The organism is Caldalkalibacillus thermarum, assembly GCF_014644735.1.
GTDB lineage: Bacteria > Bacillota > Bacilli > Caldalkalibacillales > Caldalkalibacillaceae > Caldalkalibacillus > Caldalkalibacillus thermarum.
Map to the genome: position 1 here is coordinate 1 of NZ_BMKZ01000028.1, position 43084 is coordinate 43084.

At 49.4% G+C, this 43084-nt stretch carries 31 protein-coding genes and 1 pseudogene; 20 read left to right on the forward strand and 12 right to left on the reverse strand.

Annotated elements, in window-relative coordinates; all coding sequences use genetic code 11:
* Positions 1-634 precede the first annotated feature (634 nt).
* Positions 635-835: a hypothetical protein gene (locus IEW48_RS11185; protein WP_188623826.1), complete on the forward strand. Its 201-nt coding sequence runs from the start codon at positions 635-637 to the stop codon at positions 833-835.
* 87 nt (positions 836-922) lie between these two features.
* Positions 923-1858, forward strand: a complete 936-nt coding sequence (locus IEW48_RS11190; RefSeq protein ID WP_188623827.1) for an acetamidase/formamidase family protein — start codon at positions 923-925, stop codon at positions 1856-1858.
* Positions 1859-2057: 199 nt separating this feature from the next.
* Here the strand turns inward: IEW48_RS11190 and IEW48_RS17090 are convergent.
* The 5 genes and pseudogenes from IEW48_RS17090 to IEW48_RS11210 all read right to left on the reverse strand — a co-directional run.
* Positions 2058-2198 (reverse strand): annotated as a pseudogene (locus IEW48_RS17090) (GNAT family N-acetyltransferase); the annotation flags it as partial.
* A 59-nt stretch (positions 2199-2257) separates the two neighbouring features.
* Positions 2258-2464 carry a YvrJ family protein gene (locus tag IEW48_RS11195; protein WP_188623828.1) on the reverse strand — a complete coding sequence of 69 codons (207 nt, stop codon included), beginning with the start codon at positions 2462-2464 and terminating at the stop codon, positions 2258-2260.
* A gap of 121 nt (positions 2465-2585) precedes the next feature.
* Positions 2586-2807 (reverse strand): DUF2922 domain-containing protein, encoded by a 222-nt coding sequence (locus IEW48_RS11200; protein WP_188623829.1) that lies wholly within the window; start codon positions 2805-2807, stop codon positions 2586-2588.
* A gap of 99 nt (positions 2808-2906) precedes the next feature.
* Positions 2907-3134, reverse strand: a complete 228-nt coding sequence (locus IEW48_RS11205) for a DUF1659 domain-containing protein (protein ID WP_007503261.1) — start codon at positions 3132-3134, stop codon at positions 2907-2909.
* 77 nt (positions 3135-3211) lie between these two features.
* Complete coding sequence (locus IEW48_RS11210) at positions 3212-3742, reverse strand: sigma-70 family RNA polymerase sigma factor (RefSeq protein WP_188623830.1); 531 nt, start codon at positions 3740-3742, stop codon at positions 3212-3214.
* A gap of 35 nt (positions 3743-3777) precedes the next feature.
* Between IEW48_RS11210 and IEW48_RS11215 the strand changes: the two genes are divergently transcribed.
* A complete protein-coding gene (locus tag IEW48_RS11215; protein WP_188623831.1) occupies positions 3778-3921 on the forward strand; it encodes a hypothetical protein in 144 nt (47 codons plus the stop codon).
* A gap of 101 nt (positions 3922-4022) precedes the next feature.
* On the opposite strand, the gene hepT is transcribed toward IEW48_RS11215, so the two are convergent.
* The 3 genes from hepT to IEW48_RS11230 form a co-directional block, all read right to left on the reverse strand.
* Entirely contained in the window at positions 4023-4445 is a 423-nt protein-coding gene (gene hepT, locus IEW48_RS11220) for a type VII toxin-antitoxin system HepT family RNase toxin (protein WP_007503266.1), read from the reverse strand.
* Positions 4435-4842, reverse strand: a complete 408-nt coding sequence (gene mntA / locus IEW48_RS11225; RefSeq protein ID WP_188623832.1) for a type VII toxin-antitoxin system MntA family adenylyltransferase antitoxin — start codon at positions 4840-4842, stop codon at positions 4435-4437. Before mntA ends, hepT begins: the two co-directional genes overlap by 11 nt.
* 83 nt (positions 4843-4925) lie before the next feature.
* Complete coding sequence (locus IEW48_RS11230) at positions 4926-5441, reverse strand: hypothetical protein (protein ID WP_188623833.1); 516 nt, start codon at positions 5439-5441, stop codon at positions 4926-4928.
* Between the two features lie 590 nt (positions 5442-6031).
* Here IEW48_RS11230 and IEW48_RS11235 point away from each other — a divergent pair.
* Entirely contained in the window at positions 6032-7606 is a 1575-nt protein-coding gene (locus tag IEW48_RS11235) for a hypothetical protein (RefSeq protein WP_188623834.1), read from the forward strand.
* Between the two features lie 92 nt (positions 7607-7698).
* Here the strand turns inward: IEW48_RS11235 and IEW48_RS11240 are convergent, their stop codons facing one another.
* Entirely contained in the window at positions 7699-8607 is a 909-nt protein-coding gene (locus IEW48_RS11240) for an LCP family glycopolymer transferase (RefSeq protein ID WP_188623835.1), read from the reverse strand.
* 192 nt (positions 8608-8799) lie between these two features.
* Between IEW48_RS11240 and IEW48_RS11245 the strand changes: the two genes are divergently transcribed.
* The 3 genes from IEW48_RS11245 to IEW48_RS11255 all read left to right on the forward strand — a co-directional run bounded on the left by IEW48_RS11245 (position 8800) and on the right by IEW48_RS11255 (position 13295).
* A complete protein-coding gene (locus IEW48_RS11245; protein WP_188623836.1) occupies positions 8800-11019 on the forward strand; it encodes a S8 family serine peptidase in 2220 nt (739 codons plus the stop codon).
* Positions 11020-11243: 224 nt separating this feature from the next.
* Positions 11244-12002, forward strand: coding sequence for a hypothetical protein (locus IEW48_RS11250; RefSeq protein WP_188623837.1), 759 nt, complete (start codon positions 11244-11246; stop codon positions 12000-12002).
* A 45-nt stretch (positions 12003-12047) separates the two neighbouring features.
* Entirely contained in the window at positions 12048-13295 is a 1248-nt protein-coding gene (locus IEW48_RS11255) for an efflux RND transporter periplasmic adaptor subunit (protein ID WP_188623838.1), read from the forward strand.
* A 126-nt stretch (positions 13296-13421) separates the two neighbouring features.
* Here the strand turns inward: IEW48_RS11255 and IEW48_RS11260 are convergent, their stop codons facing one another.
* Positions 13422-15926: a cell wall-binding repeat-containing protein gene (locus IEW48_RS11260; protein ID WP_188623839.1), complete on the reverse strand. Its 2505-nt coding sequence runs from the start codon at positions 15924-15926 to the stop codon at positions 13422-13424.
* A 936-nt stretch (positions 15927-16862) separates the two neighbouring features.
* Here IEW48_RS11260 and IEW48_RS11265 point away from each other — a divergent pair.
* The 4 genes from IEW48_RS11265 (at position 16863) to IEW48_RS11280 (ending at position 27193) form a co-directional block, all read left to right on the forward strand.
* Positions 16863-19709 (forward strand): cell wall-binding repeat-containing protein, encoded by a 2847-nt coding sequence (locus IEW48_RS11265; RefSeq protein ID WP_188623840.1) that lies wholly within the window; start codon positions 16863-16865, stop codon positions 19707-19709.
* 200 nt (positions 19710-19909) lie between these two features.
* Complete coding sequence (locus IEW48_RS11270; RefSeq protein ID WP_188623841.1) at positions 19910-22609, forward strand: cell wall-binding repeat-containing protein; 2700 nt, start codon at positions 19910-19912, stop codon at positions 22607-22609.
* A 458-nt stretch (positions 22610-23067) separates the two neighbouring features.
* Positions 23068-24609: an N-acetylmuramoyl-L-alanine amidase gene (locus IEW48_RS11275; protein WP_188623842.1), complete on the forward strand. Its 1542-nt coding sequence runs from the start codon at positions 23068-23070 to the stop codon at positions 24607-24609.
* Between the two features lie 196 nt (positions 24610-24805).
* Positions 24806-27193 carry a cell wall-binding repeat-containing protein gene (locus IEW48_RS11280; protein WP_188623843.1) on the forward strand — a complete coding sequence of 796 codons (2388 nt, stop codon included), beginning with the start codon at positions 24806-24808 and terminating at the stop codon, positions 27191-27193.
* On the opposite strand, the gene IEW48_RS11285 is transcribed toward IEW48_RS11280, so the two are convergent.
* Complete coding sequence (locus IEW48_RS11285; protein WP_188623844.1) at positions 27190-28809, reverse strand: hypothetical protein; 1620 nt, start codon at positions 28807-28809, stop codon at positions 27190-27192. The two genes, IEW48_RS11280 and IEW48_RS11285, sit on opposite strands and share 4 nt — an antisense overlap.
* A gap of 82 nt (positions 28810-28891) precedes the next feature.
* Between IEW48_RS11285 and IEW48_RS11290 the strand changes: the two genes are divergently transcribed.
* The 9 genes from IEW48_RS11290 to IEW48_RS11330 all read left to right on the forward strand — a co-directional run bounded on the left by IEW48_RS11290 (position 28892) and on the right by IEW48_RS11330 (position 42831).
* Positions 28892-30859: a heparinase II/III family protein gene (locus IEW48_RS11290; RefSeq protein ID WP_188623845.1), complete on the forward strand. Its 1968-nt coding sequence runs from the start codon at positions 28892-28894 to the stop codon at positions 30857-30859.
* Positions 30860-31140: 281 nt separating this feature from the next.
* On the forward strand, positions 31141-31926 hold the full coding sequence (locus IEW48_RS11295; RefSeq protein WP_188623846.1) for an ABC transporter permease: 786 nt from the start codon (positions 31141-31143) through the stop codon (positions 31924-31926).
* Position 31927: 1 nt separating this feature from the next.
* Positions 31928-32653, forward strand: a complete 726-nt coding sequence (locus IEW48_RS11300) for an ABC transporter ATP-binding protein (protein WP_188623847.1) — start codon at positions 31928-31930, stop codon at positions 32651-32653.
* The gene (locus IEW48_RS11305; RefSeq protein ID WP_188623848.1) at positions 32650-33894 is read left to right on the forward strand and encodes a glycosyltransferase family 4 protein; all 1245 of its coding nucleotides are present in this window, start codon (positions 32650-32652) and stop codon (positions 33892-33894) included. The genes IEW48_RS11300 and IEW48_RS11305 overlap by 4 nt, the downstream gene beginning before the upstream one ends.
* Complete coding sequence (locus IEW48_RS11310) at positions 33869-35080, forward strand: glycosyltransferase family 4 protein (RefSeq protein WP_188623849.1); 1212 nt, start codon at positions 33869-33871, stop codon at positions 35078-35080. The genes IEW48_RS11305 and IEW48_RS11310 overlap by 26 nt, the downstream gene beginning before the upstream one ends.
* A 15-nt stretch (positions 35081-35095) precedes the next feature.
* Entirely contained in the window at positions 35096-36376 is a 1281-nt protein-coding gene (locus IEW48_RS11315) for a nucleotide sugar dehydrogenase (protein ID WP_188623850.1), read from the forward strand.
* A gap of 30 nt (positions 36377-36406) precedes the next feature.
* Entirely contained in the window at positions 36407-39289 is a 2883-nt protein-coding gene (locus tag IEW48_RS11320) for a glycosyltransferase (RefSeq protein ID WP_188623851.1), read from the forward strand.
* A 309-nt stretch (positions 39290-39598) separates the two neighbouring features.
* Positions 39599-41758, forward strand: a complete 2160-nt coding sequence (locus tag IEW48_RS11325) for a glycosyltransferase (RefSeq protein ID WP_188623852.1) — start codon at positions 39599-39601, stop codon at positions 41756-41758.
* Positions 41755-42831: a glycosyltransferase family 4 protein gene (locus IEW48_RS11330; protein ID WP_188623853.1), complete on the forward strand. Its 1077-nt coding sequence runs from the start codon at positions 41755-41757 to the stop codon at positions 42829-42831. Before IEW48_RS11325 ends, IEW48_RS11330 begins: the two co-directional genes overlap by 4 nt.
* Positions 42832-42865: 34 nt before the next feature.
* On the opposite strand, the gene IEW48_RS17095 is transcribed toward IEW48_RS11330, so the two are convergent.
* A partial coding sequence (locus IEW48_RS17095) for a hypothetical protein (protein ID WP_229704024.1) occupies positions 42866-43084 on the reverse strand: 219 nt, incomplete at its 5' end.

Below are 43084 nucleotides of genomic sequence, written 5' to 3' on the forward strand. Positions count from 1 at the left end.
TGGAAGCATGGCCAACAAGCCGGGAGGAGGACAATCCACCGAAGTGTTATGCAGAAAAGGTGACCAAGACCTTCGAACAGGTAGCCAGAGACAACATCCCTTACTTGAAAAATAAGGCCAATCTGCCGGTATACCGGGCGCTGAAGGGATTGGTTGGTTTTTAAAACAGGATAAGAAATGACCAAGAGAGTACCCTCAAACAATGAATCCGCTTACATCCATGAAGGGGATAAAAAACTCTGCCCGGAAATACTTGACTCACACGCTGGTTTATGGCGCATTGTTTCTTTCCTGAGTTTATGTTATGGGTAACCGGCAGGATTTTTGCTTTTTGAGTTATCATCATCGAATAAGTTATGAGGGAGAGCAGGAAGCAAGCGAGTCTGCTGGTCAATCAGCGGACAAAACAACACTGGTTGTAGGCCTGCCGAAGCGGTTAAGTTTAATATTGAGCGGATGATGGATCCAAACAATGGGTCACCCCGTGCCGCTGAATTACAATCTATCGATACCATTGAAGTGATAGATGAGCATAAATTAGAAGTTCAGATGTTTATGTTGAATAAGGGGATCCCCATGTGCTGACCATTCAGGGCTGACAGAGCGGATTCAGCGAGAACAACTGGGGCTTAACTTGCCCCTCTATATCCAGTATTTCAATTGGTTGACAGGTATTTTGCAAGGTGATTTTGGCGTCTCCTTAAAAGATAATACCCCTGTCTTATCCATTCTGCTTGAAAAACTGCCGGTCACCATTCAGTTAACGGTATTTTCCTTTATCATAGCCCTCTTAATCGCTATCCCGCAGCATTATGTCGCCTGCCATCTGGTTTAAGTTACAATGAACATACAAGGCTGTAGTCAGCAAGGCATATATTTTGTGAAAGAGAACAAACGATTATATTTGGGGGAGGGTTTTATCATGCATAACTGCAAGCACACCATTCACCGCCACCAGCACCATTACGTGTGGGACAACCGTTTGGAACCGGTGTTAAGAGTAGAACCGGGCATCAGTGTCAATTTTGAAGTGTTTGATGCTTCCGGAGGACAATTATCTCCTCGATCCACAGCTCAGGATGTGGCCCGTTTGGACTTTGAACGGGTCAATCCGGTGGCTGGCCCTGTCTATATTGAGGGGGCCGAACCGGGGGATACACTGGAAGTAGAGATTGAGGGTTTTGGCCAGCCCAGTTGGGGATGGACGGCCATTATCCCTGGCTTCGGCTTGTTGAGTGATCAGTTTAACCAACCATACCTTAAAGTATGGGAATTGACCGGCAAACAGACAGCTGAGTTTGCTCACGGCATAGAGATTCCCATCCGTCCTTTTCCTGGTACCATCGGGGTAGCCTTGCCTGAACCAGGACAACATAGTGTGGTGCCGCCCCGCAAAAATGGAGGGAATATGGATATTCGTCACCTGACCCGGGGAACCCGTCTGTTTTTGCCGGTTTGGGTAGAGGGGGCACTGTTCTCGGTTGGAGATACCCATGCTGCCCAGGGAGATGGTGAAGTATGTGGAACAGCGATCGAAGCAGGGATGGATATCCAGCTCAAGTTTAAGCTGCACAAGGGCAAACAAATCCAGGAACCTCAATTTATCACACCAGGTCCGTTAACAACCGGTCTGGATGAAAAAGGGTATTACGTTACCACTGGCTATGGTGAGGATTTAATGACAGCGACCAGAAAAGCCGTCTCCTACATGATTGAACACCTTGAACAAGAGTATGGTCTTTCCGCTCAAGAGGCCTATGCCTTATCCAGTGTGGCCGTCGATTTGAAAATCAGCGAAGTGGTCGATGTGCCCCATTATCTTGTGTCGGCCTATTTGCCGCTCGCTATTTTTAAGTAACCAGCAGTGTAAAAGATATAAACAGCCACATGTTTCCCGGACAGTGTCACTATCCCGCAACAAAAAGCACCTCCCGTCAAGGTTGTCAAAACCTGAGCAGGAGGTGTTTGTATTTGACAACAGATTGATTGAAAACTGTTAAATCCACTGTTTTGTCGTCACTTTTTCCCGGGAAATGTTGTCGAAATCGGCAAGTTTATCACCGGTTGACAGGTTTCCATTCCCTGTCCAGCATCCCGTAAACCGCATGATCCACATAATGGTCATACAGCCACTCCGCTTCTCGAATAATGTCTTCAAATACAAATCCCAGCCGTTCTGGAATCGCACGGCTTTTTTGTTTTCCACCGCTAGGTTAGGTTTTGTTAGAATATTTAGGTTTTTTGCAGTGTCAGCCTTTTACGACTGGTTTTGCTGTTGATGAGCCGGACCTGGGTGTAGTGGATCATCAGCATAGCCGAGCCTGGCCGGTTTGCTGCTGATGTGCTGGGTGAGAGATTGGATGCAGAAAGTGAGCTGTTCCAGCTTACTTTCAATCCGGGTTAACAGGTAAAAGGTGACCAGAATGGGAAAGCTGATCTCTGCCACTAAGGCGATCCAATCCACGCTTCATTCCTCCTTTCATTAACCGCTGTGTGAGCATCAATAGGAGAGAGAGGATTGTTCCGCTTATCCCCTCTCTCCCGTCACTGCCTGCTGCCACGGTACTCTCCTGTCATGTGCCCCCTTAGGACATGAGTTCGATCTCCTCCACATAGCGGTCGACGATGCGGGCACCGCGTTTGCGGACAAGATCACCACCGGAGGAATCAAATACATTTTTGGCAATAATCTCGTCCATCACCTGAGAGATGAAGACGGGATCGGCAGGTTCCACAGGGGACTCCAGTGTCAGGCGCACTGCCCGTCCCTCCATATTTTCAAAGATTAATTCCAGTGTTTTGGACATCTTGTTCACCTCCTTTGTCCGTGGTTGATCGTGCTGGTATCAATGGGGAGCTGTCCTGGTTTGGGACCGCCCCCGGGGACGGCCCCCGTTTCACCGCCCTTATTCGATGTTGATCAGGGTCGCCCGGTCAGCACGCTCCGTTTCAACCAGCAAGTGGGTTTGCAAGCTGGCCAGGGCTTGGGCCACCTGGTATAAGTCTTCATCTGTGGCTGTGGGCTTCACCCGGGAGAACGTTTTGCTCCGTTCAATCGGGTTGCCGTCTTCGTCGTCGCCCACGTAGAAGACCAGGATCAGCCGGGTGTCATAGGGATTGCTCATGACGGCCATTGATGCACCCTCCTTTCGTGATGGAGACTGGGGATTCACTTGTCATCCCGGGATGCACTCCTTATATACACAACGGGTTAGATAAGGGGGGACAATAGATCCCGCATTTTTTTCAGCGCCCGTTTTTTCCACGTTTTGACGGTGTGGATGGAGACATTCTCCCGCCTGGCCAACTCACTTAGCGGAACCGCGTTGACAAGGTGCTCATGCAGAATCAGCCTTTCCCTTGGTGACAACGGTCCCTCCATGACAGCCAAAAGCTCTTGCCACATGAACTGCTCTCCTGGGCAGACGGCTGTTTCATCCCTCCATTCCACTTCCTGTTCTCCGTCTTCAGTGCGGATAGCACTGAAAGGAACAACGGCAGACTGTTTCCCCTCTTTGTTCAGGTAATTTAAAATACGGCCGCGCACGTAGCGAGTGGCATAAGGAGCAAAAGGGCCTTGCCGGGGGTCATAGTTGAGATACGCTTCCCACAAGGCCAGGCGGCCCACCTGCAGCACATCTTCCCTGTCCTGGTAAATATGGAATTTTTTCAAGGTGCCGTACAATAAGGGCTGAAACTGCTCATAGATCTCCTCAAAAGGGGGAAAAGGGGGTTGCTTCACAGAGTTCTCCTCCTGTGGGGAGGAGCCGGCTCCTCATGTTTTTGCGCACCCTTACTTTACGCCAGGTGACACGGGAGGGACAAAAGCGGAACAGCAAGCTTGACAGGCCTAAAACAGGTGGTAAGAGACTGGTAGCCATCATTTTGGACAAATACAAGATAAACAAAAAAGCCCAATAAAAAAGTTCCTCTCCTCCTTCCGCTAAAGTTCTGGACAAGGGAAGGGGCAAGGAACAGGGGCCTGGCTGTTGGTCAGGGAGATTGTATGCTTCGGCTGGGGGCTATTTTTGTTCATCGCTGAGGCTGTTTAACACAGCCTTGGAAAAGTGCCGGAAATCAGCAAGATGCTTGGTAATGATTTGTTGAACAATATTGAGGTTTAAAGCCTGGTAATCGTGAACAGCAATATTGCGGAAGCCAACCATCGCTTTCATCCGCTTGGCCAGAGAGGCACTGATGACACCATGCTGGTGCAGAATGTCGAAAGCATCACGGCTGCTTTGCGGTATATCCCATTTATGCCTGGCAATCAGATGCATAGCCAAATCGATGCTGGCTTCGCATGCTCTTTGCAGATTAAGAATAATGGAATCTTGCTTGGTATAGTTGTACAGATTGGCAGGGTTGTTGGCATATTCTTCATCAATACGTTTCAGGCAGCGCTCAATCACCTGGGTTTTGTTAAGGATCACATCAGGTGTCATAGATACTCCCCCTTTCTTTAATCCCGTCCAAAATGGCTTTCCGCTCCTCATTCAGCCGGGCATACATTTTCAAGATGGTTGCTTCGTACTGGAGGCGCCGGTTTTCATTTGTACAGTAGATCACCTGCCCGGTGGATATGATTTGCACCTGGAACACCGTTGAAGCGGCCTTAAGGTTAACAAGGTCCACTTCCTTGTCGATCAAGGAGGCAATCTCCTGGCCAGTCATAAACAGTGTATAGGGCTCAACAACGCTTTCAGCGGCAACTGCCAGATCAAGGTCACTGTCTGGCCGCTCCGTTCCTTGTGCATATGAACCAAACAGATAGATCACCCAAGGGGAGAGTTTCGTTGTTAATACATCAATAATGCGCTGTTGCTGTGCAGTGGTTAACATTTTTGCCGCTCCTTTGCTTAGGGTTCATTTTGGTCGCAACACTTTGTCTCAACACCTTTAAGAACAGTTTACCACTCTCTGCGTCATTCCGTATAGGTCCACCGGTTTTCTTGCACCACCAGACGGCCTTGATGCAGCTGGTCAAATTCAAGCTGTACCAGACGGGCGCTGCGCAGTTGCTGCTGGCAAAACAATTTGGAATGATAAACCTTCACGCTGTAATGGTTTAGCTCCAGTTCGGACAATGCAGGCGAATGTTCGCGAATGCCACGCACCGCTTCGGCCAGGATCCAGCCTGTCCGTGACTGGCGGCCTATGGGCTGGCGGGTGTTAAACGGAGCCAGTACCCACCGGCTGGACAGGGGCAGAGGAATCATTTTCTTCTTGCCGATGACTTGTCCATAGCGGCGGCGCAGCGTCGGCAAGTCGGTTCCGAAGTAAGCCAGCACCTGCTTCAGAAACGTCTGGGCTTGTACTTGGACAAAATGTTCCTGTCCCTTCTGATCGACGAGCATGGCAATATCCCCTGTTTCCGGTACGTTGACGGGGAGTATCGCCTGTCCTTTGGAGACAAAAAATTCGATATTTTGCCACTTCATGGCACCGTATGCCCTCCTTGCATCCGAATGCTGTAATGTTTAGTATACTACGAACATATGTTCTTAGTCAAGTTTTCCAGGGTATTTCTCCGTTCCTAAATTTGGACGGGCTGAAGTCCTGATTCAACATTTGACCCTCACTTTTCACAAAGATGTGTCGGAATCTATTAAATGTAAAATAGGTACTACATTTCTAACTTTATAGACATCTGACCGTGTACATATCTATATCTATATATATATATATATATCAATACACAAGTCCATATATCTATCTTTACAAATCATCAGCCGGTTCAGACCGTATCAGAGGAAGAGGCCTACATGATCGAAACGATCCAAAATCAACTGGAGCGACAGCAGGAACATTCACAGCGAATCCCTGGGATCAGTCTGCCTGTCCAGGACCATAGGGGCAGTCTGCCTGTCCAGGACGTTGAGTAAGAACAGGGAAAAATCAAAACTGAGAGCAGGGCCAGAGCAGGGCAGCCATGAGCCTGCTCTTTTTATAATGTTAGAAAGAATATAGCAAGCGGCACATAATCGTGTATAATGAAAGGAAAATGATAGAAAGAGAAAGGAAGTGAAACATGCGCGGCAAAGCAAAAGGTGCGTTGCATCTCGTTTTGATACTCTCCATTGCGGCACTTTTAATCTATGGAAAATTATTCTGGCCCCCGCCGTCCCCGGTTGCATCGAGTGCCGGTCAACAGAGAGCCGCCCAACCGGCAGTGGACAAACGCTTGCTTGATTATGCCGCGATTGAAGCGGTTTCAGGTTTTGAGTATCAACTAGCACACAGCGAAGGGCTGCAAATGGTAATTGGTGAGGGAAATGTTTCCTTTGACAACGGTGTGACGGTTACAGTGGATGAAACAACCGTGGAAGTGGCTGACAACGGTGAAACTCACATCATGCTTGACATGCATAACTTAACCCTGTCCACCTTTTCGGCTCCTGTACATAGAGGCGGTATTCAGTTAGCCACAGTCATAGCGTCCGGGGGTGAGATCCGGGAGGTGATTCAAAACCGGGAGCTGGACATTCCCGCCACCCGCATCCCGCGCACGAAAGAGAAGCTGTGGGAGGACAATACCGGGATTCGCGTGGCCGTCTTTGGTTCCAGCTTGTTGCACCCCCTTGAGCATGAAGCGGACTGGGCGGACATGATCTTTAACCCTGCTTATAATCATGAGTACGAAGATTTAGGCTTAAATCTGTCCAAACCTAATGTGGTGGTCCACCATTATACCGGGATCAGTCCTTCTGCTCATTTCGGTTTGGTACAGATGGGGCAGGGAATCAGAGAGGACGGAGACACAGCCCGTTTGTTTGATCCCGCTTATGATCTGGCGATTGTAGGTTATGATGTGGGGTCAGGACAATTGGCTGTCGTGGAAAATCTGATCCGGCAGTTGCGCCAAGAAGACATCGAAGTGATCTTGGTGGCTGTCTCTTCAGGTGAACACGGCCGGGAGGGGGAGTCGTCCGCCTACCAAACACTCAACATGTTGGCAGATATATGGGGAACAGAGCTGGTCGATCCTTGGGGCTATTTAAATCACGGTGAGACACAACATGCGTTTGAGGCGGACGGCCGCTTATCCTTGGCAGGCCAACAGGCGTTGGCCCAGGCCATTCGCTCGGTCCTCAATAAACGCAAACAAAGAGCCGAAGAGATTGAGCTGCCGGAGACCCGTTACCCTGTGGCTCAAAGCCATGGCCAGCTGGAATCTATTCCTGCTTATGCCGAAGTGATGTTTGAGCCCCTTAACCATAGCGGGGAACATACTGGAGGGCAGGTGGATGACCTGTACCGTAACCCTGCCTTGCGTTGGGGGGAGCGTCATGTTTCCAACTATATCATTGAGCTCAGGCCGGGGCAAGCGGCCTATTTCAAGCATCCCCGCGCCATGGCTGTTGATCTTTTGGTGGATTTGTCTTCCCAGTTCACCGCTGATCTTAAGGTAGCCAGTGATGCGGTGATTCTTGACAGTGTGAGCGGAGGAAAGGACGGCTGGCATGAAATTGGATTGATCAAGGGGATCAGTCCCGAGCGGTACAGCCAATTTCCTTTTCTTTACGAAATAGGCTTCAATATTGAAGTGACCAGCGGCACCATGAAGTTGGTCGGAACGGTGTTTTATGTCGAGGATGAACAGTAAAGTAAATTTAAAGTAGGAAAACGAAAAACCCCTTCGAACAGCGAACGCGAAAAAACCCCGGAAACGGTCTCGGACCACCCCGGGGATTCTATTTACTCATTAAGCTGCATATGATCTTTTAAAATAGATTGGATGCGCTGGCGCTCCCCTTCATCAACAATAAAGTAATAAATGCCGTTAATCATTTGCCCCTGCCCGTGTAAAGTGAGCGATTCTATATTGCGGGCCGCATCCAGATAATGTTTGCTCAGGCGGTTGATGTCCTCTTGGCTCTTGTTAGTGCGCACATTGGCTTCAATCACTTCCATGATAGCGTCCATTTTCCACAGGGTTTTGACAGACGCTGCTTCGTTGACCAGCGCCATAATAATTTGGCGCTGCCGGTCATTGCGCCCAAAATCACCGCGGGGGTCCTGTTTGCGCATGCGGGAATAGGCCAGGGCGGCCTGGCCGTCCATGGTCATTTCCCCTTCCCGGAAGGAGTACCCCTCATAATCAAAGTTTTGTGTCACTTCTACGGTCACGCCGCCTAGAATATCAATGATGGAGACAAAGCCTTCCATATTGACTAACGCATAGTAGTCAATGGGGATGTCTAAAAAGTTTTCCACCGTGTCGATGGTCATGTCAATGCCGCCAAAAGCATAGGCATGGTTGATTTTATCCTGAACCCCCCGCCCCACAATTTCGGTGCGCGTATCTCTGGGAATACTTAACAGATAGGCATTGTTTTGTTGGGGGTTAATCGTCATCACCATGATGGTGTCTGTCCGTCCCCGTTCACCTGGCCGGGCATCAATGCCGAGCAGCAAGATCGAGACCGGATCGTCTTCGTCCGGCTTCTTCTCTCTCAGTTTGGATGTTTCCCCCCGTTCCAGAGGTTCATAAATACTTTCTGTGGTTTTATTTAAAGAGCTGTATAAGGAATAACCATAAATGCCAATCCCAAGTACAGTTGCGCACAGGATAGACATCATAATTAAAAGAACTTTTTTTGACATTGGTCGACCCCTTTCTTCATCCAACATCAATAATAGAAAAAAATCTGCAAAAAGTAAATCTATTATTTTTGAACCATTAGAAGAGAAAATTAGAGACTTGCTCACAGTGATGTAAACTTTTGGTTAGCTTTTTTATTTCTTTTATAGTACAATAGACATAACTGTCTAAACCAACAAAGGTTGGTGTTCAGCATGAAGTGCAGAATGACGGGAAAATGGGGAGCGGTGCTCCTCGTGATAGCCCTCTTGTTTACATATATCCCATCTGCCACAGCGAATGAGCAGGGAGATGTCCTTGACCGTCTGGCCCCCTTGTACGGCTCTTATGATTTATACAGCCGCTCATCTGTTACGGTGATTGTTGAAATTGAGTCGCCGTCACTGGTTGAGGCCAAACATCTGGGTATCTCCCAAACACAAGGGTATTTGGCCAGCAAGCGCCAGCAAGTGATTAACCATATTCAGGCTGAGATTCCGTCCGCTGAGATCGGCACGGAATATGAATATCTTTTCTCGGGAATGGCGATCACACTGCCGGCCCTTGCGATTCCCAAGCTCCTTGTCACGCCGGGGGTCAGGGCGGTCTATCCCAATGTGACCTATTCGGTGGATATGAATCTGGATAAAGGGCTGATTTACCAGTTTAATCCGGAAATCATGGATTCACCTTCCTTGAGAGGGTTGGAACGGGTCAGGGAACAATGGGGCTACACAGGAAAAAATGTCAAGGTGGCCATCGTGGATACGGGGGTGGATTACACCCACCCCGATTTGCAAAATGCCTTTGGTGAATATAAGGGATGGGACTTTGTGGATAACAATGATGATCCGCAGGAGACCACAGCGGGCAATCCTGGCGGAGAAGCCACGACCCACGGCACCCACATTGCCGGCATCATTGCGGCCGATGGCGACCTGAGCGGAATTGCCCCTGGAGTGACCCTGCTTGCCTACCGGGTGATTGGTCCAGGCGGAACTGGCACCACAGAACGTGTGCTGGCTGCCTTGGATCGCGCGGTGCAGGATGAAGCGGATATCATTAATCTCTCCCTGTCTGGAGAACAGCCTGATTGGGCGCTGGGCAAGGCTATTCACTGGGCACAGGCTGAGAATGCCATTGTGATTACATCGGTGGATATGCATGCGCCGGTTGATCCTAGCACTCTAAGGGCCGATAACCCTCTGCCGCCGGTTGTCGTGGGTACGCTGCCCCTGACCGCCATTGAGTATGGTGCCGATTTTGACTTCTCCGGACAGGTGCAGCTCAAAAATATCAATGTGATTGGCTACAGGGAGAACCAGGATGTCAGTAAGCTGGCAGAGGGGAACTATGACATTGCCTATGTGGCCTTTAACGATGTGCAGGAAATCAGGCGGATGGATCTCAAGGGGCAGATTGCCGTCATGAGTGATAAGCAGTTGCCCATTATCGACTATGTGAAGGCGCTGGATCAAGCCGGAGCTGAAGCAGTGATCATTTACATGACGGAAGAAGAACCGCAGCCTCTGCTTATTCCTGGCTTGCCTCTGCCGACCTTTGCCATTTCATATGAAGAAGCTGTGCGGATTTATCAGGCAATGCGGGAGGGCAAGGATCAAATATCCGTCAACCTGAAACAGATTCAAGTTTCGGACGAGAGTTGGGCCAGAAGCAAGGGTGACCAGCCAGGGTCCCACCCGGTCAAGCCGGATCTTCTGGCACCTGGCCAGCGCATTATCAGCACCATCGCCACCCATCAGCTGGAAGCCCCTCACGGCTATGCGGCAGCGCATGGTGCCCAGATCTCTGCCGCCCATGTCAGCGGTGCTGTGGCGCTTCTGCTGGAAGCCGGCCACTTGGCAGATGAGCGGTTAATGACGGATGAGATGAAAGATTTACTGTTCCAAACGGCAGACAGACAAAATGATCTCGCCTTTGAGAGAGGCGAAATAACCGGCACCGGGAGTGACGGTGCCCGACTCGATCTGTGGAAAGCTGTCCAACAGCTTAAGTCCAACCAGAATCAAACTGATAACAACGCTCAGGCCAAAGGTAGAGACCAGGCAGACCAGAATGACGGGACCGTCCTGGATGCTGCCTTCCATGTGAAAGAGAGGGGAGCGTCCGCCTTTGACTTGGAGCTTGAATTGAACCGTCCCGTTGATCTGGTTCAGTTTTGGGTGTTCTCTGAGACCTATGAATACATGGGGGCCATTGACACCTATGTAGCGGCGGAGGGGCGGGTCCGTATCGAGGGCTGGAACGGCGTAATTGAACAACAACCTTTGCCCGAAGGAACCTATTATGTGATTGCCTATATTGAACATCATGGACAAAGTGAGTATGTGTACGGCGAAGCGATCCAGCTGGAGAAGAGGAACGCAGAGCGTGCCTCCTTGCTGCACGCCCCTCGGGATCTGGCTTTAAGATAACAAACTAAAACGAACGATAAAACAAGGGCCTGTCCTGCAGCTTCACGGTAGGACAGGCCCTTGTATGCCTTTTAGGGCCCCCCTCTTTGTTTCATCCTGTTTATGGGAGATCATAAGTTTTTTAGCCTTAGTGATTGTTAAAAAGTGGCTGAGGCGATATAATTTCTAATATGCTTGATACAGCTTGTCACATGTTGGTCGGGAGAAGGAGAAGGTGATGATCGATGAAACCGGGATATGAACCCCAACCGGAACGACTGCCGGCTGAAGCGAACGGTTTGCACCCAGAGCGGGAGAGTGAGGAACAGGCAGGCTCCTTCTGGGCGTGGCTGACCGTTTTGTATGCACCGGGTGACACCATGGCGCATGCCCTGTCGCGCTTCAATCTGTTGCTGCAATGGTCTGTCTTGGCTCTGGCGGCAGGCGTGATTGGCGGTTTGACCGCTTATGCCGCTTATGTCCGGGGGCTTTTGTTCGAACAGTGGGGAGAGTTTTTGGCCTCGGGAGAGCTGGCCTTAGGGTCCGCTTTTCTCCCGGCGTTTGTTTTACTGAGCGGACTGGGACAGGCAGCCGGCATGGCTGTATCCGTTCTCGTTCCAGCTGTCATTCTGTTCAGCTTTCTCCGCCTTGGCGGGGAGATGGTTTCCTTTGACCGTGTGCTTGGCATAATGATCCTTTCTTTCACCCCTGTGTTGATCGGCCAGGTGGTCAACCTCCTGCTGCTGGACTATGGCACACTGCTGGTGGCGAAGACCAGTGCGGCTTATGCCTTGCTGGGGATGGTGGAGCACCCCTTTATGCTGGCCCTGCTCAGCTCGGTCGATGTGTTTGATCTGTGGCGGTATGCCCTGGTCGGCCTGGGGTTGAGCAGGGTCGCGCGCATACCGCTGGCCAGCGGCATGGGGCTGGCTATGGGCTATTGGGCAGTCTCCGTCATCGTGCTCTCATTGCTGGCGTTTATAGGTGAGAGCAGGCTGTGGTAAAAAAAGGAGAACGAGAGGCAAGAAGGTCAGGAGGATGTGAGTGCAATGGGGAAAAAGCTGTTGGTCATGGTGGCGGGACTTTTGGGTCTGGGCCTGTTTTTGGCCCTGAATGCGGCGCTGGGTGAGAACGCCGGGGATGGATTTGAGCGGCCGGCGCTGAACACCAAGCGGCTTGAGCCCCAAACGGTGGAGCACCTTTTGCCTGTTGAAGGGCAGGTGGTCCCGGCCGAAACCCAGTTGGTTTATCTTCATGCCCACCCGGCCCAAATAGAGGAGATCTATGTCAGGGCAGGGGATGCAGTTGAGGAAGGAACCCCCCTCTTCCGTTATATTCAACAGGCGGATGAGCAGGGGCGGGCGTGGGACATTGAAGAAGAACGTCTGACCCTCCAGCGGGATCATCTTGACGATTTGGCCGGCTGGGCGGAAGACCACATCAGCAATCTGGACAAGTATATTGGCCAGTTGGAACAGCGGGCAGCTGGAGCAGAAGAAGAGGAACAAAATACGGGTGATCAAGCCCTGTTGTATGATTTGCTGCTGACCAAAGGCGAATGGGAGTACAGGCAGCGTGAACTTGAGTTTAAGCGCCGGCTGGCGGAGACCGAGCAGAAACAGCTGGAACACGAAAAACAGTTGGCTGAGCAACAGTCAGAAGACGGAATCGTGTACAGCCGCATAGACGGTATTGTTACCAGTATTCAGCTTCCACAGGGCAGTAACGGGGAGCATGGGAAACCTTTTATGACCATCGAGTCGACGGAGGCTGTGTTGGCCGAAGCACGGCTGTCGGCCGAAGAGACAGCGCACCTCTTGCCGGGACAGACGGTCCGCCTTGAGGCCGATGTTTTGCCTGAGGAGACATTCACCGGCGTTGTTTCAGCGGTATACTACGCGCCGCAAGCCGGGGAAACAGAACCGAAACAAGATGAGCAGACCGGCATTTCCACCGATCCGGACCGCCCTTATGTTGTGCTGGTTGAGGTGGAGCAGCCGGCAGCGCTCTTGAAGCATGGCTACCAGGTGAAGATGGATATCACGCTGGAAACGATTGAAGGGGCATGGGTGGTGCCAGAGTACAGCATTGTGCACAAGGATGACACCGCCTATGTCTACCTGTATGACGAGGGAACCCTCACCCGCCGCGAGGTGCAAACGGGGATTGAAACAGAGGAGGGCGTCCAGATCACAGAAGGCATCGGTCCGGATGATGATCTGGTCCTGGCCCCGTCTTTCCGGAGACTGCTGAAAGATTTCCTGCTCTTTAACCGCTTATGGCCTTTCACAGGTTAAAAAACCTGATGGATAAGCCATAAAACAAAGATAATGATAATAAAAAGCCCCCTTTCCGGAATCAGAAGATCCGGGAAGGGGGTTTTGTGTTTGACAGAGGATAGTTCACTAGATGAATCAGGTAAACTACTTGAGCAGGTGTAACAGTTGGTAAGCCACCTGGTCAGAGACGGCTGACTGCCCGCCAAAGACAGTGAACGGCGGCAAGCCATGCTGTTTGAAATAGGCTTCTGTTTTGGGGGGCACTGTGCGGGAGACCAGCAGGATGCCCCGGTTTTGTTTGGCTGCCAGCACCGCACCGGTTAAGGCATCGGCATAATCCAATCCGGTGGCCACATAGAGCGGCTGGCCTGTGGCCTTAAAGTGTTTGAGCACGTCCAAATTCGTTTCAAAGCGGTTACTGCCGTAGAGGCGTTTAGCTTCAGGCAATAATCCCTCATCAATTGCTGCCGGGCCGCCAATCACATAAGTGTTCCCGGGCTGAAGCTGCTCCAACGCCTCTTGGGTTTCAAGAGGGATCTGATCCCTTGTGACCAGAAGAATCGGGTAGCCGTTTCGGCCGGCAAAAGGTGCGACTGAGATGGCATCAGGAAAATCCTGGCCATTGACAATAACGGCAGCAGACACGCCTTCCGGAGCCACATGGGCGGCAATCAAACGGGCAGTATCATACCGGTTATCACCGCCAATGCGTGTCACTTCACTGCCCGGATTGATCTTTTCGATCGCAGATTTCACGTCCTCGCTGATTGCCTTAGTTTTTCCAAGCAAAATCACCTGGGCTGGTTTGAGACGCTCCAGCTCCTGTCTGGTTTCTGGCGGCAGGTTGTTTGAGCCCGTGAGCAGAATCGGTGCGTTTAGCTTATGGGCGAGGGGAACGCCGGCCAGGGCATCGGCGTAATCATCCCCGCGGGCTATAATCACGGTATCCGCCTGTTTCCAGTTGGAGCTGATGGCAGCAGCTGTGCCGTACCGGTTGTCTCCCTTGATGCGTTCTACGTTAGCAGGTTTCAGTTCATACAATTGGCCCTTACTCAGTGTCCGCACGCGTTTGCCGGAGCTGTCCAGCAATTCGGCACCCTCCGGGGCTGTAATCAGCCAGCTGTTCCGGGCTGTACCGCCAAACAACCGGACATGGACGGTCTTCTCTGTATCAGAGTAGCGCTTGGAGAGTGTTGTTCCCGGATAATAGTGGGACAGGATCTGCTGATAGTTGGCTCCCAAATTGGACAGGCCCTGGGCTCCCCACTGGGACATCCCGGTCCGGTGACCGAAGCCTTTTCCGTTGACTGTTACTTGACTCTTGGTTGCATTCACTTTCAGATCAAACTGGGTGGAGCGGATGACCATGGTTCCAAAAGCAGAGCGGAACTGGTGGCCGGAGACATTTACCTTCCCTTTGGAACCGCTGATTTCAATCCAGTTGGCCCCGTTTCCCGGCGTGCGTTGTGTAATGCGAATGTTTTGGAACTGGCCGATCTGGGGCCATTGCTGCTCAATATCCCTTGCGTTCAGCGTCACTGTCCATTCATAGACATTGGCCGGAGGCCGGAAGCCGTTGGCTGTTCGTTGCCCGTAGGTTTCCGGGATCACATTATTGCCATTGTACAGATAGCGGTCAGGGCGGGCCTGCATGTAGGGATACTGGGTCCCCTGCCCTGTGCTGAAGGCATAGGCGGAGGCTTCAATCATGCCCCCGTTGGCTGAGCTGTACAAGGTGGCAGCCAGGTTCCCGGCGTACATCAGGGTGCGGCCGTCGGTGCTGCTCACCGCATTCTTTACACGGGGAGACCAGGTAGGATCATCATAGATGCCCCCGTAGACCTGGTGGGCCTGGGTGTCTAACAGTCTCCGGTCCGGTTTGCTGCCGAAGTCAAGGCGTTGAGCATAGGTGCGGGCGGCTACGGCCTGTGCTTTTAGCGCTTCTACGCCGAATGAAGCCGGCATTTCCCGCGGCACAACCCCTTGCAGATAGAGATCCAGGCGGACACGGTTGGTCAAGGAGATTTTTCCGCCGGATTCCTCGATTAAGATGTGACCGGCATATTTGCGCGTGGCGGAAGGTCCGCGAACTTCAATATGGCCGTCGTTCAAGGGACGCAAGGTCATTTTGCTGTCACTGATGTACACCGGGGCCGGGGCAGTGCCAGTGGAAGCGGGCGCATACTGGCTGACAGACAGGCTTGTCTCGCTTGTCTCTTCCCCGCCGCCAACCCAGGACAAACTTAACACCCTGGGATCTTCTGTCTCCTGGGGCAGCGCTGTAAAGGTCAGCTGCACAGTGCCTTGAACAGAGGCGCTTTCCGGTACAAGATGCAGGATCACCTGCTTGTTTGTGACTTGTTTTACCTCTGTCTTCCAGCCAGCCGGTGCCGTTACGGCGGGGCCGTTTTTGGGAAGCACCACTTCCAGTGCAGTAGCACCGGGTTTAACAGGCACGGTCAATGTTCCCTCCCGGGCAAGTAACTGCCACTCACCATTCTCTGCTGGCAGCATCTCTTTCGCAGCCTGGACATTGATGGAAGAAGGGGATGAAGCAGCTGTTGCCGGCGGCCATGCTGTGCCAGCCAGTGCAATGGCTAACAACAGGATCAGCCAGCGTTTCATTGGAAGGCGGAAAAAGCTCGACATCGGTTCTCCTCTCCTTTTTTTAACCATATGTAAATGTAATTGATAAAGATGAGACTATGAGACTATTTTTTGTTTTTTAAGGTCTTTAATAAGAAAGTATAATGGAAAATCTTCCATGTGTCTTTAACTAAAGGTGAAAATCATATAAAACATATGAAAAAATAGGGAGAAAGTCTCAATTTGAAAGAATTAAAGGGGAAAATTGGGCGGGCGAGAAGGAAAATTGAGAGATTTGTCGAATGAAATGGAAATAGGAGAGGAGCAATATATTTTTAAAAGGGCTATTCCACCTATCAATTGGTCACATTTTCCAACGAAAGGGAGGATGACAGGAGACAAACCAGTGGTTATAATAGAGGTGTGCAGAAAATTATGGTAAGCGTACCAAGGCAAAACCTGGCAATGTAAGTGTCAAAGGATGTCAGCTATTAAACCGAGTTTTCAGAAAAAAGCCCCTTATCCTCTTAACAATTTCCACATTCTGTGTTATACTTAGACTTGTCGCCTTGGTCTTCTGGGTAAGGAAGGTGCCCCAGTAGGGGTTTAATACACAAATGCAATTGGCCTATTAAAGCTTTTAAACCTTGCTTTTAACCCTTTACACTGCCAGTCAGGCATAGTATAATTCAATATGCATTCTTCAGCATGCTTGCTTGATCTGTCTGTTCTCGCTACATAATTTTAGGATCGGTTATAGGTGCCCCAACTAGGCACTTACTATAACATTCGTTACTTCTAAGCATTGTATGTATGGGTTGCAAGCCCTAAAATTTTAGGCACCTATGCATACTTAAGCCTAAATCTTAATATGCTTGTGAAGGGAGTGATTCATACATAGGAGATAAGGCTGAAACCATCATTTGCTTCACCCAAAGCTTCACTCAAATCACAACGTAATAAACTAAAACGTAATAAACTAACAGGAGGGACTATTCTGTGAGTAACTTACGCAAAAAGCTCTCTATTCTCTTGACGATTGCTTTGGTGTTTACACTGTTGACACCTGCATTGGCTTCAGCTGATTCCCACGCTGAAGAGGTTGTTAAGAGAATAGCTGGTGCTGATCGTTATGAAACATCTGCTGAAATCGCACTTGACGCTTACGGAAAAGCAGACACTGTCATCGTCGTTAATGGTGAAAATAAGTTTGGTTTTGCTGATGGTTTGACTGCCAGTGTGCTGGCGAGTGCATTGGATGCTCCAATCCTGCTCACTGCAGCTGACAAACTTCCTGGCTCAGTTGCTGATGCCATCGAAGAATTGGGTGCAACTACTGCTTATATCCTCGGTGGTACAACTGCCGTTTCTGAAGCAGTTGAGGACGATCTGGCTAAATTGGTAGACGATGTAGAGCGTCTTTCCGGTAGCAACCGTTTTGAAACTGCTGTAGAAATTGCCAAAGCAGCTGGTACTCAATCTGATGTAGCTTACATTGTAAACGGCTTTGCCAACGCTGACGCTATGGTTGCCGGTGCTGCCGCTTTCGCTTACGGTCAACCGATCCTGCTGGTTCAAAAAGATGAAGTGCCTGAAGTCACTGCTCAAGCATTGGCTGAACTCGGCATTAAAGAAGTTGTCATTGTCGGCGGAGAAGTTGTTGTAAGTGCTAAAGTTGTTGAAGCACTTAAAGCTGACTATGATGTATCCCGCGTTGCTGGCAACAACCGTTATGAAACCAGCGCTGCCTTTGCTGAAGCTGCCTTTGCTGAAGTAGAAGCTGTCGGTGTTGTGAACGGTTGGAGCCTGGCTGATGCTGTCGGTGCTTCCGTCTATGGCAACCCGATCCTTTACGCTAACGCCGATGGCAAAGGTCTGGACAAATCCGTAGAAGCATACATTGATGCACTGCTTGAAGAGAACCACAACCTGAAGATCCAAATCTTCGGCGGTACGCAAGTTGTTTCTGCTGACCTTGCTGCCAAACTGCAAGAAAAAGTAGAAGCAGCTATTCCTCAAGAACTGGCTGTTGTTTCTGTAAATGCTCTTAACGCTAGAGATATTGCAATTGAGTTTAATAAAGAAGTTGATAAGTTAACAGCAGAAAACAAAAGCAACTATGAAGTTAAAGTTAACAACGAAGTAGTCGTTGCTACTAATTATGAAGTTTCTGTTCATGAAACAAATGGCAAAGTTGTGAAGCTTGTATTAAATCAAAGTAATAGATTATCTAATGGAGATGTTGTAACGCTTACTGTCAAAAAAGAAGTTCTTGCTAAAGCCGACCTTAAAGGGATGACTGAAGATTACCAAGTAACTCTTCCGGTATTCAGTGACACCACACCTCCATCAATTACTGAAGTTGATGTTGACGGAAACGATGTTGTCATCAAATTCGATGACTATATTGCTAGTGTTGAGCATGTGAAACTTAATGGCGTAACTCATTCAACTGTAAGTGTTAATGAAAAGACTGTCAGGTTAACTAATGCAAACAATCCTACTCTTAAGAGTGGCACACACACAGTTCAGGTATATAAAGCAAAAGACTTGGTAGGAAACACAGCTGCATACTTGTCAGCATCATTTACTATTACAGAAGATACAACAATTCCTGCTTTGGTAAGCATCGAACCTAAATCCGAGAATCAGTTTACATTAAAATTTAATAAAACATTGGTTCAAAATCCAAAAGTTATTGTCAAAAAGAACGGGTATGATTTGAATGTTCTCAGCATCAACCAAAGCTTAACGGACAGCACCCTTTATACTGTAACAGTAGGAGATGCGCAAATTCCGCTCTACAATGATGGGGAAACCTCTGTCACCTTATCGGTAACTGTTACTAATATTAAAGATAGCAACAATAACTACGGCAGCCCAGTTACAAAGAGCATTGTTCTTTCCAAAGACACTACACCTCCTGCCGTAGTACAAAACCATAGCAGAATCGATGGAAACAATATTTTAATTCAGTTTAATGAAGAGATTAGAAATCCAAATGCCACTAAAATTATTGTTACCAATAAAGATGGGGTTAGACTGACTGGTTTTGGTTCAAGTATTGTAAGTGATCCAAGACATGGAGATAATACAGTACTTCAACTTGCATTTGCATCTCTTGCACCTGGTGAGTATACTATTAACCTGGGTGCTGGTGCAGTACAAGACTTGGCAGGCAACCAAAATGCTGCCACAACGCTCAAGCTAACTAAACAATCTGGAACAGTTGCAGATGTAACGGTAAATGTTAATGATACAACTAATAATGTAATTCACTTGCAGTATAGCGTAAATATGACCAACTCTGCTGTTTCAGCATCTAATTACAAGATTGATGGTGCAGCGTTGCCAGCAGGTACTATCTTGTACTTTGAAGATAACAAACAAAATGTGAAAATTGAATTACCCGAAGGTTCAATTGCAAAAACAGAAACATATCTGTTAACAATTTCTGAAAACGTCGTAGCTGAAAACGGAGCAAAAGTGAAAGATGAAGACAGAAACAAATTAATCACTCTTTATGACAATGTAAAACCTGAATTAATTTCTGCCAAAAAAGTTAACGAAACAACACTAGAACTAACTTTCAGTGAGGCTTTGGCACCTTTACCTGATGCACCTGCTAAAGAAGACTGGTTAAATGACTTTATTGTAAAAATCAACGGTGTAACTGTTAACGCAACAGATATTTCTCAACCGGTACCCAACAAGCTTGTATTAACCTTACCAACGTACAATGTCAATCAAACTGTAACAGTGACTGTAAAAGATTCTAACCTTGATGTTAAAGATCTTGCAGGAAATAAAATTAAACCTGGAACTACAGTAACTGCAACAAAATAATTTAGGAATAAAGGCTGCTGGATATCCAGCAGCCTTTTTTTGTGAAAGTTTCAGTGTCTAAACAGCGCCAAGGCGAGCAACAAGCTGTTCAACGGGGGAAAAATTTGGTAGACTATAGTGGGAACGATACAAACAGCAATTTGTCGGATATAAGGATGTAGGGTTAAAAAAGAAAAATAAGAAATAGAAAGGATAGGGGTATGAACAAGGGAATCAAGCTGACTGTACTGGTTGTTGTCTTGGTGGCCTTGCTGGTGGAGCCCTTCAATGCGGGGGCTTTTGACCTGGAGAGCAGGATCGCGGGCCAGAACCGTTATGAAACGAGTGCCATGATCGCCAGGGAAGTCTTTATGCAAAGTGACACTGTCATTATTGCCCGCGGCGATCTGAACAACGATTTTGCCGATGGCCTGACAGCGAGTGTTCTGGCCGGGGCCTTGGACAGCCCCATTTTGTTGACACACCGCAATGAGCTTCATCCTGCTGTGGCTAAAACCATTCAACAAATGGGAGCAAAACAGGCCTATATTTTGGGTGGAGAAGCGGCCGTTTCTCGCCGTGTGGAAGAGCAAGTGGCCAGCCTGGTCGGCCAGGTGAAGCGGATTGAAGGTCAAACCCGGTTTGACACAGCAGCCAATATACTGCGTGAAGCCGGGATCAAGGCTAAAGCCGCTTTGGTGGTCAATGGTTTTCAAAGCGCGGATGCCATGGTGGCCGGAGCAGTGGCCTTTAAACAACAGCTGCCTATTTTGCCTGTCCACAAGGATCAGATTCCGGATGTAACCAAACAAAGCATCAACCGTTTGGGACTTGAACGTGTATATCTGGTCGGAGGACAGGCAGTGATCAGTCCGGCCGTCAAACAGGAACTAACGAAGCTGGGTCTGGAAGTGCAGCGGGTGGCTGGGGAGAACCGCTTTGCCACCAGCGTGCAGGTGGCCAATCTGTTTTTTGAACGGCCAACCGGGCTGGTTGTGGTTAATGGGCACGCGCTGGCCGATGCCGTGGGGGCTGCTGTGTACGGTCAACCCATACTGTATACGCAAGTTGACAGCTTGCCTGAAGAAGTGAAGGAGTGGGTCAGCACACAGACCAGGCAGGGCCGTCTAGGCTGGAAGGTGGTTGTTGGCGGGGAACAGGTGGTTGACCAATCCGTCCGGGACACGTTGCGGCAGATGGCCGAGGAGGCTGCCGGAGGTGACGAGGGCTACTGGTTCAGAACAACGCAATTTTATCACAATACTGTAGAGCTTGCTGATTATAATTACAATAATACCATTTATGTCAGCTCTCATTTTGAACCTTATCCATTTCAGGGTGAATTGAGCTGGACGGAAAACCCCTACGACAGCCGCACCTGGCAGCTGTACCTGCACAGTTTGCATCATGTCAGCTATCTGCTGGACGGCTATGTGCTGACCGGTGAACATAAATATCTGGCTAAGGCGGAATGGTATATTCACAGCTGGCGGAAGCACAATGCTGATCCCCGGACGGCAGCAAGCACCATGGCTTGGCATAATCATGCTGCTGCCAACCGGCTGATTACCTTGACGTATTTCTGGCAACAATGGCGGCACAGTCCGCTGTATGATCCGGCTGTGGCTGAAATACTGGTAGAGTTAATGCACAGTCATGCTTCTTATCTGGCCGATGACCGCAATTACAGTCACTATAACCATGGCATTTTTCAAGATAAAGCTTTGCTGCAGTTTGTCACGCTCTTTCCCTGGACAGATCCGCACGATACCTGGCGGGATAAAGCGATCAGCCGTCTGACAGAGCGTTTAAAACAAGATTTGACGCGGGAAGGGGTACATAAGGAGCACAGTCCTAATTATCATTTGCTGTTTTATAACCAGTTTAAGGAGTTGGAGCGGTTTGTCCAATCCCACGGCTTGCCTCTGGTAGACCTGTCAGAACAACTGCGGCTGATGGAACGTTATCTGGCTTATATTGCCAAGCCTAACGGAGAGCTGCCCTTGCTGGGGGACACCCGGAGCATGGAGCTGGCCAGAAGAATGGATGCCGCTGAGGTTGATGAACAGTTGGCCTATGTGCTGACCAGAGGTGCCCAGGGACGTCAGCCACAGGCGCTGGATGTGGTTTATCCAGAAGGGGGTACGGCTGTTTTCCGCAACAGCTGGACGTTTGACAACCAGATCTATATGCTGTTAACTGCCGCTTTTCATTCCGTCATCCACAAACACGCCGACGATCTTTCCTTTGTGCTCAGTCATGGCTGGACAGATTATTTTGTCGATTCCGGGATGTACAACTTTGAAGAGGAGGATCCGTTCCGTCAGTACCTGCGCAGCGTGTTTGCCCATAACACCATCGCTGTGGGCGGAGAAAGCTATGCACTGACCAATGAGCAAGCGGGACGGTCGAAAATTACAGGTTACTACCTGGGTGAGACGTACAGTTATGTAACAGCTGAGCACCATTTATACCCCGCTGTCAATATAAAGCGCAGCATTATTCATTTGAAGCCCAACACCTTTTTTATCCTGGACAGGGTGAAAGGCTATAAAACCAGAGAAGTCAGCCAGCTGTTTCAGATCGGCCCCGAAGTGGAAATTGTGGACAAGAGCGAAGCCGGATTGCACTTGGCCAGCCGGGTGGATGATTCAGAGCTTTTCCTGCATCAGTTGCAGCCGGCAGAGCGCTTGGAGCATTATTACGGGCAAACGGACCCGGTTCGCGGCTGGCGCTCAACCGAACTGAATGAGCTTCAACCGAGCCATAGTGTCCACTTTGTGCAAACCGCCAGGGAAGCTGAATTTCAGACCCTGTTCTATATCAATGAGACCAATGTGGTTGATGTGGCTGTGGAAGGCGATGGCGTGCGTTTCATGCTGGACAATGGAGACACCTTGGAGGTGGACTTGAACAAGTAAAAAAAAACTGCCACCTGTTCTGTCTCAAAAGTGGCTGTGGGCATGGTTCACCTGCCGGTAGTCATAAAACTCTAAAAAAGATAGGGAGCCACAAGGGAAACCCTTGTGGCCCAGGGACTATTTTGTGAGTAAGAGAGCAGTAACTGCTCTCAGTTTCATTATAACCATCTGTTAATGAAAGTAAACAGTAATTCGACAAAATTCGACATGTAATTGTTGGTAAAATAGGTCTGGGATGCTATGCCTCCATAGGAGAGCATGGCAGGTTATTGTCCAGTTAAGCGAGTGGGCGGGCGTAGAAAAAGGGAAGTTTTTCTCTAAATGTTCAGGTGAAGAATGCCGATAAAGAAAAGAGAACGATTAAAACGATGTCAGCTTTTGGCGATGTTGAATATAAGCTCAAAATTATCAACGATTAATCTCTAAACTGATTGAAGTGGTCAGGAGGGTATGCAAACATGTCAAAGCGGCTGCATCAGTTCGTCCTGCTGTTATTGGTGTTCTGTTTGATTGGGTCACTGCTCATTCATCCGCTGTTTATTGCAGAGGCCAATTCGGTTGAGGTTCAGCGGATTCAGGGCACTGACCGGTTTGCCACTGCTGTTGAAATCTCTAAGTCGTGGAATCGTTCGGATACCGTCATCCTGGCCAGGGGTGATGTTTTTGCTGATGCTTTGGCTGGCACACCTTTGGCTTATTTGAATAATGCTCCCATTCTATTAACATGGCCAAATGAACTGCCTAAGATAACAGCTGATGAGATCAAGCGATTGAAAGCTAAAGAAGTGATTGTGCTTGGGGGAACGGGCGCCATTTCCCGGAATGTTGAGAACAAACTGGAAGAAGAGATGGAACTGACCGTTCGCCGGCTGGAGGGAGACAACCGTTATCAAACGGCATTAAAAATAGCGGAAGAGATGCGCGGTATACAAGGAGTGAACACTGAGACAGCCATTATTGCCTCTGGGGAGAATTTTCCAGATGCTTTGGCTATTGCGCCTTATGCAGCCCGACAGCGTATTCCTATCCTGTTAACGCAGCGGAATACACTCCCGGAGGAGACCCGGCACTATGTTCAGCAAGTGAACAAAACCATTGTTATCGGCGGGACGGCGGTGATCAGTGAGGACGTGCGCAAGCAGCTGCCGGGAGCTCAAAGGATCGCAGGAAGCAACCGTTATGAAACTTCGGTTAAGGTCATCGAAGAACTAAACATGCCCAAGCGGGAAGTGATGGTGGCCAGTGGGGTGTCATTTGCCGATGCTTTAACCGGTTCTGTGCTAGCCGCAAAGCGGAACATGCCTGTGCTGTTAACTGAGCCCAACCGGCTCAATGCGGCCACGCAATATTTTGTAAACAAATATGCCCCATCCTTGTATATCATCATTGGTGGACAAGCTGCCATCACCAACAGTGTTGTGCTGGCCCTGCAAGGTATAGAGCATGCAATTAAGATCTTTATTGATCCTGGACACGGGGGAAGAGACTCTGGAGCAGTGGGTAACGGATTAAGAGAGAAAGATTTGACCCTGGAAATTGCACTGATGGTCAGGGACATTTTGGTCAAAGAGTACAGTCAAGTAGAAGTGAAAATGAGCAGGGAAACGGACACGTTTATCAGTCTGAGTGACCGGGCAGCGATGGCCAACAACTGGGGAGCGGATTACTTCGTTTCGATTCACCATAATGCCGGAGGCGGCACGGGATTCGAGAGTTTTGTCCATAACCGGGCTACAAATCCTGTTACCCATGAAAAACGGGCCATTGTTCATGATCATATTGTCCAATCTCTGAGCAAATACAATGTGAGAGACAGAGGGAAGAAGGCAGCTAATTTTGCCGTGTTGCGGGAGACGAGAATGCCTGCTGTCTTGCTGGAACTTCTTTTTATTGATAATGCCAATGATGCCAAACTGTTAAAAGATCCCCAATTTAAAAAAGATCTGGCCCGTGCTGTGGCAGAAGGCATCGCCAAAGCATGGAATTTGCCCAAAAAATAAAATAGGCCATGAACAGTAAACAATAAGTAAAAATATGGGCCTAGATAAGCCTTGTCTCTGCGCGGAAAAAGAGGCAGGGCGCTATTTTTTTTTGGAAAGCTTGGGTCACTCAATCTATTGATTTTTCGCTATAATAGAATGGCAGATGTAAGAGAAAGACAGGTAATAGACATGGAACAGTGGGAAGGTGGAAGAAATGGGGGTAAGGGAAAAGAGTAACTGGCTCACTGGTTTGGCTTTGTTTTTGACACTGTTGTTGACTTTTTTGAGTGGTGACAGCGGTATAGCCGCTGAAAGCTTTGCCTATGCAGAAAATGCACACTCAAAAATTGAACAGGATGTCCTTGAAGCGCTTCATCACGGTCCATTTGTTGATGTCATTATCGAATTAAAGGAGCAGGCGGATACGCGAGAGGTTGTACACAGCTTGGAAAAGGCTTATGTTCAAACTCTGCCCATGCATGTGAAACAGCAGCTGCAAAAACAGGCGGTCGTCCGTGCTTTGCAGGAAACATCCACGGCAAGCCAGCAGAGGCTGATCAACCGTCTTGAGCGTTATCAGCGGGAAGGAAAAGTGGTTGACTACTATCCTTATTATATTATTAACGCTGTTTATGCCCGGGCCAGTAAAGAGGCGATTGCAGACCTGGCCCGCTTTCCCGAAGTGGCCCGCATCGCCCTTGATGAGAAGATTGAGCTTCAGTTGTCCTCACTAGACACTGTCTCTCCCCAGTCAGGCGGGCTGGAATGGAATCTCAAACGCATTCAGGTGCAACAGGTGTGGGATAAATTGGGTATCCGCGGTGAGGGGGTTGTGGTAGGGATCATCGATACCGGCGTGCATTGGCAACACGAAGCGTTGAAAACCAAATGGCGGGGATATAACCCCTCTCGGCCTGATCAACCAGATCCGAAAGGAAACTGGTTTGATGCTGTGTTAGGAAAGGATATGCCCTATGATCTGGCGGCAACTCCTCACGGCACTCATGTGTTGGGTATCGTAGTGGGTGAGGATCCCGCAGGGCAGTATCCGGTTGGGGTTGCTCCGGAGGCTAAGTGGATTGCTGCCCGGGCCTTTACCGAAGAGGGTGGGCAAACATCCTGGCTACTGAATGCTGGTGAGTTTATGCTGGCGCCCGATGGGAATCCGGCTTTAGCTCCGGATATTGTCGTCAACGCCTGGGGAGGTGCTCCACAAAAGAACGATTGGTTTAGAGGGGTTGTCAAGGCATGGCGGGATGCGGGCATTGTGCCTGTTTTTGCTGCTGGCAATTCTCCCCATGGAGCCAAGGCAGGGTCGATCAGCAACCCGGCGCATTATCCGGAAAGTTATGCGGTGGGTGCTGTGGATAAGCACAACCAACTGGCGTCTTTCTCCAACAGAGGGCCCAGCGTCTATGAGGATGCGGGAGTTAAACCGGAAATCGTTGCTCCGGGCGTAAAGATCATCTCCAGCGTTCCGGGCGGATATGCCCGTATGGACGGTACTTCAATGGCTGCTCCCCATGTGGCCGGTGTCGCTGCCTTGTTAAGGTCAGCTGATCCAAGTTTAACAGTAGACGAGATTGAAACCATCCTGAACATGACAGCCCTGCCGTTAACCGACGGGAACTATCCCTCATCCCCAAATCACGGTTATGGGCATGGGCTGGTGCAAGCCTATGCTGCCGTTCAACATGTGCTGAATGCCAAGGGGACAGCCGCTGTTGAAAGAATCCAGGGGACAGACCGCTATCAGACTTCAGTGGCTGTCAGTCAGTACGGCTGGGATTCCGCCGATGTGGTGCTCATTACAAGAGGGGATGACTTTGCTGATGCCCTGGCCAGTGTGCCTTTGGCCTACAAATATGATGCGCCTGTTCTCTTGACAAGGCGGAACGAACTTCCGGAAGCCGTGAAGGAAGAAATAATACGTTTGGGAGCTGAAACAGCCATCATCATTGGTCAGGAAGGGGCAGTCAGTCAAGCAGTACAGCGGGAGCTGGAAGAAATAGTACAAAGCGTGGAACGGATAGGTGGCAAAAACCGCTATGACACAGCCGCACAAATTGCCCGGGAACTGGCCAGTGATGCTTCCACAGCGGTGGTGGCCAATGGTAAGTCTTTTGCTGATGCCCTGTCTGTTGCTGCCTATGCGGCCAGAGAAGGCTTTCCTATCTTGCTTACGGATGCCACAAGACTGCCGGATGAGACGAAGACTGTCATAGATGAGCTTAATATTGCCTCCACCATTGTGATTGGCGGTAACCAAGTGATAAGTGAAGCAGTGTACAGGGAGCTTGGGTCCAGTCAGCGCCTTTCCGGTGCTAACCGCTATGAGACAAATGTTATGGTTAACCGCTATTTTAATCCAGGGAGGGATACTTTATTTGTGGCCACAGGACGCGACTTTCCGGACGCCCTGAGCGGAGCGGCACTAGCAGCCCGGCTGAACAGCGGGATGCTGTTGGTAGACCACGATCTTACGCAGGCGGCCAGGGATTATCTTAAAGAAAATTTGTTTACCCGCTTTATCATTCTGGGGGGAGAAGCAGCCGTAAGCAGGCTCATTGCTCGGGAACTTGAATATGGTATGAGTCCTTAGAGCGTTTCAATGAGCTTATGAATCGATCCCTGTTCCATCGGTTTGACGTATTGGTTGCAGTTTCCGATCAGGATATCCTGGTTGTTGCGCATGCATTCGAAAGCATAACAGAGCGCATTTTGATCTAATGTCCATGCTGCGGGCTTGCCGGTATGCTCATGAATATACTGTCTGACCAAGGCCAAAAATTGGCGCCCTGGCGGGTTATTTTTAATAAAGACATTGCCGGCCATCAGCCTTCTCCAGGGGCAAGCGATCACAACGCCTGCGGAAAAGGGGATGGCCACATCATATTGCTGCAGTTTCTGGAAATACGGGGCAGGATCAGAGAGAAGGATTATATCGGCATCCATAATGTACAGGTTAGTGTCGAATCTGTCCATGATCTGCTCCGCAATGAGATATCTTGAGCAAGCATAATATGTCTTCTGATCCTGGACGTGTTCAGGTACCCTTTCCATAGAAAAGCTTGGCTTTTTTACAGCGGATAAGGTTCCCCGGTAGCGATGGATCGAGTGAAACAGGGACTCAGTTTCTTGTATCACTTTTTCTGCTTGAGGTATATCTCCCACTAAGTGAAAATGAAACTGATACTGTTTTAAAACATTGACATAAAACATGAGCTGGCTGCCGTAACAGCGCATAAACTTCTCATCCAGCGAAATAAGGATGATCAAGTCATCGTGACCGCCGGCTGGAGGCTGGCCAACAAATGTCACCCTGTCTTTAGCCGCTTCCAGGTTGTTAGGTTTGTTGCTTTTTTTCAACCTATCGATCAGGATGATGACTTTACTAGCCCATGGCTGCCGGACTTGAAAATCGGAATAAGTATAGACACCCTGATCAAAATGAAGATACTTGAGATAATCGGGCTCAAACAGTGCGGCTTGGTGGAACGTCGCGGCAGCCTTCTTCCTGTTTCCCAGCAGGCTTTCCAGTTTGGCCTTGAGCACAGTGGCCAGCTGTAAAGATGAAGCGAAATCTTCACATTGTTTTATTAACTTTTTAATAGCATCAGCAACAGCTCGGTCTGTATTGATGGTTTCAAGCCAGTCGGCGTAGGAGTGGTGCTGAAGCTGCTGCCGTTCAAATAGTGCTTTCAGTTCCAGATAGATGCTGAAATAAAAAAATAGATTGCCTGAAAAGGAAGCGGTAAAGCCCTTCTTTTCCTTAACATATTGGACAATGGCCGGCACGTTTTGGGGGCTGAAACTGGGATCAGTCCAAAGTTTTCTTATAAATTTATATGCTGCTTTGCCCATCACTTTTAAACAAGCTTCAGCATCGTTTTCCCAGCGGGCAATAAATCCAGGCACTTCTTCCTGCTTCAAAGCGGCCCGGTCTAGAAGGACATGTTCAAATTCATGTTTTTCCTTTTCTGTTATCATCTCCATATAGGGCGTGACATCGACCCATTTTTCTTGTTTGACCTGATATTTATATTTAAATCTCCATTTATTAGTTTCTATTTTTTTGTCAGTTAAAACATAATCACCATCCGCTTTATGGATGATTTCAATCTTGTAAAATGCTTTGCTGTCAAAATCTTTAATCACAAGCCGTACCTGTTCGTCTGGTAAACCATGGTTTTTCCAAGGGTTAAATACCAATGCCATGCTTTCACCTCACATTTGTATCTGTCACAGACATAGACCGCTTTCATTTTATCAAATTCTGAATCATAAATGGAGGATCAGTATGATACCTAACCCTTTTTCAAAGAAGCAAACACTGAAAAGGAAGCTGAGAAACCGGCCGTACATTAAGGTATTTAGCTTGAGTAATATCGTAGAATTAAAAACAATTTGCGATCAGCTGTTAAATAATGAAATCTACGTAGATGACCAATTTCCAGTGGTCAAACTGGAAAAGGATCGGATTTGGACCAGTGATCCATTGCAGGATCGCAGATGGCAGTTCCGCCTCCATTCTTTCATTAGTGTAGAATTGTTGGTTAGCGGGTATGAACGGCTGGGAGAAAAACGTTACCTAAACAAAGCGGTAGAGCTGACTCAAGACTGGGCCAAACATCATTTTCCCCGGTCTGATTCACCTATGGCTTGGCATGATCACAGCACGGCTTTGCGGCTAATTGTCATCAGCAAGCTGTTTGAGCTATGGCGGCAAACAGAGTGGGATGACCGTTTCTTTGAGACGGTGTGCGATCTTGTGACCGAGCATGCGCGCAAGCTGTGTGATCCTGATTTTTATATGGACAACCATAATCACGGTTTGGATCAGGATATGGCTTTATATGTAGCCGCTGTTGTCTTTGAGTTTTTACCTGAAGCGGATCAGTGGCGTGAACTCGCCCTTAGACGCTTCTGGAAACAAATGGGTCATCTCTTTGCCGGCGATGGGAGTTACCGGGAACATTCACCCCAATATACCCTGATTTTTGTTGAGCGCTTGCTTAAATTCGCCTATTTTCTAAAAGACAGGGATGGTCCGCATTTTGAGCGTTTGATACATTGCATCAAACAACAAATGCGTTATCTGACCTATATCTTGCAGCCGGACGGGCAGCTTCCAGGACTTGGCGATACCGTGATGCAACCGGCTGAACGTACGTTGTACAATCCTCCTGAGAATGAATTTGCTGCCTTGCAATATGTGATCAGCAAGGGACAAGCAGGAAAGCCGCCCCAGGAGCTGGATGCCCTCTTTCCTGCAGGGGGGTACGCCGTCTTTAGGAACAAGTGGCCTTACGATCAGGATACCATGCAGGTGGTGTTCTACAGCAGTTTTCATTCCAGGGTGCACAAGCATTGTGATGATTTGGCGCTGACGGTCTTTGGACATGGGCAGCCCCTTTTGATCGACGGGGGGCAATACAAATACGATTATGACAGTGCGGAACGGAAGTACGTGGTCTCCACACGGGCGCACAACACTGTCACCGTTGATGGACAGAATACGGAAACGGTCCGCCTGAATATCGGCAAGTCGGGTCTGACCGATTATTATGCGGGGGAACCGTTTGCTTTTGCTGCCGGAGCCCACTGTTTGTATCCCGGTGTGGTTCACCGGCGCATGGTGCTCATGCTAAAGCCCTATGAAACCATTGTCTTAGACTGGTTGAAGGGATATAAGGAACATCACTTTGAACAGCATTTTACCTTTTATCCCAATCTGGACTGCAAGCTCTCGGACAAGGCGGTGTTGGCCGCCATGGACGGGAAGCAGGGCATATCCCTGCAGCCGCTGATGAACCAGGAAGAGGTGCAGGTTAAGCTGGCCAGGGGAGAAACAGACCCGCTCCGCGGCTGGTGTTCGGTGGAATACGGAAAACTGGAGCCTGCCTGGACCGCAGGGTATACATTAACAGGGAGAGAAGCAAGATTTGCCACTCATATTAACATCCAACCCGAGCGGCAAAAGTTAACAGATTTTCGCTGGGAGCAGGACCGAATCACAATCCGCTGGACAGACCGGGACAATCAGCAGCAGGAGGTTGTCATCATGGTGGGTCTCCGGCACATTTTCTTGGCCATGGATGGTCTAGTGCTGGATGTCCAGCATATTGACCAGCCCGCGCTATGGGCAGCGATGGAGGAAGCGGCCAGTTATGAGTATCGGGAAAAATACCGGGCCGAACGACAGCGGCGTTTGCGCTGGCAGGAGGAAGCAGAGAAGCTGAAAAGACAAGGGAACACTGGAGATTAGGCTGAAGTAAAAGCAGGGGAGTCAGCTTTCGCGGCTTCCCTCTTATGTAATCATTTGTGAACGTTCATAGCAAGGTCAAAGGGTGACGGACAGGCTGGGTTCCTTTTCGTCGAACGGATAATTAAATGGGGACAGTCTGAAACATGCTGTTAAATAACAAATCATGTCAAACCGCATTTGTTCATTGCAGTGCTTCATTCAAGCAGGTTATAATTTATATTTAGAGTTTGCAAAGAGACAGCACGACAAACGTCAATACCAGTCTTACAGGAGATTGAACCATGTTTATCTTAAAGAAATTATGGCACGATCTTAAGGAACATAAAGATTTAATCTATTATCTCACCCTTTCAGATTTGAAAACAAACACGTCCCGCACTTATCTCGGTTTTTTATGGTGGGTGCTGGATCCCGTCTTGTACATGCTGGTCTTTTATTTGCTGGTTCAAGTCATTCTGCAAAGAGGCGGAGAAGGTTATGCCGTCTTCCTCTTTGTGGCGCTGATTCCATTAAAATGGACGACTTCCTGTCTGGTTGACGGGACGAGGGCCATTGTGTCCCACCAGAAAATCATCCAGCAAGTTTATGTGCCCAAAATTGTTTTTATTTTGTCCAGCCTGCTGGTCAATACCCTGAAATTTGTGATTGGATCAGTGGTTTTATTTTTGTTTATTTGGATTTACGGCGTTAATTTGAGCACCCATGCTGTTTACTATGTGGCCATTGCTTTCGTTCAGTTTGTCCTGCTCCTGGGGGGCATGATTATTTTGGCCCACTTGGGGGTTTATGTGCGGGATGTACGCAATGCCATGCAGTATGTGGCCCGCATGTTATTTTTCCTGTCTCCGGTGCTGTATACAATGAAAGATGTGCCCCAAGCCGTGGCGCCCTATCTGTATCTTAATCCGATGACCAGTCTGATCGTCTCTTACCGCAATATTTTGCTGGAGCAAGAGGTGCCGTTGTGGGACCACCTGCTTGTCATCTTGTTTGCCGCTGTAGTCTTATTGTATGTGTCCCTGAAGCTGTTATTTAAGTATGAAAAAGAATATGCAAAGGTGATTTGATGTGAGTGTTGATGTCATCCAACTGAACAATGTATGGGTCTCTTACCCTGACCATCAGGGAGGATTGTGGCGTACCTGGCTGAACCGGGAACGCAAGGTGTTCTGGGCGCTGAAAGGCATTGATTTCAACGTCCGCCGGGGGGAAGTACTGGGCGTGATTGGCCGCAACGGATCCGGCAAAAGCACGCTGTTGAAAGTGCTGAGCGGTTTGATCCAGCCCGACAAAGGGGAATATATTGTCCGGGGCTCACGGCCCGTGCTCCTTTCCCTTGGCGCAGGCTTTAAACCGGATTTGAGCGGTTTGGATAACATTTATCTTAACAGTTTGCTATTGGGACACAGCAAGCAGGAAGTAGATGAAAAACTGGAAGAGATTATCGCTTTCTCGGAACTGGGCGAGTTTATTTATAAACCGGTGCGCACCTATTCGGCCGGGATGCGTTCCCGTTTGGCTTTTGCCACGGCCATTACCCTTGACCCGGAGATTCTGCTGATTGATGAAGTGCTGGGTGTGGGCGATGAAGCGTTTAAAGAGAAATGCAGGGAGGCCATTTTACAAAAAGTGGCCGCTAACCGGACCGTAATCATTGTCACCCACTCAGCCAGCCTCGTTAACCAGCTTTGTGACCGGGTGGTCTGGATTCATCTAGGAGAACAAAAGGCCGTCGGGGAAACCAAAGAGGTGGTCAAAGCCTATCAAGCCTTCATGCGAGGGAATAAGACATGAATGTGTTGATGCTGTTGTTTAAGGATATCCATTATGATGCCCGGGTCAAGCGGGAAGCGGTGGCTTTGGCCGAAGCGGGACACCAGGTGACCATTGCCTGCCTGGAAGAATACCCTGAGGATCCTCCTGTGTTGCATGAGCGGGTGGAACTGTTGCGTTTGAAAATCAGCACCAAACGGATCAGGCGCAGTATCACCAACAGTGAGAGAGGCTCAGGGGCTGCCCGGCATGTATTGCGGATCGTCCGCACCCCTGTCCTTAAATTGTTGAAAGACATACTGGCCAGCCAGGAGTATTACCGGCATGTTAAGGCCTGGCTCCGCCAGCATCCCGTTGATGTCATCCACTGTCACGATTTAAATACTTTGCCGGCAGGGACCCGTTTGGCCCGGCGCTTCGGCACCCGGCTGGTCTATGATTCCCATGAGCTTTTCAATGAAATGGCAGGCAAAAATGCGCTGGAACGGCGAGTGGGTTATTGGGTGGAGAACCGGCTGATCCGCCATATCGATCACTTGATTGTGGTCAACCCTTTTGTAAAAAAGGAGTTTTTCAAACGTTACGGGCCCCTTCCCACTACCGTGATTCAGAACACGCCTGTCTTGCCGGATTTCGGTCAACAACGGCCGGATGATGTGGCTGATTTGCGCTGCAAGTACGGCTTGTGCGATGATGATGTTTTGCTCATTTACCAGGGCGGCTTAAACCCGGAAAGGGGACTGGAAGAGTGTATTCAAGCGGTGGCCTTGTTACCGGAACGGTTTAAGCTGGTCCTGATGGGAGACGGCCGTCTGAAAGAAAACTTGCAGGCCATGGTGGATGAACTGGGTCTGAACAAGCGGGTTTTTTTTCACGAGCCGGTTCCCTCTGAATCGCTGCTTTGGTACACCAAGCAGGCTGATGTGGGGCTGGTCATCTATAAAAATACGTGTCTGAACAATTATTATTCCACCCCGAACAAAATATTTGAGTATTTGCTGGCCGGGATCCCCACAGTTGCTTCAGATCATCCCGGCAAGCGTTATGTTGTGGAAGGGGAAGGAACCGGAATTTGTGTCGCCGAAACGCCTGAAGCGATTAAAGCAGGCATCCTGGAGGTCATCAACCGCCTTGATGCTTTTAAACAGAACTGTGTGGTCAAACGGACCCAATTTTGCTGGCAAAAAGAACGGGACAAACTGGTGAAGATGTACCAACAGTTAGGAGCGCCTGAGCATGAACAACAAGCTGCTGCTCGTTAGCCAACATTTCCCTCCAGAGATCGGGGCGGCCAGCAACCGGATGAAGCATCTGGTTTCCCGCCTCAAGGGTCACGGTTATGAACTGTTTGTCGTAACTGCCAGCCCCAGCTATCCAGAACCAGACCTGTATCGGGGTGTGGAGCTGGATGATGCGGACGGGGAGATCCGGGTTTTTCGCAGTCCGGTCATCACCCGGGGCTTAAAAGGGAAAACAGCCAGGATCGTCAATCAGCTGCTGTTTTTGTTCTACGCTTTGCTCATGGCACCGTTTATTTGCTTGAGGTATTCGGTGCGGGTCTGCCTGACCACATCGCCTCCTTTTCCGGTCAACCTGGTGGGTCTTATCCTGGCTCTGGTGCTGCGTGTCAAATGGGTGATGGATGTGCGCGACCTGTGGCCGGATTCTTTGCTGGCCGTCACCGGTATGAGTGATAAGTCAGTGATCTACAGGCTCTTAAAGAAGCTGGAGCTGTTGTTTTACCGTGTCAGCCGGGCCATTGTCGTGGTCACCCGCCGCTCGAAGGAGATGCTGGTCCGGCAGGGTGTCCCCCCTGATAAGATCCAGGTGATTACCAATGGCATCCCCGATTGGACCCTGGGCTACAGGGGGGCGGGGCAAAGCGCAGGATTGGCGGCTGGTGAGCCATTCCGGGTGGTCTATATAGGTAACCTGGGCTATGCCCAGCAGCTGGAGATCGTGCTGGAAGCGGCCCGCATGTTACAGAATGATCCTGACATCCGCTTTTATTTTGTCGGTGAAGGACTGGCCAAGCCGGATTTAATGCGCTATGTGCGTGACCATCAGCTTGCCCATGTCCATTTCATTCCCGCTCAGACAGATAAGCAACAACTGCTTAAATGGTACAGGCAAGCAGATTTAGGCATTGTGTCATTAAAGCAAAGTCCTCTGTTTGCAACGGTTATTCCCAGCAAGGTTTTTGAATACGGGGCATTGGGTATCCCGATCTTGTATATCGGCCAGGGAGAGGGAGCCGAATTGGTAGAAAAATATGGCTTAGGTAAACGGGTTGACTATGATACAATAGCAATCAAGAGAGCTATTTTAGACCGTGCCCGGCATAAAGATCATGAAAACAGGCAGCAGGAAGACAGGCTGCACCGTTTTATACAGGACTTTTCTTGGGATGCTTTAATTCATAAATACCTGAAAATATTATCCAGTTAAGGGAGAGAGTGAACTGTGATGAAAAAACTGTGTGTGATGGGATTAGGCTATATCGGTTTGCCAACTGCAGTGATGTTTGCCAAACATGGCTTAAAAGTGCATGGTGTCGACGTTAATCCAGTGGTGGTCGAAACGTTGCAAAAGAAACAACTGCATATCGAAGAGCCGGGCTTAAAAGAGATGATGACCGAAGTGATGGATAACGGCAGGCTGGAAGTTTCTACTGCTCCGGCCAAAGCGGATGCGTTCATCATTGCCGTTCCCACGCCGATCAAAGCGGATAAGACCGCTAACCTGGATTATGTCAAAAGTGCCACAGAGATGATTGTGCCTTATCTTGAAAAAGGCAACCTGGTCATTTTAGAATCCACTGTTCCGCCGAGAACGGTTGAAGATGTCATGGTGCCGATTTTACAGCGGAGCGGACTCAATATTGGGGAAGATTTGTATGTTTCCCATTCTCCGGAGCGTGTGCTGCCTGGCCAGTTGTTTAAAGAGCTCGTGGACAATGACCGCATCGTCGGCGGCATCAATGAAAAATCAGCCCAATTAACCGTCGAGCTGTACAAAACTTTTGTCAAAGGGAAAATTCATGTCACCGATGCCACAACGGCTGAAATGGTCAAGCTGATGGAAAATACGTACCGGGATGTCAATATTGCCCTGGCTAATGAATTTGCCCGTATCGCTGAAAAAGTAGGTTTCAACGTATGGGAAGCCATCGAACTGGCCAACTGTCACCCCCGTGTGAACATTCACCGTCCGGGTCCGGGGGTAGGCGGACATTGTATTGCCGTTGACCCGTGGTTTATCATCGAGCAGGCGCCTGAGGAAGCCAAGCTGATCACTACGGCCCGGAACATTAATGACAGCATGCCTTATCATGTGGTGCACACGATTGAAGAATTGGTGAAAACCATCGACAATCCAGTCATCTCCCTGTTTGGGCTGGCTTTCAAAGGCAATATCGACGATATGCGTGAAAGTCCGTCCCTGGTTGTGTTGGAGGAATTGCGCAACAAGGGCTATGAGCTGAAGATCTATGATCCCTATGTTAAAGCGGAGATACCCGGAAAAGTGGACGGTGTGGAAGAAGCGCTGTCCGGATCTGATCTGCTGGTGATCCTGACCGATCATAAGGTGTTTGCTGAACTTGACTTTGCCAGCCTGAAAGGGTTCATGCGCAACCATAATGTATTGGATACGCGGCATATTTGCTCCCAAGAAGCTGTGCAAAACGCGGGCTTTAAGTATTTTGAGATTGGTTCCAAGCTGCCCTTGGAGGTACATGTTTAATCCTGTGGCTGGCAAGCGGGGAGGATCAGGATGAAAACATTGGCTTATACCGCATTATATGTGCTCAGTCTCTATTTAAATATGCGTACGCTGCAGCAGAAGCTGTTTCAGTGGATCCTTGACCTGGGGCGTCCCTATGAGCAGGCCTGCTGGCTGTACAAGATTATCGTCCGGTTGCGCAAACATCGCTTGTTTATCGAACATGTCCGTGCCAACCAGCAGCTCGGGGAAAATGAGAAACGCCTGTTGGCGGCCTTGACCTGGCGGCATCTGCGCCAATATCAGCGGGCCTGGCATGAACTTTCACCCATACCTCCCGGTGATGAGCGCATCGATGAGATCCGGGTGAAATCTTTGTATGATCTAAGGAACGTGGAGGAGCTTCTGCATTTAAGCGATGAGGTGAACCTCGGGGACTACCTGAATGATGAACAAAAGGAGCATATTGTCCGCTATGCTTTTCGCCACCTTGGCCCTCAGCCGGCCCGTCTGTTGGCCGAGTGTTTTGCCCAGGGAGATGCGGAATCGTTTTTTGTCTCCTGCATTGGCAAGTATCGTAACTTGGAGGAGGCTCCCCAAAATTGGAACGAGTTTTTGAGGGACCATTACCAAGAATTTGACCTGGACCGGGAGGAAGAGGTGGCCAGATGCCTAGAGTGGCTGAATGAGCTCCCGGATGAGGAGGGAGAGTTTGGGCTGGTTCTCCTCATGCGCCACGTGGCCCATGAGAAGGAGCTCTATGGCCGTGTGCTGCGTAAGTTGTTTAAATCAAGGCAAGATGTTGAGCTGGATAAGGACCTGGAGGGGTCTGCCTGGGCTTATCTGGGCCTTGCCCAGCAGGCCATCCAAGATCGCAAATACCATTTGGCCCTTCATTTTGCCCTGAACGCTTATAAAGAAGGGGACAAATCTGGCCTGCTCTATGATGTGGTGATCGAAAGCCTGGCTCACTTGCGCGTGAAACGGCATGAGATTTTGGATTTGCAGCGCATGGTGGACGAAGGTTTTATCGATTTATTCAGCCCGGATGCCCTTCAGCTCTTACGGACCTGCAAAGGGTTTCATCATTTGTATGCCGAAATGGACACCGCAGCTTTAGATACCAAGACCTTAGAGCGTTTGATCCAGGCTGGACAAGCCCTTCCCAGCGAACAGCAGCAGGACTTTTACCATTATATTATTAATGCTTTGCTCGCACAGGATGAACCGTTGCAGGTGGATCCTGTACAGCTGGAACAAATGGAGGCTGTGTTGGGCAACGATCATTTGCCGCTGACCCGTCTGCGTTTGCGCCTATATGCTGACCGGAACCAAACTGATGCCATAGAGCATGTGCTTTCCTCCCTCAACCAGGAAGAAAAGGTCCAAGCCCTCCTGTTTATTTCCAGCTATTATTATGAACGGCTGCGGTTAGATACCGCTTTGGCCTATGCTGATCAGGCTTACCAGCTGGCCCCTAGGAACATCAGGGTTTTGCGCAGACTGATCGGTATCCATCACCGGCTGGGTAACATCTCCGACCGCCTTAAGTATTTGCGTGCTTTCCGCTCTCTGTCCGGCCCGCTTTTAGGGCGGGAGTACGATATGGCTGAAGACGAATACCGCCTGCTAGAGACGAACTGGCAATGGGACACGGATCTAGCACCGATCCCTGAAGATGAACGGTCAGAGCGTATTATTCATGTCTTGAACAAATCCTTGCCGGCCATTAATGGTTATACGGTGCGAAGCAGCGAGATTGTCACCCATCAGCAAGACAATGGCCTCTCCCCTGTTGTGGTCACCAAACTGGGCTGGCCTCCGCCTCAAGCCGATGGAGAAAAGGAAATGGAAATCCACAAAGGCATTGAACATTACCGCCTGTATGCCAACAAAAGGAACGTTCAGTTGAACAAGGTGCCGATGAGTGAATATTTCCAGGCCTATGCTGATCAATTTGCCCAGTTGGTCCTTAAACTGAAACCCAAAGTGATTCATGCTGCTTCCAACTTTCAAAATGCCTTGCCTGCTTTGCAGGTGGCCAAGCGGTTGGGGATTCCTTGTGTCTATGAAGTGCGAGGGATGTGGCAGGATACCCAGAGTTCTAAGACGCCTGGATTTTATCTGTCAGAACGTTACCGTTTGCACCAGCGCTATGAAGTTTACTGCTGCCAATTAGCCGACCGGGTGGTGGCCATTAGTGAGAGTTTGCGGGAGCATCTGATTGAACTGGGGGTTGCTGCGGACAAAATCGAAGTGGTGCCCAACGGAGTGGATGCGGACCGCTTTGTCCCACGGGAAAGGGACCAGGAGATTGTGCAGCGTTACGCCCTGGAGGACAAGCTGGTCTTTGGCTTTATCGGTTCGGTTACGCCCTATGAAGGTTTGGATTATTTGTTAAAAGCGCTCGCGCTGCTCAAGGAAAAGAGAGCGGACTTCAAGTGTCTGATCGTTGGGGACGGTCCGGCGCTGAATGAGTTGAAGCATTTGGCAGCCCGCCTTAAGTTGGACGAGCATGTGCTTTTCGTTGGGCGGGTGCCCCATGACGAGGTGCAACGTTATTACTCCGTGATCGATGTATTCCCCTTCCCCAGAACCAAGGCCAAAGTGTGTGAGCTGGTCACCCCGTTGAAACCATATGAAGCGATGGCCATGGGCAAGCTGGTCCTGGTCAGCGACATTCCGGCTCTGAGGGAAATGGTGATTGAAGGGGAAACAGGGCTGATCTTTGAGGCCGAAAATCATCACGCCCTGTATGAAACACTGGCCCAGGCGGAACAGCATCTGGATCTGGGAACAAAAAGCCGCACATGGGTGGAACAACACCGGGATTGGAAAAAGCTGATCCAAGCTTACCCGCACATTTATGAGCAGGCGGAACAGGCAGCAAAAGCGGCAAGACAAACAGAAAGTGCTGTTTCCTCCACGTCATAATAGTTATAATTATATATAGAAAATATGGGGCAATACGTTGCCCGCCTCTACAGAAACTTATCTGAGACATGCGCCAGTCAGTGACTTCACCATACTGGGCGGACCGCAGGCTGTCTCAGATGAGGTTGCGGTTAAGATTAGAGAAACAATCACTTTTAAATATCCGGATATTGGAAGGTATTGCAAGGCTATGGAATGGCACATTTAAAAGCTCGCTGCAATATGCAAGCGGGCTTTTTACAACAGGCGAAATAATCTACAAAGCCGTCAGCAGGCCTCTATCAGGGCTGTTGATAAAGGGGTGGTCAGATGACACAACAGGCCATGATGCAATGGGTGATGAATAGGGTAAATGGCCAGTATATCCTCGATTTCTCCTCCTTTGAAGGGAAACTGGGAGCGGAATTGGCCAAAATGGAGAAGGAGGTAACCATTTGGCTTCCTCCAGAGAAGTTTTCTTCTTTTTCCCAGTTCTTTCACGAGAACTCGGAAGCTGAGGGCAGGTTGCATGTCTATGCTGGCAACCGCACAGCGTTGTTTTATGCTGATCACTATTTTAATACGATTATACTTAATCCGCTGGAAGCTGAAGTTGTTGAACAGCCCTCTCTCTTGATACAGGAACTTGCCCGCTTGCTTAAACCAAATGGCCGCCTGATCATGTTTTACCCGGCAACTGAAGCATTGTATCATGAGCCGGGCCGGTTGATCCGCTGTTTTTCCATGTTGGCTGAGCTTCAGCACTGCCTCTATTTAAAGGGAGTTGAACTGAAAAATGGTTACCTGCGGGCAGTGGCAATCAAACGCTATCACGGACAACATCTGTTGACAGATGAAGAATGGCGCAATCTGTTGAAGGGCCATCTTTATGAGTATCATGAGGCACCGTGGGGCAAAGAGGTGTCCCTTTTGCGGGAGGAGAACGCCCGCTTGCGCGATGAGGTGTCCCAGTTAAAACAGGAGAAAAAAGCTTTGGAAAACCAGCTGGCCGCAATTAAATCTAGCTTCTGGTGGAAAGCGGCCCATCGTCTTCAACGCTGGACGGGTGGTAGCAGGGAGCCAATACCGGGTGGCGAGCAGGAAAACAATACATCTCCCTCCCTTTTACACGCTGAGAGGAACGGCACCGCCGGCACACCTGCGGGCAGCAAGATGACTGTTTCCTCTGCAGCCAAAGCATCTGAGCCTTTGGCCGGGCCTCCCTTAAGCAAGGGAGCGTCAAATCCACCTGCTGGAACAGCACCTTCTGCAATGTCATCAACAGCGGCAGACCAACCTGTTGCAACCCTGGCTGAGCATCAGGAACAGACGCTGATGGATCAATGGCAACGCTATCTGGGGCGTGTAAGAGAGGCAGGTGCACAGCAGTGGATTATAATGGACGGCAGCACGACCTACTGGCAGCATAACCGTTATGACCGTACCTTGCAATTAACAGGCGCCTTGCTTAGACAAGGGGTGCCCGTCGTCTTGGTTTGTGACGATGATGGTCAGGTGCTGCCTGCCTATAATGGATCATTGCTGTTCCAATTTCCACGGACCATTTTTGAAAAAAGGGTTCATGAGGTTCTGGAGGCTGATCCTGGCGTCAAGATGAAGCTGATGATTTTTACCCGCCCAACCCTTTCTCAAACGCGTATGTTGCATGTTTGCAAGGTGAAGGGCTGGGTAACGGTTTATGACGTTCAGCAGGATTGGGAGGCTTTATCCTGCTGGGCCGGCCAATCTGTCTATGCCCAGCATATTGAAAAATATTTGGTCCATCATGCTGACCATATCATTGCCGTTTCGTCTCCCATGAAACAGAAACTGCAGGAATGGGGAACCTTAGCGGCAATCACGGTCTGTCCGAACGGATGGGAACTGGCCTGGTGCGGGCAGCAGGGAGAGCAAAAAAGAGACCGTCCAGCCCAAACCAAACAGCCTGTGATTGGTTATGTGGGCCTGTTGGGCAAGCCCTGGTTTGATTGGGAACTGGTGATCCGCCTGGCCAGGTCTCACCCTGAGTGGCGGTTTGAAATCATTGGCGAGGACAATGAAAAGAGCGGTGATCTTACTCCCCTTTTACCTGCTAACATCAAGGTTTATGCCAAACGGGATGAACACCACAAACAGCGTCTGCTGAGCCGGTGGTCCGCTGTATTTCTGCCATTTGCTGACCCTCTGGTTGCTGCCCATAGTGACCCCATACCCATCTATGAATATCTGGCTAACGGGTTGCCGGTGATTAAGATGTATGGCGATGAGCGCGGGCAGTGCCCGTACGTTTATCCGGCCACGAATGGCCAGGAGGCAGCCCTGCAGTTGCAAAAAGCCATTGATGTTGCTGTTGACCAGGCTCTGTTAGAAGATTACTTGAAGCAACAGAGCTGGGAGAAGCGCGTCACACAGCTGTTAGCCGTGACGGAGACGGCACAGCCGCCCATTTTTGCACAATTTCAGTCTGGAAAAAAGGGGATTGCCAAATGAAGATTTTATACATTTACCGCTATTTGATCCTGGGCGGGGTAACAACCCAGCTGGTTAACCGTTTGGCCTATTTGCGCCGTTTTGCTGAGGTGCATTTTGCCTATTTGAAAGATTACGGCGGGCGGCGCGCATTTGGTGATTATCCTCATCTTCAGGTTGCCGGCAGTACCGGGGAATTGGCTGATTATATCAACAGCCATAACTTTGATGCGGTCATCATTATTGATACGGATGAGGCCTATGCAGCTTTAGAGCAGGCCAGGTACCAAGGTTGTGTGATTCATGAGGTGCATACCACAACCAGCAATATCCGTTATCTGGACCGTTTGAATATAACGGGTATCGACGCTTTTCTTGCGCCTTCAAAGTACGTGGCAGATCTGATCAGGAAGCGGTTCCCCGCAGCAGCGGCACGTTGCTATATCACGCCGAATTGCCTGGATACCGGACTTTTTACCTATTCCCAGCCTGAGCATATCCCTGCACAAAAAGTACTGCTTTGGGTCGGGAAACTGGACCAACATAAAAACTGGCCTGCCTTTTTGGCCATCTCCCATAGTCTGTTACAATTAAGGGACGATTGTCAGTTTTGGATGATCGGCGGTGAAACGGCCAAAGCAGAAACTGTTGATGCCCTGCTTGAGCAAGCTGACCAGTATGGCTTGTTATCCCGGTTGCATTGGATACAAAGTCTGGATTATGAGGACATGCCACAGGTTTACGCCTTAGCGGCAGCCAGCGGCGGATTAAGCATCAGCACATCCAAAAACGAGTCCTTTGGGATGACCGTGATTGAATCACTGGCTTGCCGCTGTCCGGCACTTGCCCCGCGGGTGGGCGCCCTTCCAGAAGTGCTAGATGGTGAACTGAATGTCTGTTTGTACGATGGTTTGGATGTTCAACAGATCACGGAGAAACTAAACCGTCTTCTTGATGATCAAAATCTAAGGAACCGGCTGATTGATGCCGGCTGCCGCAAAGTCAGGTCCCAGTACAGCATTGAAGCTGCTGGCCGTCATTATTTTGACACGCTGAACAAGGTGATCAACCAGAAGATGGGAAAAGAACATTAAGCAGAAACAACCGTGGAGAGAACAATTGCAAAAGTTAGCACCCTGCGGGGTGTTTTTTATGTTTAAAACTCAACTTTCGCACCTTGAAAAACACGAGAATCCCTTGATTTAACTGGGGAATTTGGTCAAAAAACGCGAAAAACACCCAATCCTTTGGTAAAATGAAGTTGCTATCACTAACACTTACCAAGGAAAGGATGTTTTTCATGTCTATCGTACCAAATTCCTCGGCTTCTGACCAGCAACTTCTTTC

What these genes read in the sequence shown, in the direction of transcription:
- IEW48_RS11285 (WP_188623844.1), bottom strand. Translation starts at nt 28,809, where the DNA reads ATGGCATTGGTATTTAACCCTTGGAAAAACCATGGTTTACCAGACGAA.
- IEW48_RS11260 (WP_188623839.1), bottom strand. Translation starts at nt 15,926, where the DNA reads ATGTCGAGCTTTTTCCGCCTTCCAATGAAACGCTGGCTGATCCTGTTG.
- hepT (WP_007503266.1), bottom strand. Translation starts at nt 4,445, where the DNA reads ATGACACCTGATGTGATCCTTAACAAAACCCAGGTGATTGAGCGCTGC.
- IEW48_RS11275 (WP_188623842.1), top strand. Translation starts at nt 23,068, where the DNA reads ATGTCAAAGCGGCTGCATCAGTTCGTCCTGCTGTTATTGGTGTTCTGT.
- IEW48_RS11330 (WP_188623853.1), top strand. Translation starts at nt 41,755, where the DNA reads ATGAAGATTTTATACATTTACCGCTATTTGATCCTGGGCGGGGTAACA.
- IEW48_RS11320 (WP_188623851.1), top strand. Translation starts at nt 36,407, where the DNA reads ATGAAAACATTGGCTTATACCGCATTATATGTGCTCAGTCTCTATTTA.
- IEW48_RS11305 (WP_188623848.1), top strand. Translation starts at nt 32,650, where the DNA reads ATGAATGTGTTGATGCTGTTGTTTAAGGATATCCATTATGATGCCCGG.
- mntA (WP_188623832.1), bottom strand. Translation starts at nt 4,842, where the DNA reads ATGTTAACCACTGCACAGCAACAGCGCATTATTGATGTATTAACAACG.
- IEW48_RS11245 (WP_188623836.1), top strand. Translation starts at nt 8,800, where the DNA reads ATGAAGTGCAGAATGACGGGAAAATGGGGAGCGGTGCTCCTCGTGATA.
- IEW48_RS11310 (WP_188623849.1), top strand. Translation starts at nt 33,869, where the DNA reads ATGAACAACAAGCTGCTGCTCGTTAGCCAACATTTCCCTCCAGAGATC.
- IEW48_RS11235 (WP_188623834.1), top strand. Translation starts at nt 6,032, where the DNA reads ATGCGCGGCAAAGCAAAAGGTGCGTTGCATCTCGTTTTGATACTCTCC.
- IEW48_RS11270 (WP_188623841.1), top strand. Translation starts at nt 19,910, where the DNA reads ATGAACAAGGGAATCAAGCTGACTGTACTGGTTGTTGTCTTGGTGGCC.
- IEW48_RS11290 (WP_188623845.1), top strand. Translation starts at nt 28,892, where the DNA reads ATGATACCTAACCCTTTTTCAAAGAAGCAAACACTGAAAAGGAAGCTG.
- IEW48_RS11255 (WP_188623838.1), top strand. Translation starts at nt 12,048, where the DNA reads ATGGGGAAAAAGCTGTTGGTCATGGTGGCGGGACTTTTGGGTCTGGGC.
- IEW48_RS11200 (WP_188623829.1), bottom strand. Translation starts at nt 2,807, where the DNA reads ATGTCCAAAACACTGGAATTAATCTTTGAAAATATGGAGGGACGGGCA.
- IEW48_RS11205 (WP_007503261.1), bottom strand. Translation starts at nt 3,134, where the DNA reads ATGGCCGTCATGAGCAATCCCTATGACACCCGGCTGATCCTGGTCTTC.
- IEW48_RS11295 (WP_188623846.1), top strand. Translation starts at nt 31,141, where the DNA reads ATGTTTATCTTAAAGAAATTATGGCACGATCTTAAGGAACATAAAGAT.
- IEW48_RS11190 (WP_188623827.1), top strand. Translation starts at nt 923, where the DNA reads ATGCATAACTGCAAGCACACCATTCACCGCCACCAGCACCATTACGTG.
- IEW48_RS11230 (WP_188623833.1), bottom strand. Translation starts at nt 5,441, where the DNA reads ATGAAGTGGCAAAATATCGAATTTTTTGTCTCCAAAGGACAGGCGATA.
- IEW48_RS11250 (WP_188623837.1), top strand. Translation starts at nt 11,244, where the DNA reads ATGAAACCGGGATATGAACCCCAACCGGAACGACTGCCGGCTGAAGCG.
- IEW48_RS11240 (WP_188623835.1), bottom strand. Translation starts at nt 8,607, where the DNA reads ATGTCAAAAAAAGTTCTTTTAATTATGATGTCTATCCTGTGCGCAACT.
- IEW48_RS11325 (WP_188623852.1), top strand. Translation starts at nt 39,599, where the DNA reads ATGACACAACAGGCCATGATGCAATGGGTGATGAATAGGGTAAATGGC.
- IEW48_RS11280 (WP_188623843.1), top strand. Translation starts at nt 24,806, where the DNA reads ATGGGGGTAAGGGAAAAGAGTAACTGGCTCACTGGTTTGGCTTTGTTT.
- IEW48_RS11215 (WP_188623831.1), top strand. Translation starts at nt 3,778, where the DNA reads ATGTTTTTGCGCACCCTTACTTTACGCCAGGTGACACGGGAGGGACAA.